49 protein-coding genes (2 of these 49 cut by a window edge) are annotated in these 56,773 nt (G+C 71.9%); 29 read left to right on the forward strand and 20 right to left on the reverse strand.

What is annotated here, in order from left to right; all coding sequences use genetic code 11:
* The 4 genes from ABIA35_RS33275 to ABIA35_RS33290 form a co-directional block, all read left to right on the forward strand.
* Positions 1-124, forward strand: the 3' end of a protein-coding gene (locus ABIA35_RS33275; protein ID WP_370360602.1) for a multicopper oxidase family protein. Its footprint begins 1,394 nt before the window's first position; the window shows 124 of its 1,518 coding nt (coding positions 1,395-1,518); its start codon lies beyond the left edge, outside the window; its stop codon occupies positions 122-124.
* Positions 125-252: 128 nt separating this feature from the next.
* The gene (locus ABIA35_RS33280) at positions 253-630 is read left to right on the forward strand and encodes a YciI family protein (protein WP_370334920.1); all 378 of its coding nucleotides are present in this window, start codon (positions 253-255) and stop codon (positions 628-630) included.
* A 148-nt stretch (positions 631-778) separates the two neighbouring features.
* Positions 779-1,939 carry an epoxide hydrolase family protein gene (locus ABIA35_RS33285; RefSeq protein ID WP_370334918.1) on the forward strand — a complete coding sequence of 387 codons (1,161 nt, stop codon included), beginning with the start codon at positions 779-781 and terminating at the stop codon, positions 1,937-1,939.
* Positions 1,940-1,950: 11 nt separating this feature from the next.
* Entirely contained in the window at positions 1,951-2,955 is a 1,005-nt protein-coding gene (locus ABIA35_RS33290; RefSeq protein ID WP_370360604.1) for a cyclase family protein, read from the forward strand.
* Between the two features lie 158 nt (positions 2,956-3,113).
* Here the strand turns inward: ABIA35_RS33290 and ABIA35_RS33295 are convergent, their stop codons facing one another.
* Entirely contained in the window at positions 3,114-3,875 is a 762-nt protein-coding gene (locus ABIA35_RS33295; protein ID WP_370334914.1) for a DUF2306 domain-containing protein, read from the reverse strand.
* 213 nt (positions 3,876-4,088) lie between these two features.
* Between ABIA35_RS33295 and ABIA35_RS33300 the strand changes: the two genes are divergently transcribed.
* The 6 genes from ABIA35_RS33300 (at position 4,089) to ABIA35_RS33325 (ending at position 13,963) form a co-directional block, all read left to right on the forward strand.
* Positions 4,089-5,582, forward strand: coding sequence for an MFS transporter (locus tag ABIA35_RS33300; RefSeq protein ID WP_370360605.1), 1,494 nt, complete (start codon positions 4,089-4,091; stop codon positions 5,580-5,582).
* Between the two features lie 166 nt (positions 5,583-5,748).
* Positions 5,749-6,162, forward strand: coding sequence for an SgcJ/EcaC family oxidoreductase (locus tag ABIA35_RS33305; RefSeq protein WP_370360606.1), 414 nt, complete (start codon positions 5,749-5,751; stop codon positions 6,160-6,162).
* A gap of 213 nt (positions 6,163-6,375) precedes the next feature.
* A complete protein-coding gene (locus ABIA35_RS33310) occupies positions 6,376-9,519 on the forward strand; it encodes an AMP-binding protein (protein WP_370360607.1) in 3,144 nt (1,047 codons plus the stop codon).
* A 41-nt stretch (positions 9,520-9,560) separates the two neighbouring features.
* Positions 9,561-11,192, forward strand: coding sequence for a tyrosine 2,3-aminomutase (gene cmdF / locus ABIA35_RS33315; protein WP_370360646.1), 1,632 nt, complete (start codon positions 9,561-9,563; stop codon positions 11,190-11,192).
* Positions 11,193-11,221: 29 nt separating this feature from the next.
* Positions 11,222-12,751, forward strand: coding sequence for a 4-hydroxyphenylacetate 3-hydroxylase family protein (locus ABIA35_RS33320; RefSeq protein ID WP_370334906.1), 1,530 nt, complete (start codon positions 11,222-11,224; stop codon positions 12,749-12,751).
* A gap of 30 nt (positions 12,752-12,781) precedes the next feature.
* Positions 12,782-13,963: an acyl-CoA dehydrogenase family protein gene (locus tag ABIA35_RS33325; RefSeq protein ID WP_370360608.1), complete on the forward strand. Its 1,182-nt coding sequence runs from the start codon at positions 12,782-12,784 to the stop codon at positions 13,961-13,963.
* A 1,102-nt stretch (positions 13,964-15,065) separates the two neighbouring features.
* Here ABIA35_RS33325 and ABIA35_RS33330 read toward each other — a convergent pair.
* The 3 genes from ABIA35_RS33330 to ABIA35_RS33340 form a co-directional block, all read right to left on the reverse strand.
* Positions 15,066-15,875 (reverse strand): helix-turn-helix transcriptional regulator, encoded by an 810-nt coding sequence (locus tag ABIA35_RS33330; RefSeq protein WP_370360609.1) that lies wholly within the window; start codon positions 15,873-15,875, stop codon positions 15,066-15,068.
* A 138-nt stretch (positions 15,876-16,013) separates the two neighbouring features.
* A complete protein-coding gene (locus ABIA35_RS33335) occupies positions 16,014-17,684 on the reverse strand; it encodes a GMC family oxidoreductase N-terminal domain-containing protein (protein ID WP_370360610.1) in 1,671 nt (556 codons plus the stop codon).
* Positions 17,681-18,235, reverse strand: coding sequence for a DUF5987 family protein (locus tag ABIA35_RS33340; RefSeq protein ID WP_370334898.1), 555 nt, complete (start codon positions 18,233-18,235; stop codon positions 17,681-17,683). The genes ABIA35_RS33335 and ABIA35_RS33340 overlap by 4 nt, the downstream gene beginning before the upstream one ends.
* Before the next feature lie 355 nt (positions 18,236-18,590).
* Between ABIA35_RS33340 and ABIA35_RS33345 the strand changes: the two genes are divergently transcribed.
* On the forward strand, positions 18,591-19,430 hold the full coding sequence (locus ABIA35_RS33345) for a helix-turn-helix domain-containing protein (RefSeq protein WP_370334896.1): 840 nt from the start codon (positions 18,591-18,593) through the stop codon (positions 19,428-19,430).
* Positions 19,431-19,496: 66 nt separating this feature from the next.
* On the opposite strand, the gene ABIA35_RS33350 is transcribed toward ABIA35_RS33345, so the two are convergent.
* Positions 19,497-21,158 (reverse strand): MFS transporter, encoded by a 1,662-nt coding sequence (locus tag ABIA35_RS33350; RefSeq protein WP_370360611.1) that lies wholly within the window; start codon positions 21,156-21,158, stop codon positions 19,497-19,499.
* A 182-nt stretch (positions 21,159-21,340) separates the two neighbouring features.
* On the opposite strand from ABIA35_RS33350, the gene ABIA35_RS33355 reads away from it, so the two are divergent.
* Positions 21,341-22,543 carry an ABC transporter substrate-binding protein gene (locus ABIA35_RS33355; RefSeq protein WP_370360612.1) on the forward strand — a complete coding sequence of 401 codons (1,203 nt, stop codon included), beginning with the start codon at positions 21,341-21,343 and terminating at the stop codon, positions 22,541-22,543.
* Between the two features lie 6 nt (positions 22,544-22,549).
* On the opposite strand, the gene ABIA35_RS33360 is transcribed toward ABIA35_RS33355, so the two are convergent.
* Together ABIA35_RS33360 and ABIA35_RS33365 are read right to left on the reverse strand one after the other, a co-directional pair.
* Entirely contained in the window at positions 22,550-23,974 is a 1,425-nt protein-coding gene (locus tag ABIA35_RS33360) for a hypothetical protein (RefSeq protein ID WP_370360613.1), read from the reverse strand.
* 128 nt (positions 23,975-24,102) lie between these two features.
* Positions 24,103-25,641: an FAD-binding oxidoreductase gene (locus ABIA35_RS33365; RefSeq protein ID WP_370360614.1), complete on the reverse strand. Its 1,539-nt coding sequence runs from the start codon at positions 25,639-25,641 to the stop codon at positions 24,103-24,105.
* Between the two features lie 198 nt (positions 25,642-25,839).
* On the opposite strand from ABIA35_RS33365, the gene ABIA35_RS33370 reads away from it, so the two are divergent.
* The 5 genes from ABIA35_RS33370 to ABIA35_RS33390 all read left to right on the forward strand — a co-directional run bounded on the left by ABIA35_RS33370 (position 25,840) and on the right by ABIA35_RS33390 (position 30,840).
* Positions 25,840-27,138, forward strand: coding sequence for an RNA polymerase sigma factor (locus tag ABIA35_RS33370; protein WP_370360615.1), 1,299 nt, complete (start codon positions 25,840-25,842; stop codon positions 27,136-27,138).
* A gap of 21 nt (positions 27,139-27,159) precedes the next feature.
* Positions 27,160-27,921 (forward strand): hypothetical protein, encoded by a 762-nt coding sequence (locus tag ABIA35_RS33375; protein ID WP_370360616.1) that lies wholly within the window; start codon positions 27,160-27,162, stop codon positions 27,919-27,921.
* 99 nt (positions 27,922-28,020) lie between these two features.
* Positions 28,021-29,415, forward strand: a complete 1,395-nt coding sequence (locus ABIA35_RS33380) for an FAD-binding oxidoreductase (RefSeq protein WP_370360617.1) — start codon at positions 28,021-28,023, stop codon at positions 29,413-29,415.
* Complete coding sequence (locus ABIA35_RS33385; RefSeq protein WP_370360618.1) at positions 29,412-30,041, forward strand: dihydrofolate reductase family protein; 630 nt, start codon at positions 29,412-29,414, stop codon at positions 30,039-30,041. Before ABIA35_RS33380 ends, ABIA35_RS33385 begins: the two co-directional genes overlap by 4 nt.
* A 25-nt stretch (positions 30,042-30,066) precedes the next feature.
* Positions 30,067-30,840, forward strand: coding sequence for an SDR family oxidoreductase (locus ABIA35_RS33390; protein ID WP_370360619.1), 774 nt, complete (start codon positions 30,067-30,069; stop codon positions 30,838-30,840).
* Between the two features lie 139 nt (positions 30,841-30,979).
* On the opposite strand, the gene ABIA35_RS33395 is transcribed toward ABIA35_RS33390, so the two are convergent.
* Complete coding sequence (locus ABIA35_RS33395) at positions 30,980-31,498, reverse strand: hypothetical protein (protein WP_370334878.1); 519 nt, start codon at positions 31,496-31,498, stop codon at positions 30,980-30,982.
* A gap of 50 nt (positions 31,499-31,548) precedes the next feature.
* Here ABIA35_RS33395 and ABIA35_RS33400 point away from each other — a divergent pair, with 50 nt between their 5' ends.
* The gene (locus ABIA35_RS33400) at positions 31,549-32,838 is read left to right on the forward strand and encodes an NAD(P)/FAD-dependent oxidoreductase (protein WP_370360620.1); all 1,290 of its coding nucleotides are present in this window, start codon (positions 31,549-31,551) and stop codon (positions 32,836-32,838) included.
* Between the two features lie 30 nt (positions 32,839-32,868).
* Here ABIA35_RS33400 and ABIA35_RS33405 read toward each other — a convergent pair whose 3' ends face one another.
* Entirely contained in the window at positions 32,869-34,065 is a 1,197-nt protein-coding gene (locus ABIA35_RS33405) for a hypothetical protein (protein ID WP_370360621.1), read from the reverse strand.
* 185 nt (positions 34,066-34,250) lie between these two features.
* Here ABIA35_RS33405 and ABIA35_RS33410 point away from each other — a divergent pair, with 185 nt between their 5' ends.
* Both ABIA35_RS33410 and ABIA35_RS33415 read left to right on the forward strand, forming a co-directional pair.
* Positions 34,251-35,501 carry a Glu/Leu/Phe/Val dehydrogenase dimerization domain-containing protein gene (locus ABIA35_RS33410; RefSeq protein WP_370360622.1) on the forward strand — a complete coding sequence of 417 codons (1,251 nt, stop codon included), beginning with the start codon at positions 34,251-34,253 and terminating at the stop codon, positions 35,499-35,501.
* Positions 35,502-35,527: 26 nt separating this feature from the next.
* Positions 35,528-35,986, forward strand: a complete 459-nt coding sequence (locus tag ABIA35_RS33415) for an Lrp/AsnC family transcriptional regulator (protein ID WP_370334871.1) — start codon at positions 35,528-35,530, stop codon at positions 35,984-35,986.
* Positions 35,987-36,048: 62 nt separating this feature from the next.
* Here the strand turns inward: ABIA35_RS33415 and ABIA35_RS33420 are convergent, their stop codons facing one another.
* The gene (locus ABIA35_RS33420; protein ID WP_370334869.1) at positions 36,049-36,180 is read right to left on the reverse strand and encodes a hypothetical protein; all 132 of its coding nucleotides are present in this window, start codon (positions 36,178-36,180) and stop codon (positions 36,049-36,051) included.
* A gap of 107 nt (positions 36,181-36,287) precedes the next feature.
* Positions 36,288-36,791 carry a cupin domain-containing protein gene (locus tag ABIA35_RS33425; protein WP_370360623.1) on the reverse strand — a complete coding sequence of 168 codons (504 nt, stop codon included), beginning with the start codon at positions 36,789-36,791 and terminating at the stop codon, positions 36,288-36,290.
* Between the two features lie 76 nt (positions 36,792-36,867).
* Between ABIA35_RS33425 and ABIA35_RS33430 the strand changes: the two genes are divergently transcribed.
* On the forward strand, positions 36,868-37,746 hold the full coding sequence (locus tag ABIA35_RS33430; RefSeq protein ID WP_370360624.1) for a LysR family transcriptional regulator: 879 nt from the start codon (positions 36,868-36,870) through the stop codon (positions 37,744-37,746).
* Here the strand turns inward: ABIA35_RS33430 and ABIA35_RS33435 are convergent.
* The 4 genes from ABIA35_RS33435 to ABIA35_RS33450 are packed head-to-tail and all read right to left on the reverse strand — an operon-like array spanning position 37,724 to position 40,766.
* A complete protein-coding gene (locus ABIA35_RS33435; protein WP_370334865.1) occupies positions 37,724-38,500 on the reverse strand; it encodes an ABC transporter permease in 777 nt (258 codons plus the stop codon). The genes ABIA35_RS33430 and ABIA35_RS33435 overlap by 23 nt on opposite strands.
* Positions 38,497-39,510: an ABC transporter ATP-binding protein gene (locus ABIA35_RS33440; protein WP_370360625.1), complete on the reverse strand. Its 1,014-nt coding sequence runs from the start codon at positions 39,508-39,510 to the stop codon at positions 38,497-38,499. The genes ABIA35_RS33435 and ABIA35_RS33440 overlap by 4 nt, the downstream gene beginning before the upstream one ends.
* Positions 39,507-39,749, reverse strand: coding sequence for a hypothetical protein (locus ABIA35_RS33445; RefSeq protein ID WP_370334861.1), 243 nt, complete (start codon positions 39,747-39,749; stop codon positions 39,507-39,509). Before ABIA35_RS33445 ends, ABIA35_RS33440 begins: the two co-directional genes overlap by 4 nt.
* A 51-nt stretch (positions 39,750-39,800) precedes the next feature.
* Positions 39,801-40,766 (reverse strand): SPFH domain-containing protein, encoded by a 966-nt coding sequence (locus ABIA35_RS33450; protein WP_370360626.1) that lies wholly within the window; start codon positions 40,764-40,766, stop codon positions 39,801-39,803.
* A 168-nt stretch (positions 40,767-40,934) separates the two neighbouring features.
* Here ABIA35_RS33450 and ABIA35_RS33455 point away from each other — a divergent pair, with 168 nt between their 5' ends.
* Positions 40,935-42,200, forward strand: coding sequence for a flavin-dependent oxidoreductase (locus tag ABIA35_RS33455; protein WP_370360627.1), 1,266 nt, complete (start codon positions 40,935-40,937; stop codon positions 42,198-42,200).
* Positions 42,201-42,209: 9 nt separating this feature from the next.
* On the opposite strand, the gene ABIA35_RS33460 is transcribed toward ABIA35_RS33455, so the two are convergent.
* The gene (locus ABIA35_RS33460; RefSeq protein WP_370360628.1) at positions 42,210-43,550 is read right to left on the reverse strand and encodes an MFS transporter; all 1,341 of its coding nucleotides are present in this window, start codon (positions 43,548-43,550) and stop codon (positions 42,210-42,212) included.
* Positions 43,535-44,083: a MarR family winged helix-turn-helix transcriptional regulator gene (locus tag ABIA35_RS33465; protein ID WP_370360629.1), complete on the reverse strand. Its 549-nt coding sequence runs from the start codon at positions 44,081-44,083 to the stop codon at positions 43,535-43,537. The genes ABIA35_RS33460 and ABIA35_RS33465 overlap by 16 nt, the downstream gene beginning before the upstream one ends.
* A 119-nt stretch (positions 44,084-44,202) precedes the next feature.
* On the opposite strand from ABIA35_RS33465, the gene ABIA35_RS33470 reads away from it, so the two are divergent.
* Positions 44,203-45,948, forward strand: coding sequence for an MFS transporter (locus ABIA35_RS33470; RefSeq protein WP_370360630.1), 1,746 nt, complete (start codon positions 44,203-44,205; stop codon positions 45,946-45,948).
* A gap of 42 nt (positions 45,949-45,990) precedes the next feature.
* On the opposite strand, the gene ABIA35_RS33475 is transcribed toward ABIA35_RS33470, so the two are convergent.
* Positions 45,991-46,638 (reverse strand): TetR/AcrR family transcriptional regulator, encoded by a 648-nt coding sequence (locus ABIA35_RS33475; RefSeq protein WP_370360631.1) that lies wholly within the window; start codon positions 46,636-46,638, stop codon positions 45,991-45,993.
* Between ABIA35_RS33475 and ABIA35_RS33480 the strand changes: the two genes are divergently transcribed.
* The gene (locus ABIA35_RS33480) at positions 46,637-47,305 is read left to right on the forward strand and encodes an O-methyltransferase (protein ID WP_370334849.1); all 669 of its coding nucleotides are present in this window, start codon (positions 46,637-46,639) and stop codon (positions 47,303-47,305) included. The two genes, ABIA35_RS33475 and ABIA35_RS33480, sit on opposite strands and share 2 nt — an antisense overlap.
* A 72-nt stretch (positions 47,306-47,377) precedes the next feature.
* Positions 47,378-47,617, forward strand: coding sequence for a hypothetical protein (locus ABIA35_RS33485; protein WP_370360632.1), 240 nt, complete (start codon positions 47,378-47,380; stop codon positions 47,615-47,617).
* A gap of 13 nt (positions 47,618-47,630) precedes the next feature.
* Here the strand turns inward: ABIA35_RS33485 and ABIA35_RS33490 are convergent, their stop codons facing one another.
* A complete protein-coding gene (locus tag ABIA35_RS33490; protein WP_370360633.1) occupies positions 47,631-50,516 on the reverse strand; it encodes an RICIN domain-containing protein in 2,886 nt (961 codons plus the stop codon).
* 336 nt (positions 50,517-50,852) lie between these two features.
* On the opposite strand from ABIA35_RS33490, the gene ABIA35_RS33495 reads away from it, so the two are divergent.
* The 4 genes from ABIA35_RS33495 to ABIA35_RS33510 all read left to right on the forward strand — a co-directional run bounded on the left by ABIA35_RS33495 (position 50,853) and on the right by ABIA35_RS33510 (position 55,817).
* Positions 50,853-51,959, forward strand: a complete 1,107-nt coding sequence (locus tag ABIA35_RS33495; RefSeq protein ID WP_370334845.1) for an ABC transporter substrate-binding protein — start codon at positions 50,853-50,855, stop codon at positions 51,957-51,959.
* 71 nt (positions 51,960-52,030) lie between these two features.
* Positions 52,031-53,827, forward strand: a complete 1,797-nt coding sequence (locus tag ABIA35_RS33500; RefSeq protein WP_370360634.1) for a sugar ABC transporter ATP-binding protein — start codon at positions 52,031-52,033, stop codon at positions 53,825-53,827.
* Complete coding sequence (locus tag ABIA35_RS33505; protein WP_370360647.1) at positions 53,827-54,804, forward strand: ABC transporter permease; 978 nt, start codon at positions 53,827-53,829, stop codon at positions 54,802-54,804. Before ABIA35_RS33500 ends, ABIA35_RS33505 begins: the two co-directional genes overlap by 1 nt.
* Positions 54,801-55,817, forward strand: a complete 1,017-nt coding sequence (locus ABIA35_RS33510) for an ABC transporter permease (protein WP_370334839.1) — start codon at positions 54,801-54,803, stop codon at positions 55,815-55,817. The genes ABIA35_RS33505 and ABIA35_RS33510 overlap by 4 nt, the downstream gene beginning before the upstream one ends.
* Positions 55,818-56,038: 221 nt before the next feature.
* Here the strand turns inward: ABIA35_RS33510 and ABIA35_RS33515 are convergent, their stop codons facing one another.
* Positions 56,039-56,773, reverse strand: the 3' portion of a protein-coding gene (locus tag ABIA35_RS33515; protein WP_370360635.1) for a LacI family DNA-binding transcriptional regulator. Its footprint extends 345 nt past the window's final position; 735 of the gene's 1,080 nt are visible here — the last part of the coding sequence; its start codon lies off the right edge, out of view; its stop codon occupies positions 56,039-56,041.

Raw genomic sequence — 56,773 nt, forward strand, 5'->3', positions numbered from 1 at the left:
CAACGGCTCGGTGCGGCTGCAGGCGACGTTCGCGGACTATCCGGGCAAGTACGTGTTCCACTGCCACCTGCTAGAGCACGCCTCCTACACCGGGATGATGGCGCGGATGGACGTCACGGCGTAGGCGTCTGCGGCAGCCCGCAGGAGCCTGATCCCGGGTGAACCTTTGGCGTGTGTACCGTGCGTCAGCCTGGAGATCTCGTAGAGTTGCCTTCCGTAAGGTACGCGAGACCGAGGAGGCCGACGGCTGCCATGAAGTACCTGCTCCTGATCTACGGCAACGAGGAGAAGTGGGCTTCGATCCCGGAAGAGGTCCTGGACGTGGAGCGCGCCAAGCAGGACGCGTGGAACTCCCACTACCGGGACACCGGCGAGCTGCTCGCGGCCTACGGCCTCGGCGGCGAGAGCGAGGCCTCGCTGATCCGGAACAAGGACGGTGCCCCGTTCACCACCGACGGCCCCTACCTGGAGGCCAAGGAGTTCGTCTGCAGCCTGTACCTGCTGGACGTGGCGTCCGCGGAGCGGGCCCGCGAGATCGCGGCGTCCATGCCGTGGGCGAGCGAGAACCCGGTCGAGATGTGGCCGGTCCTGCACGACGGCTTCGCGCCGCGGACTGACGGCGGCGCCTGAGTACGCGGCAGTGCGCCCCGGCTCCCACCTGGGAGCCGGGGCGCACTGCCGTTCCGCACAGCCGGAGATGCCCGTTTTGAGCACCGGCGCGGACGATATCCGGTGACGCCGTGTGGCGCGCTCAGCATCAGGTGGACGGGAGCCGGATATGCAGCCTTTCCGTATCGAGATACCCCAGGCCGACCTGGACGACCTGCGGCGGCGGTTGGCCGCCGTACGCTGGCCGGCCGGGCTGCCCGAAGCCGGCTGGGACCGCGGTGTCCCCCTGGCGTACCTGCAAGACCTGGTCCGCTATTGGCAGACCGAATACGACTGGCGGGCCGCCGAGGAGCGGATGAACCGGTTCCCGCAGTTCCTGGACGAGATCGACGGCGTCGGCGTGCACTATCTGCACGTCCGCTCGCCCGAGCCGGATGCCACCCCGATGATCGTCACGCACGGCTGGCCCGGCTCGTTCCTGGAGTTCGAGGAGGTCATCGGCCCGCTGACCGACCCGCGCGCGCACGGCGGCGACCCGGCCGACGCCTACCACCTGGTCATCCCGGCCCTGCCCGGCTTCGGGTTCTCCGGCCCGCACGGGCTGCCGGGCTGGAGCGTGCCGCGCACCGCCGCGGTGTGGGCCGAGCTGATGGCGCGCCTGGGGTACGACGAGTACGTGGTGCAGGGCGCCGACTTCGGCGCGGCGGTCTCGATGGTGCTCGCCTACACCCACCCCGAGCAGGCCCGCGCGCTGCATCTCAACATGCTGGTGATGCGGCCCAGCGGCGAGCCGGGGGAGCTGGACGGGCTCTCCGAGCAGGACCAGTACCGGATGACGATGGTGGACCGGTTCGTCGCCGAGTTCTCCGGCTCGATGAAGATCCAGTCGACCCGGCCGCACACCGTGGCCTACCCGCTGGCCGACTCCCCGGTGGGGCAGCTCGCGTGGGTGGTGGAGAAGTTCAAGGACTGGGCCCAGGCGCCGAACGCCCCCGAGGACGCGGTCGACCGGGACGTCCTGCTCACCATCGCCTCGATCTACTGGTTCACCAACACCGCCGGCTCCTCGGCCCAGTTCTACTTCGACAACCTGGACTACCTGCCGCGCGCCGACGCGATCGGGCGCTTCGCCCCGCTCTCGCAGCCGCTGGGCATCGCGGTCTACCCCGGCGCGCTGTTCAAGCCGGTGCGCCGCCTGGTCGAGCGCGACTTCCCCACGCTGGTGCAGTGGAAGGAGTACGACCGCGGCGGCCACTTCGCGGCGTTGGAGGAGCCCGACCTGTTCGTCGAGGACCTCCAGGACTTCCGCCGGCTGCTGAGGAAGCAGTGAGGGCCGCGGCGATGACGACGACCACCGAGGCTTCTGATGCCTCTCAACATGCTCAGGCCTCCGATGCTTCTCAGGACGCTCAGACCCCTGAGAGCCGCCAGCAGGAGACGTTCCGCGAACTCGGCGCGCGCCTGAGCAACTGGGGCCGCTGGGGCGTGGAGGACGAGCGCGGGACCGCCAACCTGATCACCGCCGAGCGGCTGGTCGCCGCCGGGCGCCTGATCCGGCAGGGCAAGGTGTTCGACCTGGGCATCCCGGTCGGCGCGGACGGTCCGCAGGGCACCTTCCGGCAGAACCCGCTGCACGTGATGCTGGAGACCGGGCAGGGGCAGCAGATCCCGTGCGGGACGCGCTACTCCGACGACTACATCGTCATGCCGCTCCAGAGCTCGACGCAGTGGGACGCCTTGGCACACGTGTACTACGACGACCGGCTGTACAACGGGTTCGGCGCGTCGTCGATCACTGTGAAGGGCGCCGCGCGGTGCTCGATCGACAAGCAGGCCAAGGGCATCGCCGGCCGGGCCGTGCTGCTGGACGTGGCGGCGCTGCACGGCGTCGAGTGGCTGGCCGCCGGCACGGTGATCACACCGGCGGACCTGGAGGCGGCCGCCGAGCGCCAGGGCGGGGTGCGCGTCGGCCCCGGCGACATCCTGCTGGTGCGGACCGGGTGGCGGCGCAAGTTCCTGACCGAGCACGACCCCGGGGCGTTCCTGGCCGGCGAGCCGGGCCTGGGCATGGGGTGCTGCGAGTGGCTCAAGGACCGCGACGTCGCCGCGGTCGCCTCCGACAACTGGGCGATCGAGGTGCTGCCGGGGGAGGTCCCGGGGGAGTTCCTGACGGTGCATCTGGTCCTCATCCGGGACATGGGCATGACCCTCGGGGAGCTGCTGGACCTGGAGGAGTTGGCCGCGGACTGCGAGGCCGACGGGGTGTGGGAGTTCTTCTTCACCGCACCGCCGCTGAAGGTGACCGGCGGGGTGGGGACGCCGATCAATCCGTTGGCCCTGAAGTGAATCTGTTGGTCCTGAAATGAATCGTTGACCGGTTCGACCTCCGGTCCCGCCTCCGGCCGCCGGTCCCGATGGGGGATCGGCGGCCGGATCGCTGAAGCCGCTGCCGCGCCGTCATGGGGGACGGCGCGGCAGCGGCATCTGTCGCAGGGCCCTGCGCCCTACTGGCGGATGGCCCCGGTCGCCGGGTTGAACCGCCCGGCGGGCAGGTTCTTGCCGCGCCGGCGGGCCGAGAACTCCAGGTACCACTGCGCGGCCAGCAGGTTGACGATCCACGCGCCCCAGCTGGTGCCCTCGATGAGGATCTCGGTGTTCACCCGCAGGCCCCAGTGCAGGATCATCATGAAGACGATGCGGCCGTAGGTCGTGAACAGCGCGAGCGAGAAGCTGTAGATCATCCAGCGGCGGTGCTCGGCGTAGCGGCGCAGGCGGGCCTTGCGCCAGGCGTACAGCGTCGTGCCCAGCCACAGGACCGCACCGCAGCCCAGGCCCGTGCTGCCCTCGTTGGCGCGGTGCGGGATCAGCACGAACAGCACGATGAGCGTCGTCGGGATCACCGCTCCGAACACGTACACCCGGCCGACCCAGCGGTGGACCCGGGGGCGCGTGCGCCGCAGATGCGGCCAGACCTGGAGCATCATCGTCACCAGCGCCAGATTGCCGGTGGCCACGTGGGCGATCAGGAACGCCAGGTGCGGGTGGAAGCCCGGGTCGAGCTGGACGCGGGCGTCGTTCGGGTCCGTGGTGAAGTAGTGGGGGAACGCGTAGAGCAGGTTGAACAGCACGGTCCCGCCCAGGACGGCGTACCACGGATAGTATTTCTTCCACCAGGGCCGCTCCCCGCGCACCGCGGCCTGCTGGTCGGCGTCGGGGTCCTCCGGGGGGATCATCTGGAGGCCGGTCGGTTGCGTGTTCTGAGACATGCCTGTCCTCGGCTCTCTCACGGCTGGGTGAAACGCAGCTTGAGCATCGAACCTGGGAGCCCGGCCGGGCATCTTCGTATGTGCGCGATCAGCGTCCGCGCGAATACGGGCCCTGATGTTCTTTCAGAATGCTCATCCCGGGCAGGAAACCGGCCTTCTCAAGCAAGTGCTGGTTGACTCTCCCCCGCCTGTCGACGACGGAAGGTGGGATCCATGTCCGCATCCCCAGGGCGCGGCCCCGGTCTGTGCAGGGTGAGTCTGTGCATGGTGAGTCTGGGCACGGTGACCACGTTCCTGGCGGCGTGGAACAGCTTAGCCGTGCTGGTGGTCCTCGGGCCCCGGCTGCACGTCTCGGTCGCGGAGCTGGTCGGGATCGCCGCCGCGTTCGACGCCGCCGCCGCGGTGGCCGTGGGCGCCGGCACGGTGTGGAGCAGGCGCGTCGGAAGCCGGGCGGCGCTCGCGTCCGGATCCGCGCTCTTCGCCCTGGCCTGCGCCGGCTGCGCGCTGGCCGCGGGCCCGCTGCCGCTGGTGACGGCCCGCGCGGTGCAGGGGATCGCGGCGGCGCTGATGGTCGCCGCGGCGTTCGAGGCGCTGTCCGGGCCGCCGGAGCCGGCCGTGTCCGGTGCCGGCGCAGAGTTCCAGACCGCGGGCTTGGGCGCGGCGCTGGTGTGCGGACCGCTGGCGGCCGGGGCTGTCGCGGCCGTGCATGGGTGGCGGTGGGCGTTCTGGACGGACGCGATCGTGGGGGCGGGGATCTGCTGCGTGGTCCTGGCCTGGGGCGCACACAATGACGACGCCGCCATCGCCGGTATAGATGGCGGTGTCGGTGGCGGTGGCGGTGACGCCGACCCGGAGCCCCGGCCCCGGGACCGTTTCGACCTGCCCGCATTGGCGTTCGCCGCGCTCGCCGTCGCGGGACCGGTCGGGGCGTTGACCGAGGCGGCGGCTTCGGGCTGGAGCGATATCAGGACTCTGGTGCTGCTGGCGGCCGGGCTGGCGGCGCTGGTGCCGATCCTGGTCTGGCAGACGCCGCCGGGCGCCTTGTACAGCCGGGCGTTCGTCGCGGCGCAGGTTGCCGACCTGTGCTTGTTCGCGGCCACCGCGGGCACGCTGTTCCTGCTCGCCGAGTACTTCCACGCGGTGGCCCGATCCGGGCCGCTGGGAGTGGGGCTGCGGATCGTGCCGTGGTCGGCGGCCCTGGCCGTGGCGCTGCCGGTTTCGGCCTCGGCGCAGGCCCCGGCGCGCGGTATGCGCAGGCTGATAGCGGCGGGGCTGGCGCTGGACGCGGTCGGGCTGCTCGGGCTGGCCGCCGCCGTCCGCGGCCGGCAGACCGGGTGGTGGCTGGCGGTGTCGCTGGTGCTCAGCGGTGCGGGGGTGGGGCTGGCGATGCCGGCCGCGCGGCGGGCCGCGGTCACCGTGGCCGGGCTGCGGCAGCCCGAGGGGGCCGTCGGCGGACTCGGGGCGGTGCGCTGGACCGGCGCGGGCCTGGGGATCGCGCTGCTCGGCGCGGTGCTGGCGGCGCGCGGCGGGATCGGGTCGGCGACGGCCGACCGCGGTGCCGGACCGGCGGTCGCGGCGGCGGCGCTGGTGGCAGCCGTCGGGGCCGCGGCGGCGTTGACGCTGCCGGTCCGGGAGTGTCCGCCGATGGTGCCGGTGTACTTCCGGCCCCAGCAGGGCGGACCGGGGCCTTCGGTCCGACGGAAGTAGAGCCCTGACTCTCAGCGTCGTCGCCGGAATCAGCGTGCGCATGTCCGAGAATGCGCTGCGCACCGGCACGGACCGGCCGCCGGCACATTCGAAGATGCCGCCCCCGCGCGCCCGGCGTGAGGCTGGGCGCCGACCCGTCAACGCGGCCGCTCCCCAGGAGGACACCATGACCAGCCAGACTCTCACCGAGCAGGACCAGGCCGCCGCGGCCGCGGTTCCGGCCCGCATCATCGAAGCCTGGTCCCACAACGACGCCGAGGCCTTCGCGAAGATCTTCACCGAGGACGGGACGATGATCCTGCCCGGCGTGTTCCGGCAGGGGCGCGAGGAGATCGGCGCGTTCATGGGGCAGGCGTTCGCCACCTTCCTGAAGGGCACCCGGGTGACCGGCGCGCCGATCGCGATCAAGCCGCTGGGCGCGGACACCGTGCTGCTGATCACCGCCGGCGGCGTGCTGCACCCGGGGGAGAAGGAGGTGGCCGCCGAGCGGGCCATCCGCGCGTCGTGGCTGCTGGCCCGGCAGGACGGGGAGTGGCTGCTGACGGCCTATCAGAACAGCCCGGCGAACCAGGCCGCCTGAGGGGTTCGGCGGGGACAGCCCGCGGTCGCCGGCGCCGGATCGGGCGCCGGTGGCGGCGGGCTGTTTCGCGTGCCCCGAGCCGCGTGAGCTTGCTCGGATCGCCCCCGCATTCCAGGAGATGCCGGGCATCGGCCCGCGCCGCCATTGTGCAGATAGGGCACCGCGCTCGCCGTGCCGATCCCCGTGAATCGTGCCGCCTGATGGAGGCTGTCCATGACCGATCCCGCCTACCGGGACACGCCGGCGACCGAGGTACAGCAAGGGCTGTGGTTGCTGCGTGCACTCGGCCAGGAGCCGGCGCCGCGGTGGCGCTCCTACCGGGTGGTCGGCGGCCTGGACGCGGTGGCGCTGACGGCGGCGTGGCGCGCGCTCGTGGACCGGTACGAGGCCCTGCGCTCGGCGCTGGTGCTGCGGGACGGGGTCCCGGTCCGCAGGGTCTGGGCCCGCGGCGGCCGGCCGGATCCGGCGTGCGCGCAGATGACGATCATCCGGCGCGGCCCCGAGGAGTACCACGTCCGGCTGACGGTCCCCATCGCCTTCGCCGACGAGGACTTCCTGGACACGCTGGTCGACGAGTTGTCTGAGCTGTGCGAGCTGCGCGCCGGTCGCGGGCCGAGGACTGTCATCGGCACGGTCGGTATCGATGGTCAGGATGCTGAGAAGCCCGAGGCCGCCGACGATCCCGAAGCCCCCGAGGCCGCCGATGATCCCGAGGCTCTCGCCTGGTGGGTCAATGCACTGACTCCGCTGCCGAGCGAACTCCCGCTGCCCGCAGACCGTCCGCGCCCCGAGCGAGCCTCCGGACGCTGGGGATCCGTCAGCGCCCCGGCCGACCCGGAACTCGGCCGAGCCGTCGCACACTGTGCCGAAGCCAGCAGCAGCAGCGCGTCCGTGGTGATGCTCACCGCGTTCCAGGTGCTCCTGCACCGCTACACCGGCGGCGACCGCGTCGCCGTCGCGGTGCCGGTCTCCCAGGGCCGCCCGGGCGCGCCGGCGAACGTGCTGATCCTCCCGGCCGACATCGCGCCCGGCCAGAGCTTCAAAGACGTCCTCGAACGCGGCACCACGCTCGCCGCCGAGGCGATGGCCCGGCGCCGCGTCCCGCTGGCCCGAGTGCTCGGGGCGCTCCCGGTGGTGCGCGAGGTACGCCGGGTTCCGCTCGGCGATGTCGTGTTCGACTACCGGGAACGGCCGCAGTCCGTGCTGGCCCTTCCCGGCGCGGTCGTCGAGCTCTATCCGCAGAACAGCGGCCCGGCGCCGGCCGATCTGGTGCTGCGGGTCGACGACGGCGGGAGCGGGCCGGCCGTCACCGTGCTCTACGACGCCGACCAGTTCGAGCCGGCCACCGCGGCGATGATGCTGCGGCAGTTCCGGACGCTGCTCCGGCACGCCGGCCGCGCCCCGGACACCGCCGTCGGCGAACTGACGCTCGACGGTCCCGCCGAAGCGGCGCGCGCCGCCGTCGAGGCGGACCGGCGGGCCGACGACGGCGCGCCCGGTTTCACGATCGTCGAGGCGGTCCGGCGGCGTGCGACGCAGGATCCTGATGCTCTGGCCGTCGACGGCCACGACGGGACGTTGACCTACCGCGCGCTGCACGCCGCCGCACTCGAGGTGGCAGAGGATCTGCGGGCCGCCGGAGTGCGGTCCGGGGACGCGGTCGTGGTCCGGATGCCGGTGGGAGTACGTCAGTATGCCGCGCTGCTCGGCGTCCTGGCCGCCGGTGCGCATCTGAGCTGGTTCGGCGTCGCCGACAGCGGGGAACGCGGCCGGGTCGTCGTCGGAGCGCTGAAGCCCGCGGCGATGCTGGTGGCCGGCGCGGCCGCGGCCGACTCGGCCGGCGCCGACGAACTCGTCGACTGGTACCGCGAGAGCATCGGCGGCCGGGTCGTCGCGGTGGAGGCGCCCGACCCGGCGCCGGATGTGGGTGCCGCGCCACCAGAGCTCCCGGCCCCGAGCCTCGCCGACCGCGCCTATGTCGCCTTCACCTCCGGCACCACCGGCGTCCCGAAGGGCATCGCGCACAGCCACGCCGCCCTGGCCCAGTTCGCCGCCTGGATGGCCGCCGAGTTCGAGATCGGGCCCGGCGTGCGCGTCGCGCAGTGGGTGGCCGCCGAGCACGATCCCGCCCTGGCCGAGACGTTCGCCGCGCTCGGAGCGGGCGCCACGCTGTGCCCGGTGCCGGAGAAGACCCGCGCCAACCCCGAACGGCTGCTGGACTGGCTGGCCGCCGAGCGCATCGGCGTGCTCCAGACGGTGCCGAGTTTCGGACGCGAGGTGCTGCGCGTCCTCGCCGGGCGCCATCGTGCCGACGGCCTGGGCGCGCTCAGAGTCCTGCTTCTCATGGGCGAAGCGCTGCCCGGCGAGCTCGCCGAGGGCCTCATGGCCGCGCTGCCGCTGGTCCGCGTGGCCAACCTGTACGGCCCGACCGAGACCGTCGCCGCGACCTGGCACCCGGTCCAGCGGCGAGCGGTCGGCCCGGTTCCCATCGGCCGCGCCATCCCGGGCCGGGGCGTGCTCGTCGTCGACGAGTCAGACCGCGTCTGCCCGGCCGGGGTCACCGGGGAGCTGGTGGTCACCGGTTCCTACGTCGCCGACGGCTACCTCGCCGCAGCCGACCAGATCGACACAGCCGACCCCGACCACCTCGCCGCAGCCGACCACATCGGCACAGCCCACGCCGCCTTCAAACCCCTGCCCGGCATCGACGCCCCCTGTTACCGCACCGGCGACCTGGCCCGCCGCCGCCCCGACGGCGCGCTGGAGTACCGGGGCCGCAAGGACAGCCAGGTCAAGCTCTACGGCAACCGGCTGGAGCTCACCGACGTCGAGGCGGCCCTGTCCGCGCACCCGACGGTCGCCGAGTGCGCGGTCGTCGCCGGTGCCGACCGCGACGGCCTGGCCGTCCGCCTGGTGGTCTGCGTCGTCCCGCGCCGCGGACCCGGCGGCGAGCCGCTGGGCGCCCCGGACCAGTGGCGCACCCACCTGCGGCGCCGTTTCGGCCGGGCCCTGCTGCCCGCGCTCTACCGCACCCTGGAGCGCCTGCCGCGCACCGTCACCGGCAAGGTGGACCGGCCGCGGCTGGCGCGCACCCTGGCCGCCGCCGAGCGCGACGCTGCGGCCCGCCGTCCCGCGGCCGGCACCGAGGCCGAGCTGGCCGCGATCTGGGCCGCCCTGCTCGGCGCCCCGCCGGAGCACGCCGACCAGGGCTTCTTCGCCGTCGGCGGCACCTCCCTGCTGGTCCCGCGGCTGCTGCACGAGGTGCGCGAGCGCCTGGCCGCCGAGGTGACCGCCGCCCAGTTCTACGCCCACCAGAGCCTGGCCGCGCTGGCCGCTCTGATCGACCGATGCAGATGAGATCGCAGCAGATGAGCTCGCAGCAGACGAGATCGAACCAGATGAAGGAGAACGCCGTGTCTTCGCCCATCAGCGCCCCAGCCGTCGCCACCCCGGTGGTCCTGGACGGCGAGAGCCTGGACATCCCGGCCGTCCGGCGCGTGGCCGAGCAGCGGGCCGAGGTCTCGCTGACCCCGCAGTCGCTGGCCAAGGCCGGCAAGAGCCGGGCCGTCTTCGAGGACGTGGTCCGGGCCGGGATCCCGGTCTACGGGGTCACCACCGGCTACGGCGAGATGATCTACATGCTCGTCGACCCCTCGCGCGAGACCGAGCTGCAGACCAACCTGGTGCGCAGCCACAGCGCGGGCGTCGGCCCGCACTTCCCCGAGGACCAGGCCCGCGCGATCGTCGCCACCCGGCTCAACGCCCTGGCCAAGGGCTACTCGGCGGTGCGCCCGGAGATCCTGGAGCGCCTGGCCCTGTATCTGAACACCGGCCTGATCCCGGCCATCCCGGAGATCGGCTCGCTGGGCGCCAGCGGCGACCTGGCCCCGCTGTCGCACGTCGCGGCCACGGTCATCGGCGAGGGCTACTTCCTGGGCCCGGACGGCCCGCGGCCGGTCGCCCCGGTGCTGCGCTCGCTCGGGATCACGCCGCTGGAGCTGAAGTTCAAGGAGGGCCTGGCGCTGATCAACGGCACCTCGGCGATGACCGGGCTCGGTGCGCTGGTCGCCGGCCGCGCGCTGGAGCAGGTGCGGCACGCCGAGATCGTCTCGGCGCTGCTGGTCGAGGCCGTCCGCGGGTCGATGGGGCCGTTCCAGCCCGAGGGCCACGACATCGCCCGGCCGCACCCCGGCCAGATCGACACCGCGGCGAACATGCGGGCCCTGCTGCGCGGCAGCGGACTGACCGTGGAGCACGCGGACCTGCGGCGCCAGGTCGCCGCGGCCAAGGGCGACGGGGACGTCACCCGGACCGAGATCTACCTGCAGAAGGCGTACTCGCTGCGGGCCATGCCGCAGGTGCTCGGTAGCGTCCGGGACACCCTGACGCACGTGTCGGCGCGGGTGCAGACCGAACTGAACTCCGCGAACGACAACCCGCTGTTCTTCGAGGACCACGAGGTCTTCCACGGCGCGAACTTCCACGGCCAGCCCGTGGCCTTCGTCATGGACTTCACCACCATCGCCCTGACCCAGCTCGGGGTGCTGGCCGAGCGGCAGCTCAACCGGGTCCTGAACCGGCACCTGAGCTACGGCCTGCCGGAGTTCCTGGTGGCCGGCGACCCGGGCCTGAGCAGCGGCTACGCCGGCGCGCAGTACCCGGCCACGGCGCTGGTCGCCGAGAACCGGACGATCGGCCCGGCCAGCACCCAGAGCGTGCCGTCCAACGGCGACAACCAGGACATCGTCAGCATGGGCCTGATCGCGGCCCGCAACGCGCGCCGGGTGCTGGCCAACAACCAGTACATCCTGGCCGTGGAGTTCCTGGCCGCGGCCTCGGCGGTGGACGTCTCCGGCCGCTACGAGGGCCTGGGCCCGGCCGGCCGCGCCGCCTACGACGCGGTGCGCTCGCTGGTGCCGCCGCTGAACCAGGACCGGTACATGGCCGACGACATCGAGACCGTCGCCGCGGCCCTGACCCGCGGGGAGTTCATCGCCGCCGTCGAGAACTGCGGCGTCGAACTGCGCTAACGCGCGCTGAGCAGGAGGGCAGGAGAGCAATGGCCACTCGGCCGATGACCGGCGAGGAGTACGTGGACAGCCTGCGCGACGGTCGCGAGGTCTACGTCTACGGCGAGCGCGTCAAGGACGTCACCACGCACCCGGCGTTCCACAACCCGGTGCGCATGACCGCCCGGCTTTACGACGCGCTGCACGACGAGCGCCACCGCGACGTCCTGACCTGTCCGGTCGACGGCGGCGGCGAGGGCTACACCCACCGCTTCTTCACCACGCCGCGCAGCGCCGAGGACCTGGTCGCGGCCCAGGGCGCGATCGCGGCGTGGGCCCGCCTGAGCTACGGCTGGATGGGCCGGAGCCCCGACTACAAGGCCTCCTTCCTCGGCACGCTCGGCGCGAACGCCGACTTCTACGCCCCCTTCGCCGACAACGCGCGGCGCTGGTACCGGGAGTCGCAGGAGAAGGTCCTGTACTGGAACCACGCGATCGTGCACCCGCCGGTGGACCGCGACCGGCCGCCGGACGAGGTCGCCGACGTGTTCGTGCACGCCGAGAAGGAGACCGACGCCGGGCTCGTGGTCAGCGGCGCCAAGGTGGTGGCCACGGGCTCGGCGCTGACGCATTACAACTTCATCGCGCACTACGGCCTGCCGGTCCGCAAGCGCCAGTACGCGCTGGTGGCCACGGTGCCGATGGACGCCCCCGGGCTGAAGCTGATCTGCCGGCCCTCCTACAGCGCCACCGCCGCGGTGGCCGGCAGCCCGTTCGACTATCCGCTGTCCTCGCGCCTGGACGAGAACGACACCATCCTGATCATGGACAAGGTGTTGATCCCCTGGGAGAACGTCTTCATCTACGGGGACCTGGGCAAGGTGCAGATGTTCACGGCCCGCTCCGGATTCCCGGAGCGGTTCACCTTCCACGGCTGCATCCGCCTGGCGGTGAAGCTGGAGTTCCTGGCCGGGCTGCTGTCCAAGGCCCTGGCGGTCACCGGGACCCGGGACTTCCGGGGCGTGCAGAGCCGGCTGGGGGAGGTGCTGGCCTGGCGGAACCTGTTCTGGGGGCTGGCCGACGCCGCGGCGCGCAACCCGGTGCCGTGGAAGGACGGCGCGGTGCTGCCGAACCAGGACTACGGGATGGCGTACCGCTGGTTCATGCAGGTGGGCTATCCGCGGATCCGCGAGATCATCTTGCAGGACGTGGCCAGCGGGCTGATCTACGTGCCCTCCAGCGCCGAGGACTTCCGCAACCCGCAGACCCGGCCGTATCTGGACAAGTACGTGCGCGGCTCCGGCGGGGTCACGGCGGTGGAGCGGGTCAAGCTCATGAAGCTGCTGTGGGACGCGGTCGGCAGCGAGTTCGGCGGGCGGCACGAGCTGTACGAGCGCAACTACTCGGGGAACCACGAGAACACCCGGGTCGAGCTGTACATGGCGCAGCTGGCGTCCGGCCAGCTGCGCGGCTACGAGGCGTTCGTCGAGCAGTGCCTGGCCGAGTACGACCTGGACGGCTGGACGGTGCCGGACCTGGAGTCCTTCTCCGATCTCAGGTCCTTGACCAATCGACCCTGATTCGCTTTCTCACGAGAGGTAGGCCCTTTCATGTCCGAAACGATCGCCCCGTCGCGGCGGGAACTGCTCGGCCGCGCCACGGACCTGGTCCCGCTGCTGGCCAAGAGCGCGCCCTGGATCGAGGAGAACCGCCGCCTGCCCGAGGACGTGGTGGGCGCGCTCACCGACTCCGGGCTGCTGAAGATGCGGGTGCCCAAGCACTTCGGCGGCTACGAGTCGCCGATGCGCACCGTCGCCGACGTCGTGTCCGAACTGTCCCGCGGTGACGGCTCCACCGGCTGGACCAGCGCTGTGTGGGCGATCAGCGCCTGGATGGCCGGGATGTTCCCGGACGAGGTCCAGGAGGAGGTCTTCGCCGACCCGGACGTGCGGATCAGCGGCATCCTGAGCCCCAGCGCGGTCGGCGTCCCGACGGACGGCGGCGTCGTGCTGAACGGCAAGTGGGCGTTCAACACCGGCAGCCGCCAGAGCGCGTGGAACACCAACGCGGCCGTCCGGGCCCATCCGGACGGCTCCTACGAGCCCATCATGGTCCTGATCCCGCTGGCCGACCTGACCGTCGTCGACGACTGGCACACCGCCGGCATGCGCGGCTCGGGCAGCGTGAGCACGGTGGCCCAGGACCTGTTCGTCCCCGACGCGCGCATCCTGTCGATGCCCCCGATCCTGGCCGGCGTCCACCAACTCGGCCGCAACGCCGCCAGCCCGGTGTACCAGGCCCCGTTCATGCCCACCGCCTGCACCACGGTCGCCTCCGTCGCCCTGGGCCTGGCCCGCGCCGCCCGCGAGGCCTTCCTCGAGCGCCTGCCCGGCCGCAAGATCACCTACACCGCCTACGAGAACCAGGCCGAGGCCCCCATCACCCACCTGACCACCGCCGACGCCGTGACCCGCATCGACGAGGCGGAGTTCCACGTCATGCGCGCCGCCGGCATGCTCGACGACAAGGCCGCCGCCGGCCAGACCTGGACCCTGGAGCAGCGCGCGAAGGCCCGCCTGGACCTGGGCGCCGCGACCCAGCGCTCGAAGGAGGCGGTGGACCTGCTGAACTCCGAGAGCGGCGGCTCCTCGGTGTACTCGACGGTGCCGATCCAGCGCATCCAGCGCGACATGCAGACCCTGTCACTGCACGCGATCATGCACCCGGCGACGAACCTGGAGCTGTACGGGCGCGTGCTGTGCGGGCTGGAGCCGAACACGCATTACATCTGAGGCGCGAACGGGAGTGCCGCCGCACCGGCTGGAGAGCCGGTGCGGCGGCGTGCGCTGGTGCGGTTTGTTTGTGGGCTGACAGGCGCAGGCGTTTTCTGACGGCTTCGCGCGGGGTTGGCGGGATCCGTTGGTGGCGCGGGTCGGGGGTGGTGCTGGTTTCGCGGGGCGGCGGTGGTGTGGGTAGGTGGGCGGGTCTACTGCGACAGTCAAATGCGACAGTCAAGGGCTTACAAGCGCCTCCGGCGGCGCCTGCGCGGCGAGCGGCCTCGGCTCGGAGGGATCACCAGACCCCGCGTGGGCTGCGGTCTGAGTGTTGGTCGCCTCTGTCCCGGATCCCTCGTCGCTGACGGCGCCGTAAACGGAATCATCCCGGCCTGGCGGTATCAAGTCGGATCACACGCTGCTGTGGTGCGGTTTCGTCCGACTTGACACCGCCAGTCCGGAATGATTGGCAGGGCCCGCCGACAGCGACGAGGGATCCGGGACAACCCCGCCTGTGGGAAGGGTCCCCGCGCCTCGTGCCAGTCACGTTGCCGCAGCGTGTGCGAACAGAGTGGACCGAGTCCACACCACAGGCGGGGGTTGTCCCGGATTCCCCGTCGCTTCGGCGGTGCTTGCACAACCATCCCGGCCTGGGTGGTGTCCAGCCGGACGGAACCGGTGGCCAGCAACAGTGATCCGGCTTGATACCGCCCAGGCCGGGATGGTTCCCTCCGGGTGACGAAGCGGCGGGGAATCCGGGACACAGGCGACCACAAGCAACGACCGCCGCCCGACTACGCGGCCCCCCATCCCCGGAGCCAGGCCGCTCGCCGCGCAGGCGCCGCCGGAGGCGCTCTTCAAGCTCTTGACCTTGCCCTTGACTGTCGCAGTTGCCCTTGACTGTCGCAGTAGAGCCGCCCACCTACCCACACCACCACCGCCCCGCGAAACCAGCGCCACCCCCGACCCGCGCCACCAACGAATCCCGTAAACCATGCGCGAAGCCGTCAAGAAACGCCTGTAAGTCACCACCCCAGCCGCACCCGCACGAGGAACTGACCCACACAGAGGTCAGCGGCGCCCTTTTTGGGGCTTCGAGCAACCACCCCGCAGCGCCCCCTCAAGCCGTCCAGACCCCCGCCGCCCCCGGCTCAAAGCCGAACCCCAGCCGGGGCACCGGATGCGCGCCGCCCCGGTCGAACTCCGGGAGCGCCAGCAGGATCGGCAGGTCCATCACCTCGGCGGGCCGCATTTCGATGTCCGCGTCGACGCAGCCTTCGCCGTGGCGGACCACGGCGCGCGCCGTTCCCACCGCCAGTCGCTGCGGTGCCAGGGGGACCGCGGCGGCGCGGATGTGCCAGTCGCCGGCGGGTACCGCGCAGAGGCGGTAGCGTCCGGGTGCGTCGAGGACGTCGCGGGCGACCGGGCCGCCGCGGACGATCGGGCCGGTGAAGGCGCCCACGTAGATGCGCATGCCGGGGGTCTCGTCCGGTACTCGGACCAGCCCCTGCATCCCTCCGGGGCGCACAGCGGGACGCTGCGTGGACATCAGGGACCGGCGGGATGCGCCATGCAGTGCCAGACGCCGGTAGCGCTCCGGCGGGGCGCCTACGCGGGCGGTGAAGCGGCGGCTGAATGTCCGAGGGCTGCGATAGCCGGTCTCGAACGCCACGTCCGCCACGCTCATCGAGGTCTCCGCCAGCAGCCGCTTGGCCTGGTACAGGCGGATCGCGGCGAGGAAGCGGGCCGGGGAGGTGCCGGTCTGGGCCCGGAACGCCCGGGACAGGCGCAGCGGGCTCAGGTCCGCGCAGTGCGCGACGGTGGACAGGGAAAGCGGTTCACGGTGGTGGTCCCACAGCGTCACGATCGCGCGCTCGACGGCTGCCCGGACGGCCGGGTCGCAGGAATGAGTGGTCTCGGCGCTGGGCATCCCGTCTCCGGTCGGAGGCGCCGACTGGGTCCCCGAGATCGTCAGCCGGCGCCGGAGGTGGCGCTTTATCAGGGCAAATCACTTGAGGCGGAGCGTAGTCAGGTGACACGCCTTTGGCAACGTGTAGCCCCCGGTGTATCAGGATCCTGCGGAACCCGCCAGCCGCACCGCCTGCTTCCACGACGCCTCGCGCGCAGCCGTGGCCCCGTCCGGGCTCGGCGCGCCGTAGCGCACGTCGATGCCCCGCTCGCGTGCCGCGCGCACGATGCCGGGCATCGCCCGCTCGGCCAGGGCCGCGATGGTGAAGGCCGGGTTGACCAGCAGCGCGCCGGGGACCGCGGAGCCGTCGGTGACGAAGATGCCCGGGTGCCCGCGCAGCTCGTGCGAGTCGTCCAGGGCCGAGGTGGCCGGGTCGTCGCCGATCCGGCAGGAGGCCAGCGGGTGCACGGTGTAGGCGCCGACGACCTCGTTGGTCCAGGGCCGCACCTTCGCCAGGCCGTCCTTCTCCAGCACCCGCTTGATCTCCGCGTCTGAAAGTTCCCAGCCGTGCAGCGTGTTCGCCGTCGGGCGGTAGGTCAGCGGGCCGAACCCGAGCATCTGCTGGGAGAAGCGGGTGGCGTTGCCGGTCGGCGGCGGGGGGCCGAAGACGCCCTCGTTGTCGTCCTCGCTGGTGGTGAAGATGGTCAGCCAGGACTGCCAGCGTTCGACGATCTCCTTCTTGCGCGGTCCGAACCAGGCCGGCACGGCGCTGTCCGGATCAGGGGTCTGAGCCAGGATCGTGCCCAGGCCCGGCGGGAAGTACAGCTGCTCCAGGGAGAAGCGCTCGAACTCCGGCTTGGCCGCGTCCAGGTCGTCCCAGGAGGCCACGGTCGGCCCCTTGCCGATCTGGTTGGCCGCGTAGGCCAGGCCGTCGCCGCGGTCCAGGCCCAGCACCTCGCGGGCCCGGTCCTCGTCGATGATCGCGGTGTTCAGGCGCTCGCCGTTGCCGGAGAAGTAGCGGCCCACCGCGTGCGGCATCCGGCCCAGCGCCGGCTCCGAGCGCTGCAGGATCACCGGCGTGGCCCCGGCCCCGGCGGCCAGCACCACGATCTTGGCCTGGATGGTGCCGCCGCCGGTGACGACGCGGTAGTCCACGTCGTGCACGGTGTTGTACGAGATCTGATACGAGCCGTCCTCGGTACGCGCGATCTGCTGCACCTCGTGCAGCGGCCGGATCTGCGCGCCGTGCGACACCGCCGCCGGCAGGTAGTTCAGCAGCATGGAGCGCTTGGCGTCGAACCGGCAGCCGGCCAGCATCCAGTTGCAGTTGGTGCACAGCTCCCGGTCGATCGCCGCCGGCACCGGGTTGGCGGTGCGGCCTGCGTGCGCGCACGCCGCGGCCCACAGCCCGCCGGAGTAGGTGGCGTCGTTCCAGCCCAGCTGGCTGATCGGCAGTGCCTCGGCGACCCGGTCGTACCACGGCTCCAGCGTGTCCCGGGTCAGCGCCGCCGGCCACATCCGCCGCCCGATCGACCCGCGCCGCTCGAAGACGAACCGGGGTGCGCGCGGCATCGCGGCGAAGTACACGACGCTGCCGCCGCCGACGCAGTTGCCGCCCAGCAGGCTCATCCCGTTGCCGATGACGAAGTCGAAGATGCGGGTCCCGGAGGCCCCGAAGCGGAAGTCCTGGTCGAAGTCCTCGCCGGTGAGCCACGGACCGCGCTCCAGCACCACCACCCGCGCCCCGCCGGCGGCCAGGTGGTAGGCGGCGATGGCGCCGCCGAAGCCGCTGCCGACGACCAGGACGTCGGTCTGCTCCACGGTGCTCATGCCGGGCTCCCGGTGGCGGTGGTGTGCGGATGCAGCGGGGCCAGCGGCCGCCGGTAGGAGAAGTCCGGGAAGCGCCACAGCCCGTCGGCGTCGGGGCGGCTGTAGCCCAGCGCCGTCAGACCGGGGTGGCCGTCGGCCAGGGCCTGCGCGGTGCTCAGGTGCGCGCCGGTGTCGAAGGCCATGTTGCTGAAGATCGCCAGGCCCACCCACAGGAACTTCTCCGGGTTCCCGGGCCGCACCAGGTCGGCGATGAGCATCGCGCGGTGCCCGGCCGGCAGCGCCACGAACGCCGGGACCTCCGGATCGGGCTCCAGGCGCAGCTCGTCGCGGTAGGCCTCGGCGTGCTTGTTCAGCGCCTCGACCAGGTCCGGCAGCGCCTCGGCCAGGCCGCCGGCGTCGGTCCGCATGAGGTCCACGGCACCGGCGGCCACGGCCCCGCCGCCGGCGGCGGTCCCGGCGATCGCCCGGTCCCCGGGGAATCGCTTCTCACCGGGCACGATCGTGTCGGCGAACGCCTCCAGCGTCATCGTCTGCACCAGTTCGTCAGCCATGGGTGGTTTCACGAGGATTCCTCCTGTCATCACGGTCGTGTTCATTGTCGAAGGGGTCCGGCGGGCGGGCGTCTTCGCTCGTGCGCTCAGCCGGGCCCACCGGTGCACACCGGACGAAAACCGCACGGACCGAGAAGGCGGGCAAATCAGATGGCGAGCATGCTGGAACACGTCCCGCGGCACGGCGGGGGCGCCGGAGGCGGGCATGGTCGGGCGCGCGCCGGGGATGACAAGGAGAAATCAGAACTCATATCAGAACTCAGATTCACTCCGATTCACTCAGATTCACTCCGATTCACCGTCCGCCGTGCGTGGACACCGCCGAAGACCACCGGTCTACCTAATGGGGCACGCGATGAACGACGCCATCACCCGGGCCGCCGAGCGGGCCATCACCACGATGCACGAACGACTGAGCGAGCCGGTCACCGTCGACGACATGGCCCGCGCCGCGATGTTCAGCAAGTTCCACTTCACCCGCATGTTCCAGCGCGCCACCGGGGTCTCCCCGGCCCGGTTCCTGTCGGCGCTGCGGCTCCAGCGGGCCAAACACCTGCTCACGTCCACCACCATGACCGTCGTGGACATCAGTGTCCTGGTGGGCTACAACAGCGTGGGCACCTTCAGCTCCCGCTTCAGCCGCAGCGTCGGACTCTCCCCGACCGAGTACCGGCGCCTGGGCGGGCACACCGACCGCATCCGCGTCTCGGAGCCGCGCGGCACCACCTCCGACGCCGCCACCGTCAGCGGCGTGATCGAGGGGCACGACGAGCGCCGCGGCCGGGTCTTCGCCGGCCTGTTCCCCGAGTGCGTGCCCGAGGGCCGCCCGGTCTGCTGCACGATCCTGGACGAGCCGGGCCCCTACCGCTTCGACAACGTCCCCACGGGCCGCTGGTACCTGCTGGCGCAGTCCGCGGTGGAGGACGACGGCTCGGTCCGTGCGGGGCGGGTGGCACGCCTGGGCACGGAGCCGCAGCGGAGCGCGGACTCGCCGGTGTGGGTCGGCACGCTCGGCCCCATCATCATCCGCCGCGGCGTCGAGCAGCACGTCGTCGACCTGCCGCTGAAGCCGGCCGGCATGCTCGACCCGCCGGTGCTGCTCGCGCTGCAGGCGGCGCGGCGGGAGGCGGTCGAGCGGGTCGCGGAGCGGTCCGGCGAGCGGGTCGGGGCCGGAGTCGGGGCCGGAGTCGGGTAGTCGTGCGTAGGAATCCGGCCGGGCGTTCGTGACGCCCGGCCGGATTTCGTTCCGGTCACGGGGCGCTCAGGCCGATGCGATGTCCTGTTCTGGAGCCGCCGCAGTGTCCTGCTCCGGAACCGTCGGAGCCGCCGGGCCTGCCGGAGCCGCCGAAGTCTCCACACCCACCGGCACCGGCCCGAGATCGCGAATCAGCAGCCTGGCGATCAGCGCCGTCCCGACGCAGATCACCGCGCACGCCAGCGCGACCACGGCCATCGCCGTGGTGAACGCCGTCCCGGCCGTGTGCCGCAGCGCCTCGGCCGCGTCGTGCGGCAGCCCGGCGGCGATGCCGTCGGCCACGGCCACGTTCTTGCGCGCCTGGCCGGCGTCGACGCCGGGGATCGCGTGCAGCGCGGCGGCGGAGACCCGGTGCCGGTATACCGCCGCGCCGAGGCTGCCGAGCAGGGCCAGGCCGAGGGTCGAGCCGAAGACCGTCGAGGTCTCCGACAGCGACGCCGCCGAGCCGGCCTTCTCCTGCGGCACCGACCCGACGACGATGCCCGTGCCCTGCGCGTAGGTCGGGCCCACGCCGAGCGCGGCGAGGGTGTAGCACAGGACCACCGCGGCCAGCCATCCGGTCATCGCGGCCTGCGTGATCACCAGGTACGCGGCCGCCGAGAGGGCGGCGCCGATGATCATCGTGGTCGCCGGGCGGAACCACTTCAGCAGCACCGCCGACAGCGCGGTGCCGACCGCGAACCCGAAGCCCGTCGGCGCCTGGAGCAGGCCCGCGGCGCCCGGCGAGACGTCCGCGACGCTCTGGATCCACTGGCTGCTCATGATGCCCATGCCGGCCAGTGCCAGCGAGCTCAGGGACATCACCAGCAGGACCCCGGTGAACTCCCGCCGCCGGAACAAGCCGATGTCGATCATCGGATGGGCCAGGGCGCCCTGCCGTCGCACGAACAGCACCCCCACCACCAGGCCCGCCACGATCGCCGCGCCGGCCGGCACCGGGTTCGCCGCACCGCCCGCGGCGAACTCCTTGACGCCCCACACGACCGGCAGCACGGCGCCCAGCGACATCAGGACGCTGAGGTAGTCGAGCCGGCCGGCGTCCGGATTCCGGAACTCCGGCAACGCCTTCGGCCCCACCGCCAGCAGCAGCACCATCACCGGCACGCCGAGCAGGAACACCGAGCCCCACCAGAAGTACTCCAGCATGACCCCGCCGATGACCGGGCCCAGCGCCGTACCGCCGAACAGGCACGTCGACCAGATCCCGATGGCCTGCTTCTGCTGCTTGGGGTCGTGGAACATGGTGCTGATCAGCGCCAGCGTCGACGGCGAAAGCGACGCGCCGGCCACACCCAGCAGCGCCCGAGCCGCGATCAGCTCGGTGCCGTTGGTGGAGTAGGCGGCAAACAGCGACGTGAGGGTGAAGAAGGTCGCGCCGATCAGCAGCAGCCTGCGACGCCCCACTCGGTCCCCGAGCGTCCCCATCGTCGGCAGGAACCCGGCCAGCATGAAGCCGTAGATGTCGGTCACCCACAGCTGTTGGGCACCGGTGACCCCCAAGTCGGAGCTCAGATGCGGCAGAGCCAGGAACAAGGCGCCGATGTCCATGGCGACCAGCAGCGCCGGCAGGGCCAGGACCGCCAGGCCCACCCACTCCTTGCGCCCGGCCCGGGCGACGGCCGCCGGCGCCGGGGTTCCCGAAGCAGCTCCCGAAGTCGCGTCTTGCATGAGACGTCCTTTCTCCGCGCCCGGGGCTGCGTGCTTGGCAGCACCCGCATGAGCATCGTCATGCCGTGGTGCGCGGTGGCCGTCTCCGAAGATGCGGACCCCGGCGGGTCCGGCAATCGGGGAGGTGCCGCCTGTCGGGCGCGCGGGGAGGCTTGGGGAAGCAGACCTTTGAGGAGCGCGGCATGACGAGGACCGCTCGTGCGGCCGAAGTGGCGATCGAGGTGTGGTTGCCGCACCATTGCTCGGACCCGCTCTCCGTTGACGGGATCTGGAATCTCGCGGCGTCGTTCCACGAGCTACACCCCGAGTACGTGATCAACATCCGGGAAGGCGATTCCGGCACAGGCCGCAGGCCGACGTTGGTGCAGTATCCGTACCCTGCGACCCAGCAGGCCCGAGACATGCGCTCGGAATCCGGCGGCCCGCTGTTCGTGCCCGTCCACGACGCGATCGACGGCCGCCAGGAGATCCTCGGGCACCCCGTCGTCACCGCCGACATCCTGGCGGCGGCGCGCGCCGCGTACTCCTACGACGGAGTACTGCTGGCCGTCCCGACGCTGATTTCCACGACGCTCCTGTACGCCAACACCCGCCTTCTGGAGGCAGCCGGCGTGACGCGCCTGCCGCAGACCTGGAACGAGGTCGAGGGTGCGTGCGAGGCGGTGCGCGGCGTGCCCGGCGTTCGTCATGCCATCGCCTGGCCGAACCACGGCGAGATCTTCCAGCAGGCGGTCGCCCAAGCCGGCGGTCTTCTCGCCGACCACGGCAACGGCCGCCGGGGCCGCGCGGAGAAGATGCTCTTGGACTCCCCGGAGATGCTGGCCTTCGTCGGCTGGTGGCGCCGTATGCACCGCCAAGGGCGCTACCTTTACGCGCGGCAGGATTGGCAGGACACCTTCACCGCCTTCGCGGAGCAGGAGGTCGCCTTCATCCTCGGATCCTCAGCCGAGGCCGACCGGCTTTCGCTCGCGGGGCGCGAGCACGGCTTCGAGGTCGCGGCCGGCCGGATGCCCTACAGCGGGAGGTTCCCCTTTGCCGGCAACAGTGTCGGCGGGGACGCGATCTGGCTGACGGATGGCTTGGCGCCGGCCGTCAGGGACGGCGCGCTGGCGTTCCTGCAGTACCTGATGGCGCCGGAGCACGCGGCGCGGCGCCGCACGCCGCCGGCCGTCGCCCTGGACCAGCTGGCCGCCTCCGACCGCTCCCCGGCGGCGCTCGGGGCCCTGATCGGCGAGGCCGACCGCATCCAGGACACCATGGCGCGTGCGATGCGCGACGTGCTGCTCGGCGAGGAGGACCCGGCCTGGCGCTTCGCGGCGGCCAATGTCGAGGCTCAGCGGCTGCTGGACGAGTACAACGAACGGTGCCGCGCTCATCGCGCTTGACGGCCGTCAGTTGTTGACCAAAGCCTGCACCGCCGATTCGACGTCGGACAGCGTCAGCTTGGCGTGGAAGGACGACGGTCCCGATCCGTTGTCCGTTTCGATGGAGTCCGGGCAGGTCGAGGGGTCGCCGTCGATCTCCTTCGGTGACAACACCTGCGTCCCGGTCTGCGCCGCGTAGACAGTGAGGGTGTACTGCTCGTTCTTCAGGGGCACATCCACTCCTCCCTCGTAGTCGCAGTTCCCGATCGTGGCATCGGTCTTGACCCCGGTGACGCAGGCGACGAGCTGGACGTCGGCCGCGTTCGCGGGGATCCACTGGCCGTACTCGTCGTCCAGGACCCCGGCATTGTCGCTGACTCCTGCGAAGCCGCCGGAGCCGCCTTCGAAATCGATGGGATGCGGGCCGTTGCCCGGGTTGTAGGACGCGGCGCGGGAAGCCGGGTGCCCGCCGCACACCGCGGAGTAGCCGAGCCCGTGTTCGGGCAGGTGGATCGTGGAGATGGCGGCGCCGCCGAGCACCACGGCGGCGAAGGCGGCGCCTTGCAGGACGGCCCACCGGTGCCGCTGCCGCGAGCGCTGCTGGACCTCGGCAGCCTCGGCCATGATGTCGTCCGCCACCAGGTCGGCGGCCTCCTCCGCCTGCGGCGTGCCCTGGTTGGGGTTGGTCGCGGCGATCACCCGGTGGGCGGCGGTCGCGTCCGCCACGAGCCCCCGGAACCATTCCTTGGCGATCCTGCCCTTGGCCGCGTCCTTGAAGAAGGCGTTGATGACGACGACGCCTCCGACGTGGCCGTATGAGTGGAGCGCCGCCCACCGCGCGTTGACAGTGCCCTTCCCCGTGTTCGCGAAGATGCCGGCAGCGGTGATGGCCAGTGGCGGGTAGTCCGCCTGTTCCCCCGCCTCGAGCTGCGCGCGGCCCCGGTCGAACGCGCGCAGCTGCAACTCGGCGTCGACGAGCTGCTGCAATCGGTCCATCCCCGAGACCCGCCGCAGCATGATCCGGCCGTCCGTCCCCGTCAGATCCGGCGCGTCGGCGAGGCCTGTTTCCTCCAGGGCGTCCTCCTGCGGCAGGATCGCCATGTCGGCCGCGCCCCGCCACGAGTAGTGCGCCTCGTCCCAGCGCACGGACCGTCGCTGTCGGCCGAGGCAGCAGACGAGCCCGTGCTCGTACACCACGACGCACTCGGGCGTGCCGCTGTACCGCCAGAGCCCGATCCCCACCAGCAGGGCTGCGACGAGGACGAGGGCCGGCAGGTGCCAACCCAGCAACCCGATGGTGATCGCGACGGCCATCACCACGAGCGTGAGCGGCCACAGAATCAGTGCCCTGGTGGCGCGCCGCCAGAAGACGGCCTTGCGCGCCCCGAGCTCCCGCTGCTGAGCCAGCGCCGTGACGGCCGGGGGCACCCCGACGGTGAAAGTGACGGACATCCTGGCGCCCCCTGGCGGGTAACTATGACCTCTGCGATAGTCCGCTGAGGATTCAACCAGCGCCTGTTCCGCCTGTCCATCGACTCCGGGCACACGCCGGTGAGAAGGCAACCGGCAACCCTCGCCGGTCAGGGAAGCCGGACCGAAAGCCCGTGGTGGAACACGTCGAGCGGATCATAAGCCTGCTTCGCCCGCTGCAACCGCGGATAGTTCTCCTTGAAATACAAGGCCGACCAGTCCAGCCCCGAACGATTCCACTCCGGGTCGGCCAGGTCGGTGTCGGGGTAGCCGATGTAGGAACCGTCGTTGATCGCGTCCGGGACCGGCACGCCGCCGGAATGCGCGTAGACGTCGCGGTAGTAGTCGCGCACCCAGGCCAGGTGGCGCTCGTCGTCGGCCGGGTCGGTCCAGCAGCCGGTGCTGTAGGAGGCCTTGAGGATGCAGTCGCGCTGCGCCACCGCCGTGGCCTCCGGCGCCACGGCGCCCACCTGGCCGCCGAATCCGGTCACCACCAGGCAGCCCATCGGGTTGTCGTAGTCCGTCGACGACAGGTGCCGGTAGATCGCGGCGATCTGCGCGTCGGAGAAGCCGCGCCGCAGGTAGCCCGCCTTGTTCTTGTAACGTCCGGCCGGGTCGCTGGGCCAGCTGTAGGACGGCAGCCAGGTGTCCAGCCACGGGGCGGTCTCGGTGGTATCGGTAGTCTTGGCGGTATCGGTGGTCTCGGCGGTCGCCGACATCGGCGCGGCCTGGATGCCGCGGGCGATGGCCTCGGTGTGGCTGTGCAGGATCTCCGCGGCGTCCGGTGCGTCGTCGGGGATCACCGAGGTCAGCATGAGCATCGTGCCCGAGCGGTGGGTGATGATCAGGTTGCTCCACAGCGCGGTCGCCGGCGCGCCGGGCTTGCTGTTCTCCTCGTACCAGGTGCAGTAGTTGCGCAGCAGGGTGGTGAAATCGGCCTCGGAGACCGCGTCCCAGGACCACATGGTGTCGCGCCGGAGCACGGCGCGCGGGGCGCGGGGGAGCTGGCGGGACGGCTCGGCGTCCGGGGTCCCCGGTGTGCGCAGCCAGTACTTGGTGACGACGCCGAAGCTGCCGCCTCCGCCGCCGGTGTGCGCCCACCACAGGTCGTGGTGCGGATCGCCGGGGTCGCTGGTGCCCACCACGACGCGCGCCCGGCCGTCCGCGCCGACCACGACCGCCTCGACCGCCGCGAGGTGGTCCACGACCAGGCCGTCGCGCCGGGACAGCGGGCCGTAGCCGCCGGCCGCGATGTGCCCGCCGGCGGCGACCTCGAAGCAGGTGCCGGCCGGGATGGTCACGCCCCAGCCGTCGTGCAGGGTGCGGTAGACGTGGTCCAGCCGGGCGCCGGGTTCGACCACGAAGGCGTCGCGGGCGGGGTCGTGGCCGACGTGGTCCAGGGCGGACAGGTCGATCAGGATCCTGACGTCCGGGTGCGCGGTGAAGTCCTCGAAGCAGTGGCCGCCGCTGCGGACGGCGACCCGCCGGCCGGAGTCCACCGCCTCCTGGACCGCGGCCCGGACGTCGTCGGCGTCGCGGGCCAGCCGGATCTGCTCGGGGCGGCCCACGAAACGGTGGTTGTAGCCCTCGACGAGGGCGGGGTAGCGGGGGTCGTCGCGGGTGACGACGGCGGCGGTCGGGTCCGTCATGGCGGCCTCCTCGGCGGTTCGGGCGGTGCTTGATCCGGTGCTTGATCCGGTGCTTGATTTGATGCTTGATCCGGTGCTTGAACTGCTGCGCGGTCCCTGCCCCGACCGTGCCACCGGCCCGCCTCCGGGGGCATCTCGCCGTGTGCGCTCGCGCATGTCCCGGCGGGCCGTGCGGCCCCGCGCATATACAATGAGCTGGTGCGTTCCGACCAACGGCTGGAAAGCTTGCTCGCGGAGCTCAGGCCCTCGGTCCTCGGCGCGCTGGTCCGGCGCCACGGGCAGTTCGACGGCTGCGAGGACGCGGTGCAGGAGGCGCTCGTCTCCGCCGCCACGCAGTGGCCGGCCGAGGGCGTCCCGGACAACCCGCGGGCCTGGCTGCTCACCGTGGCCGGCCGCCGCCTCACCGACTACTGGCGCAGCGACCAGGCGCGCCGCACCCGCGAGGTGACGGTCGCGACGATGGCGCCGGCGGAGTCCGCGCTGGCCCCGGCCCCGGACGACGACGAGCGGGTCTCGGCCGACGACGACACCCTGATGCTGCTGTTCCTGTGCTGCCACCCGGCCCTGACCCCGTCCTCGCAGGTGGCGCTCACCCTGCGCGCGGTCGGCGGCCTGACCACCGAGGAGATCGCGCAGGCCTTCCTGGTCCCGCAGACCTCGATGACCCGCCGCATCTCCCGCGCCAAGCAGCTGATCAAGGACGCGGGCATGACGTTCCGCATGCCGCCGGAGGAGGAGCGCGCCGAGCGCACCCGCGCGGTCCTGCACGTCCTGTACCTGATCTTCAACGAGGGCTACGCCGCCACCGCGGGGGAGGACCTGCTGCGCCCGGACCTCACCGCCGAGGCCATCCGCCTGACCCGCCAGGCGCACCGCGTCCTGCCGGGCAACGGCGAGGTCGCCGGCCTGCTGGCGCTGATGCTGCTCACCGAGGCCCGCCGCCCGGCCCGCACCCAGGCCGACGGGGCCCTGGTCCCGATCGCCGAGCAGGACCGCTCCCAGTGGAGCGCCGAACTGGCCGAGGAGGGCCTGGCCCTGGTGGTCCAGGCCCTGGCCCGCCCGGGCGTCGGCCCCTACCGGCTCCAGGCCGCCATCGCCGCGGTGCACGTCGAGACCCCCGAAGGCGGCCAGACCGACTGGCCGCAGATCCTGGCCCTGTACGACCTGCTGGAGCAGCTGGCCCCGAACTCGGTGGTCCGCCTGAACCGCGCGGTGGCGATGGCCATGGTCAAGGGCCCGCGCGAAGGCCTGGGCCTGCTGGAGCCGCTGGAGCAGGACCGCTGGATGGCCGGCAGCCACCGGCTCAGCGCGGTCCGGGCGTACCTGCTGGAGATGGACGGCGACCTCCCGGGGGCGCAGGAGGCGTACCGGACGGCGGCTAGTCAGGCCGCCAGCGGGCCCGAGCGGCGGTATCTGGCCGAGCAGGCGGAGCGGGTGGCCGCGGCTTTGGAAGGCGGAGCGGGAGCGGGATCGGCGGCGGGACCGGGATTGGGGTAGGCGGCTGACATAGTGGCCGGCGTGTTCACCGACCACGCACTCCTCGCCGACCTGACTCGGCTGATGACCCTGACAGGCGTCCCCGAGGCGGACTCCGACCGCATCCTCGCCGCGATCGCCGGAACTCGGCAGCCCAGCGCCGTTCGCACCCTGCTTCTGGCCAGCACGCGAAGGCGCGCCTGGGTCGCGGCCAACGACGGCTACGTCCACCACTGGGGGGATGGCGTCCTGCTGACCGTCTCACCATTCAGGCCCGACTTCCGCCCGCGGGCCCGCCGGGTGACCGACGATCTCGGCGGATCGCGGTGCATGAAGGCCGACAGGTATCGATGGAGCGACCCGGAGGCCTGGCGTTACACCCGGCTCGGCGGGCGCACCCTGCGTGTCGCGGACGGCGCGCCGGTGAAGGTCGGCGACGCCTTGACCGACGGCCCGGTGTACCTCGGCGACATCCAGCGCGTCTGGGGCACGAAGCCCGCGATCGCCAACGGTACCGGCCGCTTGTCGCAGGCGACCGGACTGAGCGCGGAGGACGCCGACCAGGTGGTGCGGTTGCTGTTCGGTGCCGTGAAGGTGGTCGAGGCCGGTGCCGACCTGCCGCCCGGCGCGCGGTTGTCGACGGGGGCTGTTGTCAGCCGCGAGGTCTTCATGCATGACAACCAGAGGGCCTCGGAGCAGGGGAAGGCCGACGGCAGGAACTACATGTCCACGGGCCAGCCGCTGTTCATGAGCGTCGCCGTGGCCCTGGCCATCGCCGACAACGGCGGGGTGCTGCCGCAGTAGGACTCGCCGGCCCCACGGCCACGCTGAGCACGTTGGCGGATGAGCCCGCGGCGCCCCGGCCCGCACGCTGAGAGGCGAGCAGGAAGGGGCCGAGCCGCCATGTCAGAAGCCGTCCACGCGACCACAGCCACGCCGCCGCCGCCGACCGTCGCCCTTGGCATCGCCTTTGCGGGCGATCCCGCCTACGACGAGGCGACCGCCGTCTACAACCTCGCCGGACCGGCCCATCCCGCCGCGGCGGTCACCACCACCAGCGTCGCCGACGTGCAGGCCGCGATCGGCTACGCGGCGGCGCGCGGGCAGGGCGTGCGCGTCCACACCACCGGACACTCGGCCGCCGCCGCCACGCCGATGGACGGCGCCGTCCTCATCCGGCCGATCCTGCGCGGCGGGGTCGAGATCGACGCCGAGCGCCGCCTTGCCCACATTCCCGCCGGGAGGTCCTGGAACGAGGTCGTCCACGCCGCCGCACCGCACGGACTCGTGGCCGCGCACGGTACTTCCGGCACCGTCGGAGCGGTCGGCTACCTGCTGCACGGCGGCGTCAGCCTCTACGGCCGCAAGCTCGGCCTGGCCGCCAACCACGTCCGGGCGATCGAGCTGGTCACCGCGGAGGGCCGGCTGCGGCGGGTCAGCCTGACGCAGGACCCTGAGCTGTTCTGGGCTCTGCGCGGCGGCGGTGGCGGCCTCGGTGTCGTGACCGCCGTCGAGCTCGCGCTGTTCCCGGTCGCCGAGCTGGTCACCGGGGCCGCCTTCTGGTCGTGGGCGCACGCCGAGGCCGTCGTCGAAGCCTGGTACGACTGGACGCTGCGCGCACCCGAGGAGGTCTCGACCTCCCTGCGCGTGATGAACCTCCCGGACCTGCCGATGATCCCGCCGATGCTCAAGGGCGGCCCGGTGGTGTGCATGGCCGGCGTCGCGCTCGGTGCCGGGCATGCGCGGGAACTCCTGGCCCCGCTCCGGGCGGTCGGCGAACCGGTCCTGGACACCTGGCAGGCCGCCGGCCCCGAAACCGTCCCCGAGGTCCACATGGACCCCGACGAGCCCGGCACCTTCATCGGCGACCACTTCCTGCTCTCCGAACCGGGCCGCGAGGGCATCGCCGCCTTCCTGCGCACGACCGGCCCCGGCTCCGGATCCCCGCTGATCGTCGCCGAGCTGCGCCAGCTCGGCGGCCGGATGGCCGTCGCGGACCCCTCCGGCGGCGCGCTGAACCACTTCGACGAGCGCTTCGCCTACATGGGCGCCGGAGTCCCGGAGCTGCGCGGCACCCCGGCGGAGATCATCGGGCACTGCGACACCATGCGCGCCGCACTGCGCCCTTGGGACACCCGGCGTACCGCACCGGGGTTCGTCAAAGGACTCGACCGGCCGCGCGCCCACCTGTCCGAGGACGACATCCTCGCCATCGAGCGGGTCCGGGCCCGGGTCGACCCCGACGGCCTGTTCCGCGGCGACGCGATGCCGGAGACCATGAATCGGGAGATGTCATGACCCAGGTGATCGCGGACATCTCGGTATCCCTTGACGGCTTCGTCGCCGGCCCCGACGACGGCCCGGACCGCCACCCGCTGGGCATCGGCGGCGAGCGCCTGCACCGCTGGCTCTTCGACCTCGCATCCTGGCAGGCCCAAGCCGACGGCGAGTGGGGCGAACGCCGCGAGCACGGCACGCCCGCCGACATCATGGGCGACTTCTTCGCACGCACCGGCGCGGCCGTCATCGGCCGCCGCATGTTCGACCACGGCGAGAAGGCCTGGGGCGACGAGCCCCCGTTCCACATCCCGGTGTTCGTCGTGACGCACCGGCCGCTGCCCCCGCGCCGGATGTCCGGCGGCACCGACTTCGAGTTCGTCACCGAAGGCGTCGCGGCCGCCGTCCGCCAGGCGGTCGCCGCGGCCGGCGCCAAAGACGTGGCGGTCATGGGCGGCGGACGTGTCATCTCCTCGTGCCTGGCCGCCGGGCTGCTGGACGAACTGCGTCTGCATGTGGTCCCGGTCCTGCTCGGCGGCGGCGTCCCGTTGTTCGCCCCGCCCACGGATCCCTCGATCATGCTGGCCACGGCCCGGGTGGAGCTGTCATCAGGCGTGACCCACGTCTTCCACCGCATCATCAAGTGAGCCACGAGCAAGGAAGAGGACGAAGATGCTGTCCGACAAAGTGATGCTGGTCTCCGGCGTCGGCCCGGGCCTGGGCCGCGAGATCGCCGTGCGCGGCGCCGCGGCCGGAGCCGACGTCGTCCTGGCCGCCCGCACCGAGACGATCCTGAAGACGGTGGCCGCCGAGGTCGAGGCACACGGCCGGCGCGCGCTGGCCGTCCCCACCGACATCCTCGACCCGGAGTCCTGCAGGGCTCTGACCGAGCGCGCGCTGGAGGACTTCGGCCGCGTCGACGTGTTCGTCAGCAACGCCTTCGCGCCGCCGACGATGGGCGACCTGGCCACGATGGACCTGGACGCCGTGCGCACCTCCCTGGAGACCGACGCGCTGGCCGCGCTCCGTCTGGTGCAGCTGCTGGCCCCGACGTTGACCGCGAGCGCGGGCTCGATCGTGATGGTCAGCTCGGCGGTCGTACACCACTCCCGCCCGAACTTCGGCGCGTACAAGGCCTCGAAGTCGGCGCTGCGCTCCCTGGGCAGCAGCCTGGCCACCGAACTGGGCCCCGGCGGCGTCCGGGTGAACACCGTGGTGCCGAACTACATCTGGACCGAGGGCCTGAAGAGTTGGTTCGCGTATCAGGCCGCTGAGCGCGGGGTGAGCGTCGAGGACGTCTACGCCGAGACGGCCGCCGCGTTCGACCTGCGGCGGCTGCCCGACCCCGGCGACGTGGCCAACGCGGTCCTGTTCCTGGCCTCCGACCTGGCAAGGGCGATCACCGGGCAGAGCCTGAACGTGGACGCGGGGGAGTTCCACTCCTAAGCAGTGGCTACTCGTTCTCGTCACGGGGGGAAGAACGGCAGGTCGATGTAGACGTTGCCGGCAGCGTCATGGTGCCCACCACAGAGCGGAGGGCCGGACTGGGGATCAGTCGCCGTAGCAGCGGCCGGCGACCGGCTCCTCAGTCGTCGGCGGCGACGATCAGCGTCAGCAGGTGTACCTCGGGCGCCACGATGACGATCTCGTGGAATTCGGCGGGAATGAAGCCCAGGTCGTGCATCGCGTCCTGGCCGAGTTCGGCGAGGCGGTACCGGCTCCCCGCCCGGCGGATGGGCGCGTAGACCTCTTCCTCCAGCACGTCGGCCAGGGTCGGAGGCAGAGCGCCCAGCTGGCGGGCCCACGTGTCGAGCTCGCCGATCGCGGTGTCCACGTCCACGGCCTGGTAGGCGGCGGGGGTGATGCGGCCGAGGTGGTAGGGGCCGTGGACGCCGCTGCCGGGGTCGGCGCCCCCGCCGATGTATCCGTCCTCGAACTGGCCGTCGTCGATGAGCGTGCTCAGCAGGCGCTCGTCGGCCGGGGCGGCCGGTATCCGGAACCGTTTGATGTTGATCCAGCGAAAGCCGTGGTGCGAGGGAGGCACGAAGTCGTGCTCGAGGAAGTTGATGAGCGCCTGGTCGGCGAAGTCGATCAGCGGAGTCACGGACCAACTGTGCCATGCGTCCGGCGGCAACCCGTTCTACTGTCGATGGTATGCCTGCTGAGGAGAACGAGGCGCGGCCGGCCGTGACCCTTGTCGGCGATCAGTGGTCGCCGGAATGCTCGGTGCTGCGGACCTTCCTGACCCGCAGCGAGGTCCCCTTCACCTGGCTGCGGCCCGCCGACCCGCTCGGCGCACAGGTACTGGCCGAGCATGATCTGGCCGCCGCGGACACCCCGGTACTGATCGACGACGCGGGACGCGTGCTGCGCGCGTCGCGGCCGCGCGGGCTCGAACCGGTCGCCGAGTGGCTCGGCCTGCACACCGATCCCGGCGGCGAGGTGTACGACCTGGTGGTCGTCGGCGCCGGCCCGGCCGGGATGGCGGCGGCCGTCTACGGGGCCTCGGAGGGGCTGCGCACCGTGGTGGTCGAACGGTGGGCGATCGGCGGCCAGTCGGGCCTCACCTCGCGGATCGAGAACTACCTCGGCTTCCCCGACGGCATCTCCGGTGCGGACCTGGCCGACCGCGCACGCAGGCAGGCGACCAAGTTCGGGGCCGAACTCGTCCTGACCCGGCACGCGAACACCCTGCAAGACCGCACCGGCGGCGGCTTCACGGTCGGCTTCACCGACGGCGGCAGCGTCGCCGGCCGCGCGCTGATCATCGCGACCGGCGCGAACACCCGCACCCTGCACGCCCCCGGCGTCGCCGACTACGCCGGCCGCGGCGTCTACTACTTCGCCGCCCTCACCGAGGCACCCCTGTGCACCGGCCACGACGTGTACATCGTCGGCGGCGCCAACTCGGCGGGCCAGGCCGCGATCTACTTCTCCGAATGCGCCCGCAAGGTGGTCCTCCTGGTCCGCGGGGACTCCCTCGACCGGGAGATGTCGACCTACCTGATCAAGCAGATCGACGCCATCCCCACGATCGAGGTCCGCACCCACACCGAGGTCGCCGGCGCCGCCGGCGACACCCACCTGGAGCGCCTGACGCTGCGCGACACCCGCACCGGCACCACCGAGACAGCAGACGCCACCTGGCTGTTCGCCTTCATCGGCGCCGACCCCGACACCGTCTGGCTGGGCCCGCGCTTCCTGTGGGATGCTGACGGGTGCCTGGTCACGGGGAACGACATCGCGGCTGCGGGTGCTGCCGGTGCTGCCGGTGCTGCCGAACCGGGCTGGCCTTTGGCGCGCGCGCCGTATCACTTGGAGACGACGGTGCCCGGCGTCTTTGCCGCCGGCGATGTGCGCGCTTGGTCTGCGCGGCGGGTTGCCGGCGCGGTGGGGGAGGGGTCGATGGCGGTGATGTTGGTGCACGCCTATTTGGCGGGGTGAGGGGTCAGTGGCGAGGGGCCGCAGGCACGCTCAGTCGGCGGTGCCGCGTGCTTTGTTGACGGCGGCCTGGAGCTGCAACCACGACGGATCTGTGGCCTCGGCGGCGGTGACGGTTTCCAGCCCTTCGGCGTCCCAGGTGCGAGTTCCGTTGGTCAGGATCAGGTGCGGCTCCGGGTTGGAGTTGTCGGGGACCTCGGCGGTGCTGTCCAGGAAAGCCGCGACCGCTTCTGGGGCGGTGTCGGCGATCACGGATACCAGCATCAGTTCTCCGTCGTCGGAGGCGATGAGGAGATCGCCTGCTGCCGTGGCGCTGAGTACAGAGAACGGCGTGCCGGGCAGGACGTCGTGTTCGATCGCGCTCTGGGCCTGAAGGTCGAGTTCGACAAGCGTTCCGCTGGGCCTTCCGATCCAGAGCACGCCGGGGCGGGCCCCGAACCCGATGTCCTCCCGATTGCGCCGACCGGGCTCGTCGAGAGACGTCGCGAGAACGCGTCGAAGCGAGGGGAACTCGAACACCTCCAGGATGTGACCGTAGGCGTTGCCCCGAACCGCGAAATGGCGTCCGTCCGCGCTGAAGATCGGCGTGCTGTAGCCGTCGGCGTCGAGAATCAGCGCTCTGCGGAGTATGCGCATCGCACCGGGTGCGGACTCGTGATCGACGCGCGCGAACAGCCCGAGCGTCGCGCCCTGGTCGCTGGCGAGGGTGAGTACCAAACCGCCGCCGGGGTGCGCCGCGACGCCGGTGTCCCATTGAGGGCCTGTGCCGACGGTGCCCGAGTCGAGATCAATCACATCAGAGCTCTGCCACGCGTCTTTTCCGCCGGCGGATGACGGTGATCCCCACAGCGCCCGGCCGTCGGGGCTGAACGCCAGATAGCGGTAGCGCGCGCCGGCCGGCACACCTTCGAGCTCGGAGAACCCAGCCTGCGTCCACTTCACCGACCCGCCGAGCTCAGTCGACGCCACGAGGAGCGGCTGGTGCGGATGCCATGCCAAAGCCGGGGCCCGCTTCATCCGTGCCCAGCCGAACGAATCGCCGTACGGTTCCGAGGTTGTGCCCACGGCGGCGAGTTCGTTCAGGCGCCCCGCCTCGTGGCTCCAGACGTGGATCGCCGGACGCTCCGCGTCCACGACGGCGAACAGCGGAAGCCGCGGGTGGCAGACCAGCTGCTCGATCTCGCGTACGGCATCCGCTTTTGCGCGCGCCACAACCTCGACAACAGTCACGGCACGACAGGCTAGTCGCGCCGGACGTTTGACCGGCGGCCACCCCGCCTTGCCGAACCACGTTCGCTCGCGTGCGGCGGCCGGGTGGCTATTCCGGCCGTTCGTTCGGCGGGTGCTCGCGGGGCACGGCGGATGCCCGATCGTGGGTCGTCGAAGCGGTCGTTCGTCCGAGAGGCGGTTTTTCCATGCCCGGTTTTGCTCAGTGGTCTGATCACGAGTCGGTGCTCATTCGTACCGGGGTGCGTTCCGGGTTGCCGATCTTTGTCGCGATGCATTCTTCGGTCTTGGGGCCGGCTGCCGGTGGGTGTCGGATCTGGCGGTATGCGCATTGGCAGGACGGGTTGGAGGATGCGCTGCGGCTGTCGGCGGCGATGACTGCCAAGTTCGCGGCGGCGGGGTTGGCTCGGGGTGGTGGCAAGACGGTGGTGGCGATGCCGGTGGGGCATGTGCTCACGTCGGCCGGTAAGCGCGAGATCCTGCATGACGTCGCCGATGCCATCGAGTCGCTGGACGGTCGGTACGCGACCGGGCCCGATGTCGGGACCTCGCCGCAGGACATGGTGGTGATCGGGGAGCTGACGCGGCATGTGTTCTGCAAGCCGGCCGAGGAGGGCGGCAGTGGCGACTCCTCGCCGGCGACGGCGGCCGGGACCGTTGCGGCGCTGCGGGCGGTGGGCGCGAAGCTCGGCGGGGCTCAGATCGGCGGCGCGTGGCTGGGCGATGCTCAGCTCAGCGATGCGCAGATCGGCGGGGCTCAGCGCAGCGGCGCGCGGCTCGGCGATGCTCAGCTCGGCGATGCGCAGCTGGGCGGGGCTCGGCCCGGCGGCGCGCGGCTCAGCGATGCGCAGAACGGCAGGGCTCAGCTCAGCGGCGGCGGCGCGGATCCGCTCCATGGCCTGCGCCTCGCCGTCGTCGGCCTGGGCAGCGTCGGCGCACGCATCGCGACGCTGCTCTCCGAGGCCGGTGCCGACCTCGTGCTCAGCGACATCGACGCCGGCAAGAAGGCGCTCGCCGATCGCCTCGGCGCGACATGGTGCGCCGATCCGCGCGAGGCGCTGACCGCCGACGTCGACATCGTCGTGCCGGCCGCGCTCGGCGGGGTGCTGACCGAGGAGATCGTGCCGGAGTTGCGGTGCCGGGCCGTCGTCGGGCCGGCCAATAACCAGCTCGCGGTCGCACACGTCGCCGATGCGTTGCACGAGCGCGGCATCGCCTGGGTCCCGGACTACATCGCCAGTGCCGGCGGCGTCATCAAGGCGGTCAGCATTGAGCTCGAAGCGTGCGCTGAAGATGAGGCGCTGCAACGGGTTCTCGGTATCCAGGACACCGTGGCCGGGTTGCTTCTGAGTGCCGAAAGCCGGGGTGTGACACTGGCGGCGGTCGCTGAGGAGTTGGTGCGTGCGCGGCTCGGCGCGGCCGGGGCGGGGACTCGCTGAGTCGGAGCGGATGCCAGGATCGGGGAATGGATCACCTCGACGCGGAGATCGTCCGCCTCCTGCAAGCCGATGCGCGCCGGTCGAACCGGGAACTGGCCCGCACGCTCGGTGTCGCGCCCTCGACGTGCCTGGAGCGGGTCAGGTCCCTGACCCGGCGGGGCGTGATCCGCGGCTACCACGCCGAGATCGACACCGGGGCCCTCAACCGCGGGGTGCAGGCGCTGGTCGCGGTGCAGATCAGGCCGCTGAGCCGGAGCGTGATCGACGCCTTCTCCGACTTCGCCTCGTCGCTGCCGGAGGTGCTCAGCACGTTCGTGCTCTCCGGCGGCGACGACTTCGTGCTGCACGTCGGCGTGCCCGACCTGGACCGGCTGCACGTGTTCCTGACCGACCGGATCGCCAAGCGGCGGGAGGTCACCGGGTTCCGGACCTCGGTGATCTTCAAGCAGGTGCACCAGGCGGCGCCGGAGCGGCTGCCGGACTGAGCAGCGGGGCTGTGCCAAACTGAGCGGCGGGGCGGAGCCAGCCTGAGCGGCCGGGCGAATCCTCAGCCCAGCAGCGCGAAGCTCGCCGCCGCACCGGCCAGCACGATCATCGCCAGGACGATCAGCGCGATCTCCTTGCCGCTGACAGTGCTGATGTTGACGCTCTGCTGAGCCGGACGCTTCTGGGCCGCCATTGCCGAATGCCTTTCGCAGGTCGATATCGCGGCAACACTAGCCTGGCGAGTTATGGGGCTCACAGTCGGGGCGGCCGGAGTCCGGCGGCGGTCGTCAGCCGTGCTGATCAGCGCGCCCGCGCCCGCTCCCACACCGCACTGTCGACGAAGAACGTGTCGAACCGCTCCTGCGTCCCGCGCAGCGTCTCCGGCGGCTCCAGCCCGGCGCGCGTCCGCTCGACCAGGCGGAAGTACTCGAAACGCCGCACCCCAGGCGTGATCACGATCAGCGCCTCGGCCGTCGATCCCGGGTGCGCGCCGAAGGCGTGGCTCAGGCCCGGCGGGACGATCAGCAGGTCGCCGGCGTCCGCGGTCTGCACCGTGTCGCCGACCAGGACGTCGAGTCGGCCGTCCAGCACATGGAACAGCTCCGAGGAGCCGCGGTGGTAGTGCGGGACCGCGCTGTCCGCGCCGGTGGCGAGCGCGACGCGGTGGCTGCTCAGGTGGCCGCCGGTGACGTCGGCGTCGGCCAGCAGGAAGTGGCCGAGCGAGGCGATGTGCTCGGCCTCGTCGGCGCGGATCAGGACCGGCGGGTAGAGGCCGGATTCGTGGCTGATTCCGAGGTTCGTCATGTGATCCAGCCTCGCGCCGCACCAGGTCATCAGTCCAACAGATGTATCCGCTGATGTGCATCGATACAGTCGATGCATGGAGCTCAGGCAGCTGGAGCAGTTCGTGGCCGTCGCCGAGGAGCGGCACTTCACCCGGGCCGCCGCGCGCGTGCACGTCGGCCAGTCCGGCCTGAGCGCGGCCATCGCGGCCCTGGAACACGAACTCGGCGACGCCCTGTTCGTCCGCACCAACCGCCAGGTCACGCTCACCGCCGCCGGCCAGGCGCTGCTGCCCGCCGCACGGCGCGCGCTGGCCGCCGCGCAGGAGGGCCGGGACGCGGTCGCCGGGGTCCGCGGGGTCCTGCACGGCCGGCTGCACGTCGGCGCGATCCAGACCTTCTCCGCGGTGGACCTCCCGGCCGTGCTCGCAGACTTCCGGCGCCGGCACCCCGCGGTGACCGTCCGGCTCACCCACGACGCGGCCGGGGCGCTGGCCCGCGCGGTCGCCGAGGCCGACCTGGACATCGCGTTCGTGGACGGGCCGGTCGACGCCCGGCTCACCCGCGTCCGGCTCGGCCGGGACCGGCTGGTGCTGGCCCTCCCGGCGGCCGATCCGCTGGCGCGCGCCGCCGAGGTCCGGCTGGACGATCCGGTCCTGCGCGACCGCGACTTCCTCGCCTACCGGCTGGATTCGGGCCTGGAGGCCCAGATCTCCACCGCCTGCGCGGCGGCCGGGCTGGCCCGGCGGATCGTCGCCGAGGTCGTGAACCTGCACTACCTCGTAGAGTTCGTCCGGCACGGGGCCGGCGCGGCGATCCTGCCGCCGGGTGCGATCCCCGCCGGTGACACCGAGATCCGCGCGGTCCCGCTCGCGCCGCCGATGTACCGGGACCTGTGCGCGGTCGTCCCCGGACGCCGGCCGCCGACCGGGCCCGCGCAGGCGCTGCTGGCGGCTATTTCGAGCGCCGCGCCGTGATCAGCCGCTCGCGGTCGAACATCGGCGCGATGAGCCGGTAGGCCCCGATGTCCAGGACCAGCAGGCCGACCGCGAACAGCAGCGCCACCCGGAACGTCGGCGTGATCACGTCGAACGCCATCAGCGCGGCGATGGCCAGCGGCGGCAGGCTCGCCAGCGTCCCCAGCTGCTGCGCCACGCGCACGTCGTTGGCACGTACCGACACCGCCAGTCCGGCCCAGATCGCCCAGCCGGCCAGCAGCGGGACGAACAGCACCTGGGCCAGGATCCGCGGGCCCTCCAGCACCGCGTCGGCGATCTGCTGGTGCGCGAACAGCTTCACGGCCAGCAGGAAGATGCCGAGCATCGCGTAGGCGATGCCCACCGCCGGGATCAGCGCGGCCAGCGCCTTGCCGATGAGCAGTTCCTCGCTGCGCACCGGCGTGGTCAGGACCGGCTCCAGGGTGCCCTGTTCGCGTTCGGTGACGATCGAGGTCGCCGAGATCGTGGCCGGCAGGATGACCGGGACCAGCAGCAGGAACAGCATCGTGGAGCCGACGCGGGCCTCCAGGGCGGTGTGCGAGATGCCGCCGGTCGGCGCGGTGAAGATGTTGATGATCGGGTTCACCAGGAACACGATCGGCAGGACCGTCATCGTCACCAGGACGAAGCGGTTGCGGCGGTAGTCGGTCACCTCCTTGCGCACCACGGCGCGCACCCGCGTGGCGTCGATGCGGCCGGACCGCACGGCTTGGATCGCTCGCAGCGCACTCATCGCTGGGTGGCCTCCACATCCTCGTTGACGAGGGACAGGTACACGTCTTCCAGCGAGTGCCGGGACTCGCCGACCGACAACACGTCGGCCCCGGCGTGGACCAGGGCTCTGACGACCTCCGGTGCCGCGACGGCCGGATCGCCGACGGCCAGGCGGTACGAGCCCGGCGCGGTGCCTCCGGAATCCGAGCCCGCGGCGTCCGAGCGCCCAGGGGTCGAGCGCCCAGCGTCCGAACCCTCGGAGTCCCAGCTCTCGACCCCGGGCAGCCCGGTGAAGACCCGCCCGGGATCGGACAGCGGCGCGGCCGTGGTGACGACCAGGCTCTTGTGGAACAGCTGCTCGCGCAGCTCCGAGGGCTTGCCGATGGTCCGCAGCGTGGTGTTCAGGATCGCCACGCGGTCGCACAGCGACTCGGCCTCGGCCAGCCGGTGCGTGGTGAAGAAGATGGTGACGCCGCGGTCGCGCAGCCCGCTGATCAGGTCGTGCACGCCGCGCGCCGCGACCGGGTCCAGGCCGGAGGTGGGCTCGTCCAGGAACAGGATCTCCGGGTCGTTGAGCAGCGTGCGGGCCAGGCCGACGCGCTGGCGCAGGCCCTTGGACAGGCTGTTGCAGGTGTCCTTCGCGCGGTCGCTCAGGTTGACGGCCTCCAGCGCGTCCTTGATGCGCCGCGCGCCGTCCGAGAGGTGGTACAGGCCGACGAAGTACTGGAGGTTCTCGGTGACCGAGAGCCGACCGTACAGCCCCGGCGCCTCGGTCATGATCGCGATGCGTTTGCGGATCTCGACGGCGTTGTCGGCCTCCAGCGGGATGCCGGCGACGGTGGCGCGGCCGGACGTCGGCGTGATCAGGGTGCCCAGGCTGCGCACGGTCGTGGTCTTGCCGGCGCCGTTGGGGCCCAGGAAGCCGAACACCTCCCCGCGCCCGACGCTGAAGGTCACGTCGGAGTACGCGGTGCGCGCGCCGAAGGTCTTGGTGAGCTTGTCGACGACGAGTACGGGGTCCTCGGTCATGGTCCCTCTTGTCCTTCGCTATCCGGTGCCACGTCTTCCACATCCTCCGTTTTGGGCGGACGGCCGCGCCGCGGCATCTTGCCGACGTCCGAGGGCATCCGGCCGGCCTGGGTCAGGGCCTGGCGCAGCAGGTACTCGATCTGGGCGGTGGTGCTGCGCAGCTCGTCCCCGGCCCAGCGGGCCAAAGCGTCGTGGACGGCCGGGTCCAGGCGCAGCAGGATCTGCTTGCGGTCAGCCATGCGCGGGCGGGGTTGCCTTCCTCCTGGTAGAGCCCTATTGCTGGTGGAGCCCTATTGGTAAAGCGTGCCGGTGTTGATCACCGGCTGCGTGGACTGCTCGCTGCACAGCACCACGAGCAGGTTGCTGACCATCGAGGCCTTGCGCTCCTCGTCGAGGTCGACGATGTCCTCCTCGTTGAGCGACTCCAGCGCCGAGCGCACCATCCCGACGGCGCCCTGCACGATCCGCTGCCGCGCGGCCACGATCGCCTCGGCCTGCTGGCGGCGCAGCATGACCTGGGCGATCTCCGGCGCGTAGGACAGGCGCGTGATGCGCGACTCGACGACCTCGATGCCGGCCAGCGCGACGCGGGCGGCGATCTCCTGGGACATCCGGGAGGTGATCTCGTCGGCGTGCTCGCGCAGCGAGATCTGGTCCTCTCCGCGGGCGTCGTAGGGGTAGCTGGTCGCGGTGTGCCGGACGGCGGTCTCGGCCTGGATGGCCACGAACTGCACGAAGTCGTCGACGGCGTAGACGGCCTGCGCGGTGTCGTGGACCTGCCAGACCACGACGGCGGCGATCTCCACCGGGTTGCCGTCGGCGTCGTTGACCTTCAGGGTCGCGGTCTCGTGGTTGCGGACCCGGGTGGAGACCGCGCGGCGCGCGGTCAGCGGCGGGACCCAGCGCAGGCCGGTGGTGCGCACCGTGCCGAGGTACCGGCCGAACAGCGTGACCACGCGGGCCCGGCCCGGCGCGACCGGGGTCAGGCCGATCAGCAGGAGCGCGGCGACGATCGAGAACAGGATGTTCACGCCCGGGACGCCGACCCGGATCAGGATCGCCGTCAGGATCGCGGCGACCGCCAGGATCAGCATGGGCCAGCCGGTGATGTTCCAGGCCGGGTGCTCGGTCAGCGGGGGCGGCGCGGCGGCGGCCAGGCCCGGGACGGCGGGCGGGGTCGGCGGCTGCGCGGGTGGCTGGGCGGGTGGTTGTGCCGGTGGTTGTGCTGGTGGCGGTGTGACGGGAGTGGTGGACATGGCGGACGTCTCCTCGGGCCGGCGTGCCTAGCCTCGGTGGTCTGGAAGAAAACTCTAGCAAAGTGATATCACTTTTTGCACCACGCCGCGTGGTGGCCCGGAGTTGATGTTCAATGCTCGTATATAGGTGGTCTGCGAATGACGCCGACCGCGAACGAGGGAGCAGCTGTGAGGGTACTGATCGTCGGCGCCGGAATCGGGGGGCTCAGCGCCGCCCTGAGCCTGCACGCGGCCGGTGTGGCCACCGGGATCCAGGTGATCGACTCCGTGTCCGAGCTGCGGCCGCTGGGCGTCGGCATCAACCTGCTGCCGCACGCCACGCGCGAGCTGATCGAGCTGGGCCTGGGGCCGGAGCTGGAGCGGATCGCGGTTCCCACGGCCGAGGTGGTCGTGATGGACAGGTTCGGGAACCGGATCTGGTCCGAGGCGCGCGGCATGGGGGCCGGATACAACTGGCCGCAGTACTCGGTGCACCGGGGCGAGTTGCAGGCGATGCTGCTGGCGGCGGTGCGCGACCGGCTCGGGCCGGACAGCGTGCGGACGTCCACGGCGCTGGCCGAAGTGCGGCGGGAAGGTGACAAGGTCCTGAGTCGACTGGTCGGTCGGGCCGGGGAGGACCTGGGGATCTTCGAGTCCGACCTGGTCATTGGCGCGGACGGGCTGAACTCGGCGGTGCGCGCGCAGCTGCATCCGGACGAGGGCGCGCCGCGCTGGAGCGGCATCAAGATGTGGCGCGGCTGCACGGAGGGGGACGCGTTCCTCACCGGCCGGAGCATGATGTGGGCCGGGAGCAACCGGGCGGCGAAGTTCGTCGTGTATCCCATCTCCGCGCCGCGCGGCGAGGGCGGACGGGTCCTGATCAACTGGGTCGCCGAGGTGCGCGTCGACTCCGACGCCGCGCAGGTTCCGGACTGGGACCGGGCCGGGGATCTGGCCGAGGCGCTGCCGCATTACCAGGGGTGGACGATGGGCGGCGTCGACGTGTGCGAGCTGATGGCGTCCAGCCCGAAGGTGCTGGAGTACCCGATGGTCGACCGGGATCCGCTGCCGTTCTGGGGCCGCGGGCGCATCACGCTGCTCGGCGACGCGGCGCACCCGATGTATCCGATCGGGTCCAACGGCGGCTCGCAGGCGATCCTCGACGCGCGGCACCTGGCGCAGCTGCTGGCCGCGCACGCGGACGACCCGGCCGCCGGGCTCGCGGCGTACGAGGCGCTGCGGCTGCCGGCGACGGCGGCGGTGGTGGCGGCGAACCGGACCTTCCCGATGGACCGGATCCTGAACCTGGTGGCCGACCGGGCGCCGGAGGGGTTCGGCGCGGTCGAGGACGTGCTGAGCGCGGCGGAGATCACGGCCATCGACGAGGCGTTCCGGAGCACGACGGGGTTCGACGCCGACGCGCTGAACGCACGGGCTTCGCTGTCGGTGCGGTGAACCGGGTTCTCAGGCCGCGCCGACCGGTTCTCCGGCCACGCTCACGGGCTGCGGGGGTTCGACAGCCGTCGGCCGGGTGAACTCCCGCAGTTCCGGCGTCTTCACCATGATCACCGCGAGCGCGGCCAGGCACAGCACGCCGCCGCTCACCAGGGCCGCCGCCCCGGATGTCGCGGCGGCGGTCAGGCCGGCGCGCAGGTTGCCCAGCTCCGGCCCGGCCTGCCCGGCGATCTGCTCGGCGGCGGCGACCCGCCCGAGCATCTCGTCGGGGGTGTTCAGCTGGACGACCGTGCTGCGCGAGACCACCGCCAGGGTGTCCGCGGCGCCGGCGACCGCCAGGCACGCCAGGCCCAGCCAGGCGTTGGAGACCAGGCCGAGGGTCAGCAGCGCGGCGCCCCAGACCGTCGAGCCGAGCAGCATGACGGCGCCGGGGCGCGGCAGCCTGGTGAAGGTCCCGGAGAACACCGAGGCGGTGACCCCGCCGACCGCGATCGCGGCCAGGAACAGGCCCAGGGTGCGCGGGTTGCCGCCGAAGCGCTCGGCGTTGAGCAGCGGGAACAGGCTGACCGGCATGGTGAGCACGGTCGTGGCCAGGTCGGTGAGCAGCGCCCCGCGCACCGGCGCGGTGTGCATCAGGTAGCTCAGACCGTCGGCCACGCCCCGCAGCCCCGGACGCGGCGCCGCCTCCGCGGACATCGCCGAGACCGCCCGCGGCAGCCGGAACGCGCCGTAGAACGCGGCGCCGAAGGACAGCGCGTCGATCAGATAGCAGCCGCCGATCCCCACCCCGGCCACCACCAGCCCCCCGATCGCGGGCCCCACCATCATCGAGGCCTGGAACGCGATCCGGTTCAGCGCCAACGCCGCCCCGAGGTGCTCGGTACGCACCAGCCGCGGCAGGAACGTCCGCGCGGTCGGGCTGCTGCCCGCGCCGAACACCGACTGCGCCGCGACGACCAGGAGCACGGCGACGACCGGGAACGTGCCGAGCAGAGCTTGTGTCGCGAGCAGGGCCGAGCACGCGCCCTGCCCGACGGTGCACACCAGGTAGTAGCGGCGCCGGTCGAGCCGGTCGGCCAGCGCGCCGGCGAACAGGCCGAAGGCGATCAGCGGCACCGCCTGCGCCAGGCCGATGGCCCCGGTCCACGCCGCGCTGCCGGTGCTCTGCCAGACCTGGAAGAGCACGGCGATGGTGGTCATCTGGGCGCCGAAACTGGAGCAGAGCTGGCTGATCCACAGGCGGCGGAAGGCGGGGGACTCGCGCAGCGGGGCGGTGTCGGCGAGCGACCCTCTCAACCGCGACCCCACCCGCACTGCCTCTATTCGCCGCGCCCCTATTCGCCACGCCATGCGGGGTCCTCCCTCAGCCGTTCGCTGATCCGCTCGTGAAAGCTCTTGCGCGCCAGCGCCCGCTCCACGTCCGCGACCGCCTTGCTCACCGGGTACGGGATCTCGGCCTCCAGCTCCGCCAGGGCGGCCTCGGTGGCGCGCCATTCCGCGGCCAGGCGGGGGGCCAGGCGGCGGGCGGCGGGGGTCAGGTCCACGCGCTTGGTGCGGGCGTCGGGGCCGGGGGTGGTGCGGACCAGCCCGGCGGCCTTCATCGCGGCGACCTTCTGGCTCAGGGCCGAGTGGGTGCGGCCGATCGCCTCGGCGAGTTCGGTGATGGTCATCGGGCCTTCGCGGTACAGGCGCAGGAGTTCGCGGACCCAGGTGGGCTTCACGCCCTCGATCGCGGCGTCGGCGTAGACCTGGGCGATGTCGGCGTCGACGCCCGCCACCAGCTGGTGCAGCGGGCGCCACAGGCTGGTGTCGGACGGGTCGTCGAAAGGCCGGTCGGCAGGCTGGTCGGCGGGCTGGTCGAAGGGCTGGTCGGCGGGGGTCATGGGGAGATCGTAACAGCGCTTCTATAAGTGCTGTTGTAATTTGGTGCTGCGTGGCGTCACGGTGCGTGGTTAGGTGATCACTATCTTGGGCTGCAACCAGCAAGAAGGGTGGCCTGCCCGTGTCTGTGGCCGGAGGAGATGCGGGGCCGGCAGGACCGTCCCCTGGCGTCCTGCGTCTGCTGCGCCTCAACCCGACGGTCTGGGCGGCGACCGCGCTGTCCCTGGTCCTGACCCTGATCTGGGCGCTGTTCCTGGCCGGCGTCGGGGGCGACCTGGCCGCGCAGTGGTCCTGGGCCGACTTCGCCGCCAAGTACCCCGGCTCGGCCTACGACCTGGCCTGGTACGGCGGCATCCACCCCGCCTCCTACAGCCTGCTCGCCCCGTTCCTGATGGCGGCCGTCGGGGTCCGGGCGGCCGGCGTGCTGTCCGTGGTGGTCTCGGCGGTCCTGCTGGCGCACATCCTCACCCGTGCCGGGCTGCGCTGGCCGCTGCCGGTGGCGTTGTGGGGGACCTTCGCCCTGTGGTGCGACCTGGCCGCCGGCCGGGTCACCTTCGCCATCGGGCTCATGTTCGGCCTGGCCGCCGGTGCCGCCGCCGGGACGGAGCGCACGCCCGGCTGGGGCCGCACCGCGCTGGCCGCCGCGCTGGCGTTCCTGGCCGTGTGCGCCAGTCCGCTGGCCGGGCTGTTCGTCGAGGTCGCCGCGGCGGCCCTGCTGCTGACCGGACGCCGCCGCACCGGTATCGCCCTCGGCGTCCCCGGACCGGTCGTGGTCCTGCTGACCAGCGCCCTGTTCCCGTTCGCCGGCGTGGACCCGGTCGGCGGCACGACGATCGTCAGCACCGCCGGCTGCGCCCTGGGGGTGGCCGTGCTCGTCCCGAGCGGCCCGTCCGCCGCGCCGGTATGGCGCGTGGTGCGCGTCGGCGCTCTGCTCTACGCCGCCGGCGCCGGCCTCACGATGCTGATCGACACCCCGCTCGGCAGCAACGTGGAACGCCTCGCGCTCATCTTCGGCAGCGTGGTCTTCCTCGCCGCGCTGTGCGCCCGCGGCGACCTGCCACGGCTGCGCTCGCTGGGGCTGCGGCTGCGCATGCCCGGCCTGCACAACCCGCACCTGCCGAGTCTGCCCAGCCCGCGCATGCCGGGCCTGCGCAGCGTGGCCCTGCTCCTGGCCTTCCTGTTCGCCGGCTACTGGACGGTGACCAGCGACATCGTCGGCATCCCGACGCCCTCCGGCCGCGCGCAGGGCGCCGGGCTCGTCGCCGAACTGCGGAGCCTGCACGTGGACGCCACCGGCGCCCGCGTCGAGGCCGTCCCGATGCTCAACCACTGGGAGTCCTGGGGCCTGACCGACGTCGCCGAATTGGCCCGCGGCTGGAACCGCCAGGCCGACGTCGAGCGCAACCCCCTGTTCTACGAAGGCGGCCTCACCCCGGCCGCCTACCACGACTGGCTGCGCACGTGGGCCGTCGGATACGTCGCGGTCCCGATGCTGCCGGCCGCGGACCTGGACTACTCGGCGCGCGACGAGGCCGCCGTCCTGGCCACCGATCCGCCCTGGCTGCGCCAGATCTGGCAGGACTCGTCGTGGCGCCTGCTGAAGTTCACCGACGCCGTGGCGCTGGCCTCGCCGCCGGCGACGGTCGTGGCCACCGACGCCGCGCACATCGTGCTCGACGTCGCCGGCGCCACCACACCGGTGACCGTCCGCGTCCAATGGTCGCCCTGGCTGCGGGTCGACGGCCAGGCCGGCGCCTGCCTGGCCAAGGACGGCGACTGGACGCGGCTGGAGGTGCGGGCGCCGGGCCGGTACACGATCGACAGCGACTACCGGCTGCCGCGCGGATCGGAGTGCCCGGCCTCGTGACCACCGCGGTGACTTTCGCGGTGACTTTCGGGACGAGCCGGCTCAGCTCAGGCCGTAGCCCTTGATGAAGTGCGCGACCAGCCCGTCGACGAACTGCTCGTCCACCGGGTCCCCGGTCATCAGGACCCGGTGGTAGATCGGCCCGACGAGCAGGTCCACCGCGGCGAGCACGTCCACATCCTCGGGCAGCTCCCCGCGCGCGATCGCCCGGTCCAGCGGCGCCCGGTCGCGCTGCCGCTGCTCGTCGAGGTAGTGCGTGCGCAGCTTCTCGGCGAAGGCGGCGTCGTGCTGCGCGTGGCCGATCAGGGCCCTGAAGACCGCGCCGGCGTCGTTGGCGCTCAGGAAGCCCGCCAGCCGCAGCAGGTGCGCGCGCAGGTCCTCGGCCAGCGGCTCGTGCTCCTGCGGGGCCAGGTCCCGGGCCGCGTCCTCCAGGAACGTGTCCAGCAGGATGTCCGTCTTCGAACCCCACCAGCGGTAGATCGTCTGCTTGGCCACGCCCGCGGCGGATGCGACGCCCTCGATCGTCACCCCCGCGAAGCCCTTCTCCACCAGCAGGTCGTCGGCGGCCTGGAGCACGGCTTGGCGCGCGTCCTCGCTGCGTCCGTGGCGGTTGCCGTGGTGGCGCTGCTGTGCGGGCACGTGATTCACTCCTTGGACAAGACGCAACGTTGCGTCTACTCTACAGCACATGATCTCCTCCAGCACCCTGCGCGACCCCCGTGTCGCCGAAGCCCTCCGTCGCATGTTCGCCTCCGCGGACCAGGACGACGCAGCCTACGACCGCGCCGTGGCCCAGCACCCGCAGGGCTTCGCCGACACCGACTCCCAGCAGCGCGCCGACGCCTGGTCGGAGATCTACATGCCGATCTCCGCCGACGCCGGCCGCCTGCTCTACACCCTCGTACGCGCCGTGAAGCCGGCGACGGTCGTCGAGTTCGGCATGTCCTACGGCATCTCCACGCTGCACCTGGCCGCCGCGGTCCGGGACAACGGCGCCGGGCGCGTGGTGACCACCGAGATGTCCGCGACCAAGATCGCGGCGGCGCGCGCCACGTTCGAAGAGACCGGGCTGAGCGACGTCGTCACCGTGCTGGAAGGCGACGCGTTGGCGACGCTGCCGGAGCACCTGGCCGACGCCGACATCGACTTCCTGCTGCTCGATGGATGGAAGGACCTGTACGTCCCGGTCCTGCGCGCGCTCGAACCGCGGCTGGCGCCCGGCGCGCTGGTCATCGCCGACGACACCAGCTTCGAGTCGGTCAAGCCGTACTTGGAGTACGTGCGCGACCCCGCCAACGGCTACGAGGGCGTCACCTTCCCGGTCGAGGACGGCATGGAGATCAGCTGCCGTCTGTAGCGCGCCGCTCGGCATCCACGTCACCATCGTCGAGCCGGGCCCTACGGCACCGACTGGTCGACCGGGTCGGCGGTGCACACCGAGCCGATGGCCGCCTACGAGCTGGTCCGCCAGGCCCGGCGCGCCGGTGCCGCGGCCCGCGCGCCGCAGGACCCGCGGGCGACCGCGGATGTCATCCTGGAACTGGTCGACGCCGAGGAACCGCCTCTTCGGCTGTTCCTCGGCGCCTATCCCTATCCGGTCGTCACGGCCGCCTACCGGAAGCGGTTGGAGACCTGGGAGGCCTGGCGGACCCTCTCCACCAGGGCCTGACCCGGACGTCCGGCTAGAGAATCCTCCATAGGTGGTCCGCCGATCCGTTGTCGTCGTATTGCACGACGTTCGCGGAGTCGGCTGTGGACATGGTGGCCACGCCGAGGACCAGACCGCTGTTCGAGTTCTGGATCCGGAACCAGGGGCCGCCGCCGGGGCGCAGGCGCCACAGGTGGTCCGCGGTGCCGTTGTCGTCGAACTGCACGACGTTCGCCGAGTCCGAGGTCGACATGTCGGCCACGCCCATGACCTTGCCGGAGTTCAGGTTCTGGATCTTCCACCAGCCGCTGGAGTCGCTGAGGAAGGTCCACTGGTGGTCGGCGGTGCCGTTGTCGTCGTACTGCACGACGTTCGCCGAGTCGGCCATGGACATGTCGGCCACACCGAGCACCAGACCGCTGTTCTTGTTGATGATGCGGACCGGGCCGTCGGGGATCAGGGTCCAGAGATGGTCGGCGGTGCCGTTGTCGTCGTACTGGACCACGTTCACCGAATCGGCGGTGGACATGTTCGCGACGCCGGCGACCTTGTCGCTGTTGACGTTGCGGATGCGCATCCGGCCGTCGCCGTTGTCGATCAGGGTCCAGACATGGTCCAGGGTGTTCGTGCTCTCGAACTGCACGATGTTCGCCGAGTTCGCGGTGGACATGCCGTCCACGCCCAGTACCAGGCCGCTGCACGCGTTGCGGACGCGGACGTTGCCGTCGCCGTTGTCGACCAGCTGCCACAGGTGGTCGGCGGTGCCGTTGTCGTCGAACTGGACCACCTGGGCGCTGTCGTCCCAGGACATGTTCGACACGCCCATGACCTTGCCGCTGTTGGCGTTCAGCAGCCTGAAGTAGCCGCCGGGCTGGGCGAAGGCGCCGCCGCTGGTCCCGACCGCGGGGAAGGCCGTGATGCGCAGCCGGGCCGCGCCCATCGGGATGAGCGTCACGGTGGTGGTGCTGGAGGCTTGGAAGGGGCCGGTCGGCAGTTCGGTGGCGACGTTCTGGTCGTCGGCGGTCCAGTGCGCGAGCTGCGCGGCCGGGGCGGTGATGCTGACCGGAACACTTTGCTGGGTGAACGGATTCGCCGATACCGAACCGGTGGCGGCGTGGAACGACAGTGCGCCGGCCGGGTTCGAGGACGGCAGGTCCAGGCCGTAGTTCCACGGGGTGGTGGCGTGCACCTCGTACTCGGGGAACTCCGAGTTCCCAGCGAACTGGACGTAGTTCTCACCGATCTTCAGCGAGTAGTCCAGGGCCCCGTTCGACACCGACAGGGCGCCGCCGATCGTGCTCCACGAGGAGACGACCGGGGTGGACGGCAGGTGGATCGTCACCGTGTCGCCGTTGTGCCAGGTGCGCGGGATCGGGGTGTACGCCGGGCCGGCCGGTGCGCTGACGGCCTTGCCGTTGACCGCGACCGCCGGGGCGGAGCACCAGCCCGGGATCCGCAGGTACAGCGGAAACGTTGCCGGTGTGGACGTCGACAGGGTCAGGGTGACGGTGTCGGTGAACGGATAGCCCGTGCTCTCGGTGACGGTGACCGAGTGGCCGCCGGCCACGTTCGCGGTGACAGAACAGGGGGCGTACATCACCGCGCACAGTCCGTCGTCCGGGGTGGCGGCCCACAGTTCCTCGGTGAAGTAGGGCCAGCCCTGGCCGTAGTTGTGCGGGCAGCAGCGGTACTGGTCCACGCCGGGCATGTACGCCTGCATCGCCCGGACGTTGCTGAACTGGCCTTGGGTCTTCACCGTGTTCGACAGGTCCACGCTGTTCATCGAGGTGATGTAGTGCGTGCCCTTGCCCTGCGGGTCCAGGGCCGCCGGCAGCATGTTGAACGCCAGTTGCTCGCAGCGGTCGGCCCACACCGGGTCGCCGGTGATCCGGTTCAGCAGCTCGTGGCTGGCCATCAGCTCGACGACGCCGCAGGTCTCGAAACCCTGGCGGGGGTCGCGATAGCCGATGCGGCCGTTCTCGTCGCCGGCGAACCCGCCGCCGGGGAACTGGCCCCAGCGGCCCATGATCGTCGCGTAGTTCTGATACGCGTTCTGCGTCATGCCGGACTGGCCGGAGCGCAGCGCGTACACCGCCGGTTCGCGGAAACCCTGCGCCAGGTTGACGTTGTGCGGGGTGGGCAGGTTGTTCAGCCAGTTCGCGCTGTTGCTGTGCATCGTGTCGGCCAGATCGAGCAGGAAGGCCTCGCCGGTGCGGTTGTAGAGCCAGTAGATGACGTCCAGGCCGTCCGCGACGCGGAAGGAGAGCCAGTAGGCGGAGAACACCGAACCCGGCTGGGCGTGCACGAACTGCAGGAACGCGGTCATGGCGTTCAGGGTGTTCTGGTCGCCGGTGTACTCCACACGGCTGCGCATGGCTTGGAGCAACGGCAGGTAGGGCCACAGGTCCGCCTGGCCGCCCTGGTTGGTGCGCAGGTACGTCGGGCCGAAGAACCCGTCCGAGGCCTGCGTGGCCAGGATGCCCTCGATCCAGGACGCGGTGTCGGCCAGAGCCGTGGCGTCACCGGTGAGGTAGGCCAGATCGCCATAGCCGCGCAGCCAGTAGGGCACCTCCTCCCAGCCGTCCTGGGACGGGTTGAGCCAGCCGGTCGTGGACTTGTCCAGGAAGTGGGAGGTGTCCTGGTACTTGCCGCACAGGCCGTTCAGCTGGAGCTGGATTTGGCCGGCCAGCCAGCCGGAGGGGCGGACGGCGCCGGGGGGAAGCCGCAGCAGCGCGGTCGGCGCCAGGGGCGCGGCGTTCGGGGTGTACAGGCCGCCGCCGGCCGGCGCTATGCGCGCGGTGGCCGCGCTGGCCGCGCTGGCCTGGGACGTCAGGGCCGGACTGGTGGTCATGGCGGCGGCCGTGAGAGCGCCGGTGCGCAAGAGAGCGCGGCGGGACAGTGGCACGTGGGGCAGGGACATGATGAGGCTCCGGTGGGTAGAGCGCCCTGATTCAACGATGTAATGCCTCATTCAGACACCGTGCGGGTGGTGCGTCAAGACCCTGCCTTGAGCGCGGTGATTCGCCGAATGCTGATCGGCGTGCCGAAACCGCTGCTCGGGGCGGTTATCGAGGCCTGATGAGGGTTTTGCCTCAAGCAACAAGAGGCTTGACATGCCTGCCTCGGAGGTGCATGACTAGCGTTACATCGTTGGAAACACCGCACCACGGAACCGTCGAAGAACCGATGCGCGCGCCGGGAGCCGCGCGTCGGCGCGTACCCGAATCCGCCCGTGACGAGGATGTGACGAATTTCCATGCGCTCGCGTGTAAAGACTCTGACCCGGCCGGCGATGGCCGCGACCGTGGCCGTGGCCTGCCTGGCCGGCACCGCCGCCTGCGCCAAGTCGGCGGCCAAGCCCGCCGCCTCCGGTGCGTCCTCGACCGGGACGGCGGCCCAGCAGGTGGTCGCCACCTCGGCCTCCGGCCCGGGGTGCACGTACCAGACCTACGCCGGCGGCGTGCCGCAGGTGAACCTGACCGACCCCGGCACCGTCGTGGGGTTCTCGCAGTCGGAGTCCACCAGCAACCCCTTCCGGTCCACCGAGACCGACTCGATCACCAGCCAGGCCAAGTCGCTGGGGATCAAGCTGATCCAGCGCAACGCCAACGCCGACGTGAACGCGCAGAACTCGCAGATCGAGGACATGATCGCCCAGGGCGCCAAGGTCCTGATCGTGGCCCCGGAGAACTCCGACGGCCTGGGCCCGGCGCTGGCCGAGGCCAAGGCCAAGAAGATCCCGGTGCTCACCATCGACCGGACCGTCACCGGCACCGCGTGCGGCGACTTCATCGCCTTCATCGGGTCGAACTTCTACGGCCAGGCCCAGATCGCCGCCGACGACCTGGCCGCGGCCACCGGCAACACGGCCAAGGTCGCGATCCTGTCCGGCACCCCGGGCAACAACGTGAGCACCGACCGGACCAACGGGTTCCAGGACGAGCTGAAGTCCAAGTACCCGACCATGACCGTGGTCGCCTCGCAGACCGGCAAGTTCGACCAGACCGACGGCCAGTCGGTGATGGCCCAGATGCTCCAGGCCAACCCGGGCATCAACGCCGTCTACGCCGAGAACGACGAGATGGCCCTGGGCGCGATCCAGGCGATCAAGGCGGCCGGCAAGACCCCGGGCAAGGACATCAAGATCGTCTCGATCGACGGCACCCAGCAGGCGGTCCAGGACGTGGCCTCCGGCTCGATCTACGCCGACGTCGAGACGAACCCGCGCTTCGGCCCGCTGGCCTTCTCCTCGCTGCAGGCGTTCTTCGGCACCTCCGGGGTCTCCAGCAAGGTGATCATCAAGGACAACCACTTCACCCAGGCCGACGCGGCGCAGGCGCTGTCCGGCGGCCAGGTCTACTGAGCTGGCGGTGCGGGGATCTGCGACATCTGACATCGCGGGTCCACGATTCCTGGGTCCACTGAGGAGGAACCGTGCCGACGAGGCCGGATGAACCAGACCCCTCCGTGCCGCCGGAGGCAGGAGCGCCCGAGGGCGCTCCTGCCTCGTTGGAGGCCCGGCAGGTGGTGAAGAGCTTCGGCGGCGTCCACGCTCTGCGCGGGGCGGATCTGTCGGTGCGCCCCGGCGAGGTGCACGCCCTGATGGGCGAGAACGGCGCCGGGAAGTCCACCCTGATCAAGCTGCTCACCGGCGTGTACCGGCCCGACGACGGGGTGGTCGCGCTGCACGGGACCGAGCGGTCCTTCCGCACGCCGCTGGAGGCGCAGGCGGCCGGCATCTCGACGATCTACCAGGAGGTGAACCTGGTCCCGATGATGTCGGTGGCCCGGAACCTGTTCCTGGGCCGCGAGCCGCGCAGGTTCGGCCTGGTCGACGTGCGCACGATGAACCGGCTGGCCGCCGAGATCCTGGTGCGCTACGGCGTGCGCGTCGACGTCACCGCGCCGGTGCACACCCTGGGCCTGGGCGCCCGGCAGATGGTCGCGCTGGCCCGGGCGGTGCGCACCGACGCCCGCGTGGTCATCATGGACGAGCCGACCTCCAGCCTGGAGCCGCGCGAGGTCCAGACCCTGTTCGGGGTCATCAGGACCCTGCGGGAGCAGGGCGCGGCGGTGGTGTTCGTCAGCCACCGGCTGGACGAGCTGTACGAGATCTGCGACCGGGTCACGGTGCTGCGCGACGGCCGGACCGTGCACAGCGGCGCGATGGCCGAGCTGCCGCGCACCGAGCTGGTCGCGCTCATGCTCGGGCGCGCGCTGCTGGCCGCGCACGACGGCCGGGTCACGGCCTTCGCCCCGGACAAGTCACAGCGGCAGCCGGCTCCCGCCGATGCGGCGTTGAAGGACTTGCTTCCGCGCGGGCGTGCTGGCCGGACCTCCGCGGGCTCCGGGGGCTCAGTGGGCTCAGCGGGCTCCGACCGGTCCGATCCGCCGGCGCTGAGCATCGGCGGCCTGACCGACCGGCACCGCCTGCACGACGTCAGCCTGGAGGTCGCCGCCGGCGAGGTGGTCGGCCTGGGCGGGCTGCTCGGCGCGGGCCGCAGCGAGACCGCGCAGGCGGTGATCGGCGCGCATCCGGCCGCCGGCACGGTTTCCGTGGCCGGCAAGCAGATCCGGCGCCGCAGCCCGCAGGCCGCGGTGCGCGCCGGGATCGCGATGCTGGCCGAGGACCGCAAGGCCGAGGGCGTGATCCCCGGGCTGTCGGTGCGGGAGAACATCGTGCTGGCCGCGCTGCCCAGGCTGTTCCGGGCCGGGATCGTCTCCACCGCGCGGCAGGACCGGATCGTCGAGTTCTTCATGACCCGGCTGCGGATCAAGGCCTCCAGCCCCGAGCAGAAGGTGCAGGACCTGTCCGGCGGCAACCAGCAGAAGGTGCTGCTGGCCCGCTGGATGTGCCTGAACCCCAGGGTGCTGCTGCTGGACGAGCCCACGCGCGGCATCGACGTCGGGGCCAAGGCCGAGGTGCAGACCATCATCGACCAGCTGGCCGCCGAGGGAGTCGGCGTGCTGCTGATCTCCTCCGAGCTCGACGAGCTGATCGAGGGCTCGGACCGGGTCGTGGTGCTGCACACCGGGACGGTCGCGGCGCGCCTGGACCGGGCCGAGGTCACCGCGCCGAACCTGATGAGCGCGCTGGCCGGCGAGGGATCCGATCCGGCGGACGAAGCCGGATACGAGCCTGAGGCCGTCCCTGAACCCGAGCCTGAGCACGAGCCCGAGCACGAAACCGCAGCCGCGATTCCGCACGAGCGCGAGGAGGGCGCACCGTGATCGCCGCCACCGTGATCGAATCCGTGGACGCCGACGGCGCCGGCGCCCGCGACCGGATCCTGGACCTGGCCCAGCGCTACGGCGTCTACGCGGCGCTGGTCGTGCTGGTCGCCGTCGCGACGGCGATGAACAGCGACTTCATGTCGGCGTCGAACTGGCGCGTGCAGCTGTTCCAGACCGCCCCGACCGTGCTCGTGGCCCTGGGCATGGCGCTGGTGATCGGCACCGAGGGCGTGGACCTGTCGGTCGGTGCGACCATCGCGCTGGCCGCCTCGGTCATCCCGCTGTACATCGGCTACGGCCCGGCCCCGGCGATCGTGCTGGCCCTGCTGCTCGGCGCGGCCGCCGGCCTGGTCGGCGGCTCGATGGTGGCCTTCGCGGGGGTGCAGCCGATCGTGGCCACGCTGTCGTTGATGATCGGCCTGCGGGGCCTGGCCGAACTGCTCAACGGCGCCGCCGCCAAACCGGTGGAGGACACCACGATCCTCAACCTCGGCGAGCAGAATCTGGCCGGGGTGCCGCTGATGGCGTGGATCGCCCTGGCCGCCACCGGCGCCGTGGCCTACACCGTGCGCCGCACCACCTTCGGCCGCCAACTGGTCGCGATCGGCGACAACAAGCGCGCCAGCCTGCTGGCCGGGCTGCCGGTGCGGCGCGTGCTGGTCACCGTCTACGTGCTCTCCGGGATCCTGTCCGCGCTGGCCGGCGTGCTCATCGTCGGCCACGGCGCCGAGGCGGACCCGGCCAACCAGGGACTGAACATGGAACTGAGCGCGATCACCGCCGTGGTGGTCGGCGGCACCCCGCTGGCCGGCGGCCGGGTCCGGGTGCTGGGCACGGTGGCCGGGGCGATGTTCATGCAGCTGGCCTCGGCGGTGCTGATCCAGCACAACGTGCCGACCTCCACCACGCAGATCGTCGAGGCCGTGCTGATCTGCCTGGCCGTCTACGTGTCCAGGGAACGGGGGACGCGATGAGCGTGCGGACATCGCAGACGGTGGCTCCGGCCCCGGCGCCGCGCGAGGGCGCCGAGAGCAGGCTGGAGACGCCGGGCGAGCGCTGGATCCGGCGCGCGGAACGGCGCGGGCCGCTGGTGGTGCTGGTGGCGGTGTGCGCGGCGGCGACGATCGCCTCGCCGTCGGACGCGTCCTGGTCGGACGTGAGCACCATCTTGGGCAACAACGCCTTCGTCTGGCTGCTGGCCCTGGGGATGACGTTCGTCATCACCACCGGCGGCATCGACCTGTCGGTGGGCTCGCTGTACGCGCTCGGCGGCGTGCTGGCGGCGCGCGGCGCGACGCACAGCCCGTGGCTGGCGATCGCGCTGCCGCTGGTGGTGTGCGCGGCGTGGGGCGCGGTGCAGGGGCTGCTGGTCGCCTACGGGGGGATGGCGCCGTTCATCGTCACGCTGGCCGGATTGCTCGGCGCGCGCGGACTGCTCCAGGCGCTGACGGATCAGGGATCGACGACGTACCTGGTGCCGACCGGCTCCTGGTTCCGCCACCTGGGCGCCGGCACGTGGGTCCCGGTGGGGATCGTGGCGGCGCTGTTCGCGGCGGGCTGGATCCTGATGGAGCGCACCGGCTACGGCGCGACCCTGACCGCGATCGGCGGCAACCAGGACTCCGCGGTCCTGCTCGGCCTGCCGGTGGCCCGCGCGAAGGTGCTGGTCTACCTGCTGTCCGGCACCCTCGCCGGCGCGGCCGGAGCGCTGGGCGGCGCCCGGCTGGGCTCCGGCGTGACCACGATCGGCGTCGGCTATGAACTGACCGCGATCGCCGCCGTGGTGATCGGCGGCACGCTCCTGACCGGCGGCTACGGCACCATCGGCGGAACCGTCTGCGGCGTCCTGCTGCTGGCGGTGATCCACCACCTGATCGACCGGTACCTGTCCCAGTACGGATCGGCGATGACGGACGCGGTGAACGGCGCGTTCCTGGCCGTCGTGGTCCTGGCGCAGGCACTGCTCGAGCGTTCGCGGCGGCGATGACCGCAGCGAACGGCCGCGGCGCCGGGCCGCCGGGCGGGGCGTGCCCGGCGGCCCCGGCGTGCGCGGCGTGCATGGCGTGCATGGCGTGCGCGGCGCCGCCCCGGACTTCAGCCCCCGCTGCTGCCGCTGCCCCCGCTGCCGGGTCGCGCTCGCTTCCGGCCGCGCGGGCTGCCGGCGCGGCGCGGGCGAAGCCGCCACAACGCCCGCTGCCCCGGCCGCGCCTACTCTCCGCTGCTCCCGCTGCTCCCGCTGCTCCCGCTGCTCCCGCTGCTCTCCCGGATCACCAACCGGTGCCCCGGCTGGATCAGCCGCCCGGGCTCCCCGTACCCGTCCGCGATCCGGTGCAGCAGCGCGTCCACCGCGGCCTCGGCGATGCCGGTCTTGTCCGGTGCCACCGTGGTCAGCGACGGGATCGCGTACTCCGCCTCCTCCACGTCGTCGAATCCGACCAGCGCGATGTCGTGCGGCACCCGCAGGCCCGCCTCGTGGATCGCGCGCAGTGCCCCCAGGGCCATCAGGTCGTTGAAACAGAACACCGCGTCGGGCCGTTGCGGCAGCTTCAGCAGCCGGCGCATCGCGGCCGCGCCGTCGGGGCGGAAGTAGGCGCGTACCGGCGGGCACAGGGCGGGTTCGGCCGGCAGGCCCGCCTCGGCCAGGGCCTGGCGGTAGCCGGTCATGCGCTGCTGGGCGGTGGCGCGGGGGCTGGGGTCCTGCCAGCCGATCGCGGCGACGCGGCGGCGGCCGGCGGCTATCAGGTGGCGGACCGCCTCCCGGGCGGCGGCCACGTTGTCGATGTGCACGTGGTCGCAGACCAGGCCCAGGTCGGCCTCGCCGAGCAGGACCAGCGGGATCTGGCGCTCGCGCGCGGCCAGCTCGTGCTGGTCCAGGCCCAGGGGGCTCAGGATCACGCCGTCGATCATCGGGTCGCCCAGACCGCTGGCGATGCGCAGCTCGGC

The organism is Catenulispora sp. MAP12-49 (assembly GCF_041262705.1).
Taxonomy (GTDB): domain Bacteria; phylum Actinomycetota; class Actinomycetes; order Streptomycetales; family Catenulisporaceae; genus Catenulispora.

Coding starts and splice junctions, on each gene's coding strand:
- ABIA35_RS33280 (WP_370334920.1), top strand. CDS start 253: ATGAAGTACCTGCTCCTGATCTACGGCAACGAGGAGAAGTGGGCTTCG.
- ABIA35_RS33285 (WP_370334918.1), top strand. CDS start 779: ATGCAGCCTTTCCGTATCGAGATACCCCAGGCCGACCTGGACGACCTG.
- ABIA35_RS33290 (WP_370360604.1), top strand. CDS start 1,951: ATGACGACGACCACCGAGGCTTCTGATGCCTCTCAACATGCTCAGGCC.
- ABIA35_RS33295 (WP_370334914.1), bottom strand. CDS start 3,875: ATGTCTCAGAACACGCAACCGACCGGCCTCCAGATGATCCCCCCGGAG.
- ABIA35_RS33300 (WP_370360605.1), top strand. CDS start 4,089: ATGTCCGCATCCCCAGGGCGCGGCCCCGGTCTGTGCAGGGTGAGTCTG.
- ABIA35_RS33305 (WP_370360606.1), top strand. CDS start 5,749: ATGACCAGCCAGACTCTCACCGAGCAGGACCAGGCCGCCGCGGCCGCG.
- ABIA35_RS33310 (WP_370360607.1), top strand. CDS start 6,376: ATGACCGATCCCGCCTACCGGGACACGCCGGCGACCGAGGTACAGCAA.
- cmdF (WP_370360646.1), top strand. CDS start 9,561: ATGAAGGAGAACGCCGTGTCTTCGCCCATCAGCGCCCCAGCCGTCGCC.
- ABIA35_RS33320 (WP_370334906.1), top strand. CDS start 11,222: ATGGCCACTCGGCCGATGACCGGCGAGGAGTACGTGGACAGCCTGCGC.
- ABIA35_RS33325 (WP_370360608.1), top strand. CDS start 12,782: ATGTCCGAAACGATCGCCCCGTCGCGGCGGGAACTGCTCGGCCGCGCC.
- ABIA35_RS33330 (WP_370360609.1), bottom strand. CDS start 15,875: ATGCCCAGCGCCGAGACCACTCATTCCTGCGACCCGGCCGTCCGGGCA.
- ABIA35_RS33335 (WP_370360610.1), bottom strand. CDS start 17,684: ATGAGCACCGTGGAGCAGACCGACGTCCTGGTCGTCGGCAGCGGCTTC.
- ABIA35_RS33340 (WP_370334898.1), bottom strand. CDS start 18,235: ATGGCTGACGAACTGGTGCAGACGATGACGCTGGAGGCGTTCGCCGAC.
- ABIA35_RS33345 (WP_370334896.1), top strand. CDS start 18,591: ATGAACGACGCCATCACCCGGGCCGCCGAGCGGGCCATCACCACGATG.
- ABIA35_RS33350 (WP_370360611.1), bottom strand. CDS start 21,158: ATGCAAGACGCGACTTCGGGAGCTGCTTCGGGAACCCCGGCGCCGGCG.
- ABIA35_RS33355 (WP_370360612.1), top strand. CDS start 21,341: ATGACGAGGACCGCTCGTGCGGCCGAAGTGGCGATCGAGGTGTGGTTG.
- ABIA35_RS33360 (WP_370360613.1), bottom strand. CDS start 23,974: ATGTCCGTCACTTTCACCGTCGGGGTGCCCCCGGCCGTCACGGCGCTG.
- ABIA35_RS33365 (WP_370360614.1), bottom strand. CDS start 25,641: ATGACGGACCCGACCGCCGCCGTCGTCACCCGCGACGACCCCCGCTAC.
- ABIA35_RS33380 (WP_370360617.1), top strand. CDS start 28,021: ATGTCAGAAGCCGTCCACGCGACCACAGCCACGCCGCCGCCGCCGACC.
- ABIA35_RS33385 (WP_370360618.1), top strand. CDS start 29,412: ATGACCCAGGTGATCGCGGACATCTCGGTATCCCTTGACGGCTTCGTC.
- ABIA35_RS33390 (WP_370360619.1), top strand. CDS start 30,067: ATGCTGTCCGACAAAGTGATGCTGGTCTCCGGCGTCGGCCCGGGCCTG.
- ABIA35_RS33400 (WP_370360620.1), top strand. CDS start 31,549: ATGCCTGCTGAGGAGAACGAGGCGCGGCCGGCCGTGACCCTTGTCGGC.
- ABIA35_RS33410 (WP_370360622.1), top strand. CDS start 34,251: ATGCCCGGTTTTGCTCAGTGGTCTGATCACGAGTCGGTGCTCATTCGT.
- ABIA35_RS33415 (WP_370334871.1), top strand. CDS start 35,528: ATGGATCACCTCGACGCGGAGATCGTCCGCCTCCTGCAAGCCGATGCG.
- ABIA35_RS33420 (WP_370334869.1), bottom strand. CDS start 36,180: ATGGCGGCCCAGAAGCGTCCGGCTCAGCAGAGCGTCAACATCAGCACT.
- ABIA35_RS33425 (WP_370360623.1), bottom strand. CDS start 36,791: ATGACGAACCTCGGAATCAGCCACGAATCCGGCCTCTACCCGCCGGTC.
- ABIA35_RS33430 (WP_370360624.1), top strand. CDS start 36,868: ATGGAGCTCAGGCAGCTGGAGCAGTTCGTGGCCGTCGCCGAGGAGCGG.
- ABIA35_RS33435 (WP_370334865.1), bottom strand. CDS start 38,500: ATGAGTGCGCTGCGAGCGATCCAAGCCGTGCGGTCCGGCCGCATCGAC.
- ABIA35_RS33440 (WP_370360625.1), bottom strand. CDS start 39,510: ATGACCGAGGACCCCGTACTCGTCGTCGACAAGCTCACCAAGACCTTC.
- ABIA35_RS33445 (WP_370334861.1), bottom strand. CDS start 39,749: ATGGCTGACCGCAAGCAGATCCTGCTGCGCCTGGACCCGGCCGTCCAC.
- ABIA35_RS33450 (WP_370360626.1), bottom strand. CDS start 40,766: ATGTCCACCACTCCCGTCACACCGCCACCAGCACAACCACCGGCACAA.
- ABIA35_RS33460 (WP_370360628.1), bottom strand. CDS start 43,550: ATGGCGTGGCGAATAGGGGCGCGGCGAATAGAGGCAGTGCGGGTGGGG.
- ABIA35_RS33465 (WP_370360629.1), bottom strand. CDS start 44,083: ATGACCCCCGCCGACCAGCCCTTCGACCAGCCCGCCGACCAGCCTGCC.
- ABIA35_RS33480 (WP_370334849.1), top strand. CDS start 46,637: ATGATCTCCTCCAGCACCCTGCGCGACCCCCGTGTCGCCGAAGCCCTC.
- ABIA35_RS33475 (WP_370360631.1), bottom strand. CDS start 46,638: ATGTGCTGTAGAGTAGACGCAACGTTGCGTCTTGTCCAAGGAGTGAAT.
- ABIA35_RS33490 (WP_370360633.1), bottom strand. CDS start 50,516: ATGTCCCTGCCCCACGTGCCACTGTCCCGCCGCGCTCTCTTGCGCACC.
- ABIA35_RS33495 (WP_370334845.1), top strand. CDS start 50,853: ATGCGCTCGCGTGTAAAGACTCTGACCCGGCCGGCGATGGCCGCGACC.
- ABIA35_RS33510 (WP_370334839.1), top strand. CDS start 54,801: ATGAGCGTGCGGACATCGCAGACGGTGGCTCCGGCCCCGGCGCCGCGC.